The following is a 53,691-nucleotide window of genomic DNA, read 5'->3' as shown; positions in this document are numbered from 1 at the left end:
GTGAAAGAAGCGCCGCTGCGAAAAGGATGGGTGTCCTGATTTTCATAGCTACCTCCGAATGGCGTTACAGGTAGCTTCGTCCCCGAGAGGGATAATACACGCACGGATAGAAATATCAACATATGCAGCCAAATTCCGGCATGCGTTCTACCGCACGCCGAAGGCCGGCTTGAACCAGGCGGGCCTCAGGCTCTCCTGGATTTGCTAAACTTGGCCGGCGCGAGGAACCGGACAGGCACTGCCCGGTTCTTGGCCTCGTGCAACAGAAGTCCGGACATGCCCGAGGCCACGGGGCTCAGCCCAACGTGGCGCAGCTGAAGGAGGCGCTCGATCGCGGAGAGGGGGCCGACAAGGTGGCGTTCCCGGACCCGGCGGCTTCGCCCCTCGGCACCGATGCGGAGGCGGGCGGCGCCCCGCCTTCGCCGCAGGAGGTGCGGCAGGCAATCGCCGCCGAAACCTCGCGCGGCGGCAGCGCACCGCACTCGCCCAAGGGCGGGGCGATGCCGCTGGTGCTCGGCTTTCTCGCCCTCATCGCCGTATCCGGCCTCGTCACCGCGCTGATCATGGCCTCGCTCTGACAGAACGCAGGCGTCCAATGCGTGCGCAAGCCTTGCGGGCGGTGCTCCCGAGACGGTAAGTCTTCTGCCGTGGCCCGCATCGCGCAGGCCCGCAGCTGGAGAGTGCAGGAACCGCATGGACGAGACGTGGAAGCGCTTCCGCCGCGACAAGCTGGCGGTGGCGGGGCTCCTGATCATCATCGTGTTCGTGGCGGCGGCCGTGGCGGCTCCCGTGCTGGCGCCCTACAATCCCTCGGAGCAGTTCTTCGACGGGCTGACGCTCGAAGGCTCGCCGCTGCCGCCCAACGAACGCTTCTGGTTCGGCACCGACACCAACGGCCGCGACCAGTTCTCGCGCCTGCTCTATGGCGCGCAGACTTCGCTCCTCATCGGCATCGTGGCGAACGGCATCGCCGTCACCGTGGGCACGGCGCTGGGGCTCGTCGCCGGTTACGTGCGGGGCCTGCCCGGCTCCGCCATCATGCGCTTCACCGACCTGATGATGGCCTTTCCGCCGCTTCTTCTCGCCATCGCGCTGGCCGCCATCCTGAAACCCGGGCTGAACATCGTCATCCTGGTCATCGCACTCGTCAACTGGGTGCAGATCGCGCGCGTGATCTACACCGAGACGGTTTCCCTCTCGGAGCGCGAATACATCGAGGCGGCGCGAGCGCTCGGCGCGGGAACGGGCCGCATCCTCGTGCGCCACATCTTGCCGCACCTCGTTCCCACGGTGATCGTCTATGCGACGCTCGGCATCGCGACGACCGTGCTGCTCGAGGCCATGCTCTCCTTCCTGGGCCGCGGCGTGCAGCCGCCCACCCCTGCCTGGGGCATGATGATCTTCGAAAGCCAGTCCTATTTCCTCAACGCACCGTGGCTCGTGTTCATCCCGGGCGCCGCAATCCTGATCCTGGCGCTCGCCTTCAACCTGGTGGGCGACGGGTTGCGCGACGCGCTCGACCCCACGCAGCGGGGGAGAGGCTGATGCTCGGCTATCTTGCGAAACGGCTTGCCGCCTCGCTGCTGATCCTGCTCGGCGTCAGCGTCGTCACCTTCGGCCTCACCTTCATGATCCCGGCGGACCCGGTTGCGATGATCGCCGGGCGCAACTCGACGCCGCAGGTGCGCGAGCAGATCCGCCACCAGCTCGGCCTCGACCGGCCCATCCCTGAACAATATGCGCGCTATCTCGGCCGCCTGGTGCAGGGCGACCTCGGCACCTCCTATGCGCGGAAGTCCGACGTGGGCGAGCTCATCGCCTCGCGCCTGCCGCCCACGCTGCTCCTCATGCTGGGCGCCATCATCGCCGAGCTGATGATCGGAATCCCCGCAGGCATATATGCCGCCACGCGGCGCGGGCGGATCGGCGACAAGGCGGCGATGACGCTCTCCTTCCTCAGCGTCTCGACGCCGCAATTCGTGCTCGGCCTCACGCTGCTCTACCTCTTCGCCTACCTGTGGAGCTGGTTCCCCCTCGGCGGCTACGGCACGCTCTCGCACCTGATCCTTCCGGCGCTGACGCTGGGGCTCGCCGGCGGCGGCTGGTATTCGCGCATGATGCGCTCGTCCATGGTCGAGGTGCTGAGGAACGACTACATCCGCACGGCGCGCGCCAAGGGCATGAGCGAGTGGCGGGTGACGATGAAGCATGGCTTCCGCAACGCCATCCTGCCGATCGTCGCCATGATCGGACTCGACATCGGCATCTTCATGTCGGGGGTCGTCGTGGTGGAGAACGTCTTCGGCTGGCCCGGTGTCGGCCAGCTCATGTGGCAGGCGATCCAGTCGCTCGACATCCCCATCATCATGGGCGTGACGATCGTCGCGGCCTGCTTCATCGTGCTCGGGAACCTGATCGCCGACCTCGTCTCGCCGCTGATTGACCCGCGCATTCGCTTGCGCTGATATGACCCGCTCAAAAGACTGCCACGACCAACCCAGGGAGAGTGACATGAAGAAACTGCTGATAACCGCCGTGGCCGCCGTGGCCTTGCTGGCCGCCGCCCCCATGGCGCTGGCGCAAGCCCCGAAGCAGGGCGGAGCCGCCACCATCACCTTCAACAACGACCTGACCACCCTCGACCCACACGTGGGCTACGACTGGCAGAACTGGTCCGTCATCAAGTCGATCTTCGACGGGCTGATGGACTACAAGCCGGGCACGACCGAGCTCGAGCCCGATCTCGCCGAAAGCTACACCGTTTCGGACGACGGCCTCACCTACACCTTCACGCTGCGCGACGGCGTGAAATTCCACAACGGCCGCGCCATGACCTCGGCCGACGTCAAGTACTCCTTCGAACGCGCCGTGAACCCGGCGACGCAGAGCCCCGGCGGCGGCTATTTCGGCATGATCGCCGGCTATGACGACGTGGCGGGCGGCAAGGCCACGACGCTCTCCGGCATCGAGACGCCGGACGACAGGACCGTGGTGTTCAAGCTGACGCGGCCCGACGCCACCTTCCTTCACCTGATGGCGATCAACTTCGGCTATGTGGTGCCGAAGGAGGAAGTGGAGAAGGCGGGCGCGGACTGGGGCAAGAAGCCGGTGGGCACGGGCGCCTTCAAGTTCGTGGAATGGGTGCCGGGCCAGAACATCAAGCTCGAGCGCAACAAGGATTACTTCCGCGCCGGCGTGCCCTATCTCGACAACGTCACCTTCGAGTTCGGCCAGGACCCGACGGTGGCCGTGCTGCGGCTGAAGCGCGGCGAGGTGGACATCGTGGGCGACGGCATTCCCCCGGCGCAGTTCGCCGAACTGATGGCGGATGCCGCCAACAAGGAGCTGATCGCCGAGGGCGAACAGCTCCACACCGGCTACGTGACGATGAACGTGACACAGCCACCCTTCGACAACGTCAAGGTTCGTCAGGCGGTGAACATGGCGATCAACAAGGACCGCATCGTCAGGCTCATCAACAACCGCGCCGCACCGGCTTCCCAGGCGCTGCCGCCCGCCATGCCCGGCTACAATCCGGACAACAAGGGCTACGCCTACGACCCCGAGGGAGCCAAGAAGCTCCTCGCCGAGGCGGGCGCGGGCGAGATCACGACCGAGCTCTACGTTATGAACGTCGATCCCAACCCGAGGATCGCGCAGGCGATCCAGCAGGACCTCGCGGCAGTGGGCATCAAGGCGGAGATCCGCTCGCTCGCCCAGGCCGAGGTGATCGCCGCGGGCGGATCCGGCAAGGCGCCGATGATCTGGTCCGGCGGCATGGCCTGGATCGCGGACTTCCCCGATCCTGCCAACTTCTACTACGGCATCCTCGGTTGCGCGGGTGCCGTGGAGGGCGGCTGGAACTGGTCGAAATACTGCAACAAGGCGCTGGACGAGCGGGCAACCAAGGCCGACGCCATGGTGAAGGACGACCAGAAGGATGCGCGCATCGCGGAATGGAGGGCGATCTTCGACGACGTGCTGAAGGACGCGCCGTGGGCGCCGATCTTCAATGAGAAGCGCTTCACCTACCACTCGGAGCGGCTCGGCGGGGATCCATCGCTGTTCACCGACCCGATCCACATCCCGGTCAACTACGACTACATCTTCGCCAAGGACGCTCAGTAGGCTGAATACATTCGCGCGTGCTCCCCTCCCTCGGGCGGAGGGGAGCATTCTTCTTGAGGGCACCATGCACAAGCACGTCTGCAACCACACCATCCACGATCATCAGTGCCATTTCGGCTGGAACAAGGACAATCCGCCAGTGGTGCGGATCGCGCCGGGCGAAACCGTCGCGTTTCACCCGGTCGATTCCTCCGGCGCGCAGCTCAACGCCCAGTCGACGCTCGCCGACCTGGTGAAGCTCGACTTCGCCAGGGTGAACCCGGTGGCGGGGCCCGTCTTCGTCGAGGGCGCGGAACCTGGAGACGCCATCAAGGTGACGCTTCTCGAGTTCGCACCCTCGGGCTGGGGCTGGACCGCCAACATCCCCGGCTTCGGGCTGCTCGCCGACCAGTTCAAGGAGCCCGCACTCCACATCTGGAAATACGACGCGCAGACGCTGGCGCCCGCCATGTACGGACCGGGGGGCCGCGTGCCGCTGAAGCCGTTCTGCGGAACGATCGGGCTGGCTCCGGCCGAGAGCGGCACGCACTCGATCGTTCCGCCGCGCCGCATGGGCGGCAACATGGACATCCGCGACATGAGCGCCGGCACCGAGCTCTACCTCCCCGTCGAGGTGGCGGGCGGGCTGTTCAGCGTGGGCGACACGCACGCCTGCCAGGGAGACGGCGAAGTGTGCGGCACGGCGATCGAGAGTCCGTGCTCGCTCGCGGCGAAGTTCGAGCTGGTGAAGGGGGCCAACATGGCCTTTCCGCGCTTCACCACGCCGGGCCCGGTTTCGCGCCATCTCGACGCCAAGGGCTATGAGGTGACGACAGGCATCGGTCCCGATCTCATGGAGGGCGCGAAGGCCGCCGTTTCCGGCATGATCGACCTTCTCTCCAGCCGCTACAACATGAACCCGGTCGACGCCTACATGCTGTGCAGCGTGTGCGGGGATCTGCGCATCAGCGAGATCGTCGACATGCCGAACTGGGTGGTGTCCTTCTACTTCCCGCGCGTCGTCTTCGAATGAGCGATGCGCCTCTGCTCCGCGTCGAAGGCCTGACGGTCGGCTTCAACACGGAGCAGGGACCCGTCCGGGTCGTCGAGGACGTGAGCTTCGCGCTCGGAGCAGGCAGCACGCTGGGCCTCGTCGGCGAATCGGGCTGCGGCAAGAGCGTCACCGCGCAGACCATCATGCGGCTGCTGCCGAGCCCGCCCTCGCGGATCGAGGGAGGCAGCATCCTGTTCGACGGGCGCGACCTCGCGCAGCTTTCGCCCAGGGAGATGCAGAAGATCAGGGGCGACCGCATCGGCATGGTGTTCCAGGAGCCGATGACGAGCCTCAACCCCACGCTCAGGGTCGGCGAGCAGATCGCCGAGCCGCTGATGCTTCACCGCGGCATGTCGCAGGCGCAGGCGCGGCAGAGCGTCATCCGCGTGCTGGGGCAGGTGGGGATCGGCAATGCCGAGCGGCGGCTTCAGCAATATCCCCATGAGCTTTCGGGCGGCCTGCGCCAGCGCGTGATGATCGCCATGGCGATCGTGTGCAATCCGAAGCTGCTGATCGCCGACGAGCCGACGACGGCGCTCGATGTCACGATCCAGGCGCAGATCATGGAGCTCCTCAAGGCGCTGCAGAGGGAGCTGGGCCTCGCCATCCTCCTCATCACGCACGATCTCGGCATGGTGGCCGAGATGTGCGAGACGCTCGCCGTGATGTATGCCGGGCGCATCGTCGAGACGGGGCCCAAGGCGGAGGTCTTCGCCAGGCCGCGCCACCCCTATACCTTCGGACTCCTGAATTCCTCGCCGCGGCGCGCGAGGAAGGGCGAGCGCCTTCCCTCGATTCCCGGCCTCGTTCCGCCGCCCGGGCGAAGGGGGGCCGGCTGCAGCTTCGCCGACCGCTGCCCGCGCGTGCTCGACCGCTGCCGGGCGGAATTCCCGCCGCTGATGGCGATGGGGCCGCAGTCGGCCGCCTGCTGGAACCCCGTGCCATGACGGCTGCCTCCCCGCTTCTCGAGGCCCGGGGCCTCTCCAAGTTCTTTCCCGCGCGCGACGGGAAGGGCGTCGTGAAGGCGGTGAACGGCGTCAGCCTCACGCTGGCGCCGGGCGAGACGCTGGGCATCGTGGGGGAATCGGGCTGCGGGAAATCGACGCTCGCCCGCATGCTGATGCGCCTCATCGAGCCCACGGAAGGGAAGGTGCTGTTCCGCGGCGAAGACCTGCTGGCACTGGACCACCGGCAGATGCGGGCGAAGCGGCGCGAGATCCAGATCGTCTTCCAGGATCCCTATGCCTCCCTCGACCCGCGCATGAGCATCGCGCAGATCATCTCGGAGCCGCTGGAGATACACGGCATAGAAAACCGGTCCGGGCGCGCCGCACGGGTGAAGGAACTGCTCTCGCTGGTGGGCCTCGATCCTTCCGCCGCGGACCGTTATCCGCACGAGTTTTCCGGCGGGCAGCGCCAGCGCATCGGCATCGCGCGCGCCATCGCGCTCGAGCCGAAGCTCGTGGTGCTGGACGAACCGGTCTCGGCACTCGACGTCTCGATCCAGTCGCAGATCCTGAACCTGCTGGACGACCTCAAGGAGCGGCTCAGGCTCTCCTACATCTTCATCTCGCACGATCTCTCGGTGGTGGAGCATGTGAGCGACAGAGTGGCGGTGATGTATCTCGGCCGCGTCGTGGAGGAAGGCCGCGCCGAAGCGGTGCTCGGCGCCCCGAAGCACCCCTATACCCAGGCGCTGATTTCCGCCGTGCCGGAGATCGATGCCGCGCGGCGGCGCAACCGCATCCTGCTCTCGGGCGATCCGCCAAACCCGGAAAGCATTCCGCCGGGCTGCCCCTTTCACCCGCGCTGCCCCTTCGCGATAGAGATATGCAAGAGTCAGTATCCATCCTGGCGCGGTGATGCGGCCTCGGGCGCCGCTTGCCATCTCGTCGAGGACAGCGGCGGGACGGGGACGGCCTAGACCGGAATGACCTTTGACGGAACCGCGCCGGTTCCCGCCAACTCTCCAAGGCGACCTTCCGGCGAAGGCCGGAAACCAGCTTATGTGTCAAGCAGCCTTGGCCCAGAGCCGGACCCCGGCCTGAGCCGGGGTGACGGGAAGAAGTGAAGCAAGAGTGAGTTCGCCAGATGTCAGTCCGCTCTAGCGGCGGATCTCGCAGGTGCCGAAATCGACGGCGGCGACGCCGCCGGCCGTCAGCACCGATGTGGTGAAGGCCCCCGTCACGCGGTTGACGAACATCGAGCGCGCCGAGATTTCCTGGCTCTGGAGCGTGGTCCCGATGATGACGTTGTCACGGATGTCGAACTGCATCGGTGCCTCCGTGCAGCCGGAGTCGTTGAAGCGGTTGGGGCAGAGCCGGTAGCTGCCCATGGCGAAATCGAAGGAGATGCGCTGCGATTTCCCGGCGTTGTTGCAGCCGGTGTGGAAACAGAGATTGCCGCGGCTGACGAGGCAGGCCAGCGACTCGGCGCGGGCGTGCCCGGGAAAGGCAAATGTGATGGAAGCCAGTGCGCAGGCAAAGGCGATCGTCCGCAGCGTAAGGAAGCGCATGGCGCAAGTCATAACCGGCGTGGGCGCCATTGTCGACCCGGCTCAGGCGCAGGCGCGCCGTGTCTGCGGCAATGTGGCGGAGCAGAAGACTTGCCAGGGAGGGGAGAACAGGATATCCGAGTAGAGGACTCGGATATGTACAGTGGTGAACGCTGGACGCTGAGGGAGTGAGCCGTGATCGTCTGCCACTGCAACGTAATCGCCTGTTCGGAGATCAGGAAGGCCGTCCGGGAGCTGGGCGGGGAAGCCGGGGGCCTCGTCACACCCGGGCAGATCTTCAAGTGCTGCGGCCGGCGCCCCCAGTGCGGAGGCTGCATGAGCCATGTGAGCTCTCTCATCGTTTCCGAGCTGGACCGGATGAAGCCCTGAACGTTCCGCCTCTTCGCGCGTTGTGCTGGCGCTAAACCAGAGGAGCATGCGGCATGAAGGGAGATCCGAGGGTCATCGAATACCTGAACAGGGCGCTCCGCGACGAGCTGACGGCGGTGAGCCAGTACTGGCTCCATTACCGGCTGCTCGAGGATTGGGGCTTCACCAGCCTCGCCAAGCACGAGCGGCAGGAGTCGATCGAGGAGATGCACCATGCCGACCGTCTGACTGCCCGCATCATCCTTCTCGAAGGCCATCCCAATCTCCAGACGCTCAACCCGCTGATGATCGGCCAGAACATCCGCGAGGTGCTGGAATGCGATCTCAAGGCCGAATACGGCGCGCGCGACCTCTACATGGAGGCCCGGCGGGTGAGCCATGAGGCCGGCGACTACGTGACGATGAAGCTGTTCGAGGATCTCCTCAAGGACGAGGAAGGCCACATCGACCATCTCGAGACCGAGCTTTCGCTGCTCGAGAGCATCGGCATCGAGAATTACGGCCAGCTGCAGGCAGGTGGGGGCGGCAAGGACGACTGACCACGACGTCAGAGGCCGGACGGAGCCTCGAGCGCCTTCTTCACCGCCGCGATGAAGGAGGCGGCGACGAACCCATCGACGATGCGGTGGTCGAAGGAGGAGGAGAGGTTCATCACCCTCCGCGTCCGGACCTCGCCGTTGCGGAGCGCGAGTCGTTCCGTCATGCGGTTGACGCCGATGATCGCCACCTCGGGCGGGTTGATGATGGGTGTCGCCATCACGCCGCCGAGCGCGCCGAGGCTGGTGACCGTCATGGTCGAGCCCGTCAGTTCCTCGCGGCGCGATTTCCCAGCGCGCGCCTCGCTGCTGAGGCGCTGGATCTCCGCCGCGATCTCGGCAAGCCCGAGCCGTTCCGCATGGCGGATCACCGGAACGAGAAGCCCGCGCTCGGTCTGGGTAGCGATGCCCACATGGAGCGGCCTGAAGCGGCGGACGACGCCCGCCTCGTCGTCGAAATGGGCGTTGACCTCGGGATGCTCCGCAATGGCGGCGGCGAGGGCGCGGATCAGGAAGGGTAGAAGTGTCACGTGCGGGCCGGCTCCCGTCTCGTTGAGCCTCGCCCTTTCACGCTCGAGATCCTCCACGTCGACCTCCTCGACATAGGTGAAGTGCGGGATGCGGCGCTTCGACTCCTGCATGCGCTCCGCGATGCGGCGCCTCAGCCCGAAGATTCGCACCTCCTCGACCTCGGGTTCGGTGGGCGGGGGCCGCTCTGACCGCGCTTGCCGCTCAAGCAGCAGCCGGTCGAGGTCGCCATGCACGATCCGGCCGTCGGGACCGCTGCCGCGGATGATTCCGAGATCGAGCTTCAGCGCCGCGGCGCGCGCCCTGACGGCGGGGGATGCGCGGCATTTTCCGGATGGTCGCACCGGGGGCCCGTCGTCTGGAATCGGAGGAGCGCTGGAGGTCTCCCTGGCGCTGCGCCGCTCTTCGCCAGTCCCGGTCTCGAACAGGGCAAGGGCGGCGCCGACGGCCAGCTTCTCGCCCTCTGCGCCATGGCGCTGCCGCAGCAGGCCGGAGACGGGCGAGGTGATCTCGACAGTGGCCTTGTCGGTCATCACGTCGACCAGCGCCTGGTCCTGCTCGACCTCGGTGCCGGGCTCCACGTGCCATTTCACGATTTCCGCCTCGGCGATCCCTTCGCCGATGTCGGGAAGCCTGTAGACATACTGTCCCATGACGGGGCCTCGCTCACGCCGCCATGAGGCGGCGCATGGCATCGCCGACCCGAAGCGGCCCTGGAAAATAGTCCCACTCGAATTCGCAGGGATAGGGCGTGTCCCAGCCGGCCACCCGCTCCACCGGCGCTTCGAGGTGGTAGAAGCAGTGCTCCTGGACGATGGCCGAGAGCTCCGCACCATAGCCGCCGGTGCGGGTCGCCTCGTGCACGATGAGGCAGCGCCCGGTGTTCTTCACCGACGCGATGATGGGCGCAACGTCGAGCGGCCACAGCGTGCGGATGTCGATCACCTCGGCGTCGATGCCGGTCTCTTCTGCCGCGGCGAGTGCGACATGCACCATGGTGCCATAGGCGAGCACGGTCAGGTCCTGGCCGTCGCGGACGGTGGCCGCCTGGCCGAGCGGCACCTTGTAGTAGCCGAGCGGCACCTCGCCGCCCTTGTGCTTCGCCCAGGTCTGGAGAGGCCGGTCGTGATGTCCGTCGAACGGCCCCGAATAGAGGCGCTTCGGCTCGAAGAACAGGACGGGGTCGTTGTCCTCGATGGCGCTGATGAGCAGACCCTTGGCATCGTAGGGATTGGATGGGATGACCGTCTTCAGCCCGCAGACATGGGTAAACAGGCCTTCCGGGCTCTGGCTGTGAGTCTGCCCGCCGAAAATGCCGCCGCCATAGGGCGAGCGCACCGTGATGGGCGCGTTGAACTCGCCCGCCGAGCGGTGGCGAAGCCGTGCCGCGGCGGAAACGAGCTGGTCGAAGGCGGGGTAGATGTAGTCCGCGAACTGGCATTCGACGACGGGTCTCAGGCCGTAGGCGCCCATGCCGATGGCGACACCCACCTGTCCGCCCTCGGCGATCGGCGCATCGAAGACGCGGCGGCTGCCGTGGCGCTGCTGCAGCCCGTCCGTCACCCGGAACACGCCACCGAAGAAGCCGACGTCCTCGCCGAAGACGAGCACGCTCTCGTCCTTCTCCAGCATCACGTCGAGGGCGGAGTTGAGCGCCTGCACCATGTTCATCGCCGTCACGGCGCACTCCTCCCCGCGAGCTCCCGCAGCCGGCGCATCTCCTCCACCTGTTCACGCAGGTGGCGCGGCATCTCCTCGTAGACGTCCTCGAACATGGTCGCGGCGTCATGATGCGGGCCCTCGCTGTGAACGCCGATGCGCTGGGCCTCGCGGTTGGCCGCATCGATCTCGGCCTCGACCTCCTTGACCAGCTCGGCATGGCGCTCTTCGTCCCACTCCCCGATGCGGACCAGATGCGCCTTCAGGCGCTCGACGGGGTCGCCCAGCGGCCAGTGCCGGTATTCGTCGCCCGGGCGGTAGCGCCCGGGATCGTCGCTCGTCGAATGCGCGCCGGCGCGGTAAGTGAAAAGCTCGATCAGGGTTGGGCCGAGATTGGCGCGCGCGCGGTCCGCCGCCCAGCGGGTGACGGCGTGAACCGCGAGGAAGTCATTCCCGTCGACGCGAATTCCGGGGAAACCGAAGCCGATGGCGCGCGAGGCGAAGCTCGCCTCCTCGCCGCCCGCCACGCATTGCGCCGAGGAGATGGCCCACTGGTTGTTCACGAGGTTCAGCACCACGGGCGCGTGGTAGACGGCGGCGAAGACCATGGCGTGGTGGAAGTCGCCCTCGGCAGAGGCGCCTTCGCCGATCCAGGCGGCGGCGATGCGGCTGTCGCCCTTGTAGGCGGAGGCCATGGCCCAGCCCACCGCCTGCGGATACTGGTTGCCGAGATTGCCGGCCAGAGAAAAGAAGGCGGCCTCGCGCACCGAGTGCAGGATCGGGAGCTGGCGTCCCTTCAACCGGTCCTTCCGGTTGAGATAGATCTGGCACATCAGGTCCAGCACCGGCCAGCCGCGGGCGATCAGCAGGCCCTGCTGGCGGTAGGTGGCAAAGCACATGTCCTCTCTTTCGAGGGCCATGGCCTGGGCGGCGCCGATCGCTTCCTCGCCGGTGCATTTGAGGTAAAAGGGTGTCTTGCCCTGGCGCTGGGCCTTGAACATGCGGTCGTCGAAGCTGCGCATGGTCAGCATGTGGCGAAGCCCCTGGAGCAGGGCTTCGGGAGCAAGGCGCGGATTCCAATCGCCGATGGCGTTCGCCTCTCCGTCGAGCACGCGCACGAGGCCGAAGGCGAGCTCGCGGGTTGCGGAGGCCGGCGCATCGACGTCCGGCCGTGGTGCGGACCCCGCCGGGGGCAGGTCGAGATAGCTGAAATCTGCAACGTCTCCGGGACGGAAGCGGGCTTCCGGTATCTGAAGCTGCAGCCTGACCCCGTTCCTCGCCATTCTCTCCTCCAGAATCACAATTATTTTCGCGGCGAAATGATCCCGGGGCCCATCGAAAGCATTGTGAACGGAATCGGCATGCGGGAGTGGCATGGACATGTATGGGGGCGGCCTGAACTTCGCCCTGGGGCCCGAGGTCGACGCGCTGCGCGACAGCGTCCGGCGTTTCGCCGCGGAGAAGGTGGCGCCGCTCGCCGCGGAGGCCGACCGCCGCAATGAATTCCCTCAGCAGCTCTGGGCCGAATTCGGCGCCCTGGGACTTCTCGGCCTCACCGTGCCGGAAGGGGATGGCGGGGCGGGCATGGGCTATCTCGCCCATTGCGTGGCGATGGAGGAACTGAGCCGGGCATCGGCGGCGATCGCGCTGTCTTACGGGGCGCATTCGAACCTCTGCGTCAACCAGATCGCGCGCAATGCGAGCGCAGAACAGAAGCGCCGCTTCCTGCCGAAGCTCATCTCCGGCGGGCATGTGGGAGCACTCGCCATGTCCGAACCCGAGGCCGGCTCCGACGTGGTCTCGATGAAGCTCAGGGCGGAGCGGCGGGGCGATGCCTACGTGCTCAACGGGCGCAAGATGTGGATCACCAACGGCCCCGACGCCGACATCCTCTTCGTCTATGCGAAGACCGATCCGCAAGCGGGTGCCCATGGCATCAGCGCCTTCATCGTGGAGCGCGGCATGAAGGGTTTCTCCACGGGTCCGAAGCTCGACAAGCTCGGCATGCGCGGCTCGAACACCTCGGAACTCGTGTTCGCCGATTGCGAGGTGCCGGCGGAAAACCGCATCGGCGCAGAGGGCGAAGGTGTTCGCATTCTCATGTCCGGACTCGACTATGAAAGGGCAGTGCTGGCGGCGGGTCCGCTCGGCATCATGGCCGCCTGCCTCGACGCGGTGCTGCCCTATGTGACGGCGCGGCGGCAGTTTGGCAAGGTGATCGGCGAATTCCAGCTGATCCAGGCGAAGCTCGCGGACATGTACACGGCGCTTAGCGCCTGCCGGGCGCATGTCTATGCGGTCGCCGCCGCCTGCGACCGCGGCGATCCGGCGCGCAAGGATGCGGCCGCGGCGATCCTCCATGCGGCGGAGAGTGCCACGCGGATGGCGCTCGACGCCATCCAGTGCCTGGGCGGAAACGGCTATACCTCCGACTATCCGGTGGGCCGCCTGCTGCGCGAAGCCAAGCTCTACGAGATCGGTGCGGGAACCTCCGAGATCCGGCGCATGCTGATCGGCCGGGAGCTCTTCCGCGAGGTGGCGCGATGAGCGTTCTCGCCACGAAGCTCCGTACCGCCTCCGAGGAGTACCTGGCCAACGAGGCCCACATGAAGAGCCTGTGCGCGGACCTCACGCGGACGGCGCAGAAGATCCAGCTGGGCGGCGGGGAGGAGGCGCGCCAGCGCCACCTCGCGCGGGGCAAGCTTCTGCCGCGGGAGCGCGTGACGCAGCTCCTCGATCCCGGATCGCCATTCCTCGAGATCGGCCTCTTCGCGGCGCAGGACGTCTACGCCGAACCCGTGCCGGCGGCGGCACTCATCGCCGGCATCGGGCTGGTCGAGGGGCGGCTCTGCATGATCGTCTGCAACGATGCCACGGTGAAGGGCGGCACCTATTTCCCGCTCACCGTCAAGAAGCACCTCCGCGCCCAGGATATCGCGGCGGAGAACCGGCTGCCCTGCATCTATCTCGTCGATTCGGGCGGCGCCAACCTGCCGAACCAGCACGAGGTTTTCCCGGACCGCGACCACTTCGGCCGCATCTTCTTCAACCAGGCGCGCATGTCGGCCGCGGGCATCGCCCAGGTGGCGGTGGTGATGGGTTCCTGCACGGCGGGGGGCGCCTATGTGCCCGCCATGTCGGAGGAGGCGATCATCGTTCGCCAGCAGGGCACGATCTTTCTCGCCGGGCCGCCCCTGGTGAAGGCGGCGACGGGCGAGGCCGTGAGTGCCGAGGAACTGGGCGGCGCTGAGGTGCATGCGCGAAAATCGGGGGTTGCCGACCACTATGCGCAGGACGACCGGCACGCGCTGGCGCTGGCGCGCGCCGCAGTCGCCAATCTAGGAGCCTGCGAGGCATCCAGCGCGCCGCCGGCGGATCCTCCGCTGTACGAGGCAGCCGAACTCCGCGGCATCGTCTCTCCCGATCTCCGCCGCAGCTTCGACATGCGCGAGGTGATCGCGCGGATCGTGGACGGCTCGCGCTTTTCCGAGTTCAAGGCCCTTTACGGCACATCGCTCGTGACCGGCTTCGCGGCGATCCACGGCTTGGGCTGCGGCATCATCGCCAACCAGGGCGTGCTGTTCTCGGAGGCCGCACTCAAGGCCACGCATTTCATCGAGCTGTGCTGCAGCCGCGGAATTCCGCTGGTGTTCCTGCACAACATCACGGGCTTCATGGTGGGCCGCGCCTATGAGGCGGGCGGCATCGCCAAGGACGGCGCCAAGATGGTGAATGCTGTGGCCAATGCGGCGGTGCCGAAGATCACCATGATCATCGGCGCCTCCTATGGCGCAGGAAATTACGGCATGTGCGGCCGTGCCTATGGGCCGCGCTTCCTTTGGGCCTGGCCTTCGGCGCGGATCGGCGTGATGGGTGCGGAACAGGCGGCCAATGTGCTCGCCACGGTGCGGCGCGAGGCGATGGAGCGGCGCGGCGAGGCTTTCACGGAGGAAGAGGAGCGTCAATACAAGGCGCCGATCCTCACCCGTTTCGAGGCGGAGAGCACGCCGCTTTTCGCCTCGGCCCGGCTGTGGGACGACGGCATCATCGATCCGGCGCGAAGCCGCGACGTGCTGGGGCTGAGCCTCGCCGTCGCCGCCAATGCCGAGCCGAAGCAGACCGCCTACGGCGTGTTCCGGATGTAGCGATGTTCTCGCGGCTCCTCATCGCCAATCGCGGAGAGATCGCGCTCCGCATCATGCGCACCGCGAGGGCGATGGGGATCCGCTCGATCGCCGTCCATTCCGATGCCGATGCCGGGGCAGCGCACGTCGCCCTTGCAGACGAGGCATTCCGCATCGGCCCCGCACCGGCGAGCGAGAGCTATCTCGACCAGCAGGCGATCCTGGCGGCGGCGCGCGCAAGCGGGGCGGAGGCCGTTCACCCGGGATACGGCTTTCTTTCGGAGAATCCCGACTTCGCGCAGGCCGTGATCGACCAGGGCCTCGCCTTCGTCGGGCCGTCGCCCGAGGCGATGCGCCTCATGGGCCTCAAGGGCGAGGCGAAGCGGCTGATGCGCGAGGCGGGCCTTCCGGTGGTGCCGGGCTACGAGGGCGAGGACCAGTCGCCCGCCAGGCTCGCCGACGAGGCCCGGCGGGTGGGCTATCCGGTTCTCCTCAAGGCGGTGGCGGGGGGCGGCGGCCGGGGCATGAGGCGGGTGGAGGGCCCCTCGGACTTCGTCGGCCTCCTTTCAGCGGCGCGGCGCGAGGCGCAGTCCGCCTTCGGGGATTCCCGCCTCCTTGTCGAGAAACATCTTCCCGCCGTGCGACACGTCGAGGTGCAGGTCATGGGCGACCGTCACGGCAGCGTGATCCACCTCTGGGAGCGCGACTGCTCGGCCCAGCGGCGTCACCAGAAGGTGATCGAGGAAGCGCCCGCACCCGGACTTCCCGAAGCGCTGCGGCGCAAGATGTGCGAGGCGGCGGTGGCAGCCGCGCGGCGCGTCGGCTACGCCGGCGCGGGCACGGTGGAGTTCCTGCTGCCGCTCGAGAGAGGCGATCTCACCGGCGCGTTCTTCTTCATCGAGATGAACACCAGGCTACAGGTCGAGCACCCGGTGACGGAGATGATCACCGGGCTCGACCTCGTCGAACTGCAGCTGAGGGTCGCGGCGGGCGAGCCTCTGGGGCTGCGCCAGGAGGATGTTCCTTGCCACGGCCATGCCGTCGAGGCGCGGCTCTATGCCGAAGATCCGGCACAGGGCTTCAAGCCGCAGACGGGAAGGATCACGGCGCTGGAGGTGCCGGAGGAGCCGCAGCTGCGTTTCGACGGCGGGGTTCGGCGAGGCGATCACGTCTCCGCCTTCTATGACGCGATGATCGGCAAGCTCATCGCCCATGGCCCGACGCGGGCGGCGGCACTGGCGCGAGTCCGGTCCGGCCTGGCGCGAACCCATGTGGCGGGGCTGGTCACCAACGTCGGCTTCCTGTCGCGGCTCCTGCGCGCGCCTGAGGTTCTGGCGGCCGCACTCGACACCGGGCTCATCGACCGCAACATGGACAGCCTGGCGCTGCCAGCCACGCCGCATCCCGCTGCCGTGGCGGCCGCCGCCCTCGCCTTCGACGGGCGGTTCGATCCCCCGCAGCGCACTTCGCCGTTCCACAGCCTTCGCGGCTTCTCCTTGTGGGGCGGGAGAGAGCGCCGCCTGTGGCTGGTGCACGAGGGCGAGGCCTTCACCGCGGACCTCGCGGAGGAGGAAGGCCTCTTCCGCATCTCGAGCGGGGGTGAAACTCATACGTGGTCGCTGGTCGGTGCCGAGCTGCCGGTCGTCCGGCTGGCGCAGGAGGGCCGCACGATCTCTCTCCTGTGCCACCGCGAGGAGGAGGCCGTGACGGTCGTCCTGGCGGAAGAGCGCTATCGCTTAACGCGGCAAGAGGCTTCCGGGGGCGAAGGCGCGGGGGAGGGCGGCAGGACGGTCATGGCGCCGGTGCCGGGCGTTCTCGCGAAGCTCATGGTGGCGCAGGGCCAGGCGGTGAGCGCCGGCGATCTCGTCGGCATCGTCGAGGCAATGAAGACGGAGTTCACATTGCTGGCGGGGGCCAGCGGTGCCGTTACTCTCTTCGCGGCAGAGGGGGCTCAGGTCAAGGAGGGCGACGTCATCGCCGAGATCGGAGAGGCGAATGGCTGAACGCGTGACGATCTGCGAGGTCTCGCCGCGCGACGGGCTGCAGAACGAGAAGGTGCGGGTGAGCACGGCAGACAAGATCAGGCTGATCGGCATGCTGACGGACTGCGGCCTCACCTACATCGAAGCGGCGAGCTTCGTTTCACCCAGCGCCGTTCCCGCCATGGCAGATGGGGCAGAGGTGATGGCGGGTATCCGGCGCATGGCGGGCGTCACCTATGCAGCGCTCACGCCCAACATGCGGGGCTACGCGGCCGCGCGCGACGCGAAGGCGGACGAGGTCGCCGTCTTCGCCGCGGCATCGGAGACCTTCAGCTGCCACAACGTCAACGCATCCATTGCCGAGAGCCTGGCGCGCTACCGCGAGATCTGCCGGGCGGCGAAAGCGGACGGGCTGCCGGTCCGCGGTTATGTCTCCTGCATCGCCATCTGCCCCTATGAGGGGGAGATCGCAGCCGAGCGGGTGGAGGAGGTCAGCCTCGCCCTGCTGGAGATGGGCTGCCGCGAGGTCTCCCTCGGCGATACGGTGGGCAGGGCCACGCCGGAGCAGATCGAAAGGCTGCTGGACCGGCTCGGGCGGTGCATTCCGCCCTCGCTGCTGGCCGGACACTTCCACGATACGGCCGGACGGGCGCTGGCCTGTGTCGAGGTGGCGCTCGCCCATGGTCTGCGCGTGTTCGACGCCTCCGCCGGAGGCACGGGGGGGTGCCCATTCGCTCCGGGTGCAAAGGGCAATATCGCTACCGAGGCGCTCGCGGCGATGCTCGCGGCGGAGGGCTTTGAGACCGGTCTCGACATGGCGGCTCTCGAGAAGGCTTGCGATTTTCTCCGCCGCGTCCTGGGGAGGAATGCATGAAAAGCTTCGAGACGATCCGCTGCGAGGCAACGGAGGGCGTGGCGCGGCTCACGCTGGCGCGGCCTCACAAGAACAACGCCCTCAATGCGCAGATGATCCGTGAGCTGACGGAGGCGGCGCTCCTTCTGGCGGAGGACCGCGGCTGCCGGGCGGTGGTGCTCGAAGGCGAGGGAAGGAGCTTCTGCGCCGGGGGCGATCTTGCCTGGATGAAGGAGCAGTTCGACGCCAGCGCGGAGCACCGGCGGGGAGAGGCGGAGGCGCTCGCCCGCATGCTGAGATCGCTCGACGAACTGCCGCAGCTGGTGATCGCGGTCGTCGGGGGAGCGGCGCTGGGCGGCGGTGTCGGCCTTGCCGCCGTCTGCGACGTGGTGATCGCGGCGCCCCTTGCGCGCTTCGCGCTCACCGAGACGCGGCTCGGCCTCGTTCCGGCCACGATAGCGCCCTTCTTGCTGCGGCGGATGGGCGCTGCGGCGCTGCGGCAGGCCGGGCTCCACGGCGAAATGCTCGGCCCCGTGGAAGCAAAGGCGATCGGCCTCGTCACCGAGGTCGTGGAGGAGGGCGGTGCCGATGAGGCGGTGCGGCGGCATGTGCGGCAGGTGATGGCTTCTGCGCCGGGCGCGGTGGCGGAGGCCAAGGCGCTGTTCCGCGCGCTGGCGCAGGGGAAGGCGGGCGAGGAGCAGGCGATCGCGGCACTGGTGCGGCGCTGGCAGTCGGAGGAGGCGCGCGCCGGCATCGCGGCGTTCTTCGCGAAGGAGGTTCCGCCATGGCAGAGGTGAAGCACGAGCACGATCCGGTGGTGGTTGCGGCGGCGCGGCGAACGCCGATCGGCGCATTCCAGGGCGCGCTCTCGTCCCTCCGGGCGCCCCAGCTCGGCGCCATGGCGATCGGCGGCCTCGTCAAGGGCAGCATCGCGGCCGATGAAGTGCTGATGGGCAATGTGCTGGGCGCGGGAATCGGGCAGAACCCCTCGCGCCAGGCGGCACTCGGTGCGGGTCTCGGCGAAGCCGTGCCCTGCACGACGATCTCGAAAGTGTGCGGATCGGGCATGAAGGCGGTGATCCAGGGCCATGACAGCATTCTCGCCGGCTCGAACCGGGTGGTGATCGCCGGCGGCATGGAGTCGATGAGCAACGCGCCCTATCTCCTCCCCAAGGCGCGGGGCGGCCTGCGCCTCGGCCACGCCGAGCTGAAGGACCACATGTTCACCGACGGTCTCGAGGATGCCTATGAAGGCCGCCTCATGGGTTATTATGCCGATGAACTCGCAGAGGCAGGCCAGTTCTCGCGCGCCGTGCAGGACGATTATGCGCTTCTTTCGCTCTCGCGGGCGCAGGAGGCGATCCGCGCCGGCGCCTTCGCTGACGAGCTCGTGGCGACTGGGAATCTCGCGCAGGACGAGATGCCTGCGCGCGCGAGGCCCGAGAAGATCCCGCAGCTGCGGCCCGCCTTCCGGCCGGACGGTACCGTCACGGCGGCCAATGCCTCCTCGATCTCCGACGGTGCGGCGGCGCTCCTGCTGATGCGTCTCTCCGAGGCGGAACGGCGGGGCATCGAACCCATCGCGATGATCGCCGGCCATGCCGGCGCCGCCAGGCCGCCGCGCGAGTTCACGACGGCACCGGTCGACGCCATGCGGCTGCTTCTCCAGAAGACGGGGTGGGAGGCGGGAGACGTCGATCTCTACGAGATCAACGAGGCCTTCGCGGTCGTGGCGCTCCATGCCTTGCGCGAGTTGCGGCTGCCGCCGGAGAAGGTGAATGTGCATGGCGGAGCCTGCGCGCTCGGACACCCCATCGGCGCGAGCGGGGCGCGCATCATCGTGACGCTCGCCCATGCCATGCGGCGGCATGGCGCGAGGCGTGGCATCGCATCACTCTGCATCGGCGGCGGCGAGGCGACGGCGATCGCGCTCGCGGCGCCCTGATCGTTCATCCACAGAAATTTTCGAGGCTTGATGCCCGCCGCCCCGCTCGGCACAAGGAGCACCGTGCGGCGAATCGCGCAGCCACCCGACGAGAGGCGATGTTGGACAGTTCGGCACGGATATTCGAGATCATCGCGGAAGAAATCGGCGCGGCGGCAAAGCAGGTGGCCGCCGCCGTGGTGCTTCTCGACGAGGGCGCCACCGTGCCCTTCGTGGCGCGCTACCGCAAGGAGGCGACGGGCGGCCTCGACGATACGCAGCTCCGCAAGCTCGCCGAGCGGCTGGTCTATCTGCGCGAGCTCGAGGACCGGCGCAAGGCCATCCTCGAGTCGGTCCGTTCACAGGGCAAGCTCACCGAGGAGCTGGCGCATGCCATTGCCACCGTGAAGACCAAGTCGGAGCTCGAAGACATCTACCTGCCCTACAAGCCCAAGCGCCGCACCAAGGCGATGGTGGCGCGCGAGAACGGGCTCGAGCCGCTGATCGACGCCATCATGGCAGATCGCGGGGCCGAGCCGGAAAGCCTGGCCGCGGGATTCCTCACGGACAACGTCAAGAGCGTCAAGGATGCGCTCGACGGTGCGCGCGACATCCTGATGGAACGGCTGGCGGAGAATGCAGCGCTCCTCGGCGACCTGCGCGCCTTCATGAAGGCGGAGGCCTTCCTGTCCTCGAAGGTGGTTGCCGGGCAGGAGGAGAAGGGTGCGAAGTTCTCCGACTATTTCGATCACCGCGAACGCTGGGCGGACGTGCCATCGCACCGCGCGCTCGCCATGCTGCGCGCCGCGAAGGAAGAGGTGGTGACGCTCGACATCGCGCCCGACACTGAAACGGGCAGCGCACGCGCCGCCGGAATCATCGCCGGCGCCATCCCCGTCTCCGGCAACGCGCCGGGAGACAGGTGGCTGCGCGCGGTCGCGGACTGGACGTGGCGGGTGAAGCTCTCGATCACCATGATGATCGACCTGATGGGCGAGCTCAGGGCGCGTGCGCAGGAGGAGGCGATCGCCGTCTTCGCGCGCAACCTGAGGAACCTCCTGCTGGCGGCGCCGGCCGGCGCACGCCCGACGCTCGGCCTCGACCCCGGCATCCGCACCGGCGTGAAGGCCGCGGCGGTCGATGCCACTGGCAAGCTCCTGGCCACCGAGACGCTGTATCCCTTCCAGCCGAGGAACGATCTCCGCGGCGCCCAGGCCACGCTCCTGCGGCTCGTCATGCAGCACGGGGTGGAGCTCATCGCCATCGGCAACGGCACGGCGAGCCGCGAGACCGAGCGCTTCGTCGCCGACGCGCTCGGGCTTCTTCCGAGGGAGGCGAAGGCGCCGGTGAAGGTCGTCGTCTCGGAGGCGGGCGCATCCGTCTATTCGGCCTCCGAACTGGCGGCGCGGGAATTCCCCGATCTCGACGTGTCGCTGCGGGGCGCGGTGTCGATCGCGCGGCGGCTGCAAGACCCGCTCGCCGAACTTGTGAAGATCGAGCCCAGGTCGATCGGCGTCGGCCAGTACCAGCACGACGTCGACCAGTATCAGCTCGGACGCTCGCTCGAAGCCGTGGTCGAGGATGCCGTGAATGCCGTGGGCGTCGATCTCAACACCGCCTCCGCACCCCTTCTTGCCCATGTCTCGGGGCTGGGACCGGGCCTTGCCGAGGCGATCGTCGAGCATCGCCATGCCAACGGCGCCTTCCGCTCGCGCCAGGAGCTGCTCAAGGTGCCGCGGCTCGGCCCCAAGGCCTTCCAGCAATCGGCGGGCTTCCTCAGGATCCGCGACGGCGAGGAGCCGCTCGATGCCTCCGCCGTCCACCCCGAGGCCTACGGCGTGGCGCGGCGCATCGTCGAGTCATGCGGGCGGGACATCAGGAGCCTGATGGGTGACACCAGGGCGCTGCGGGGCCTGAAACCCCAGGACTTCGTGAGCGAGAGTTTCGGTCTTCCGACGGTGAAGGACATCCTCGCCGAGCTCGAGAAGCCCGGCCGCGACCCGCGCCCCAGCTTCAGGACGGCCTCCTTTGCGGAAGGCGTCGAGACGATCAAGGACCTGAAGCCCGGCATGTCGCTCGAGGGAACGGTCACCAATGTCGCGGCCTTCGGCGCCTTCGTCGACATCGGCGTGCACCAGGACGGCCTCGTTCACGTGAGCCAGATGGCGGACCGCTTCGTGAAGGACCCGCACGAAGTGGTGAAGGCGGGCGACATCGTTCGCGTGCGGGTCGTCGAGGTGGACGTGGCGCGAAACCGCATCGGTCTCACCATGCGCAAGGACGGCGGAGAGCAGGCGCGCACGGCGCGGGAGGACTCGGGGGCTTCGCGCGCTGCCAGGAAGACGGCGGCACCCGGAGGCTCGCAGGCGCAGGGCGGAAGCCTCGGCGCTGCGCTGCTGGAGGCCATGCAGCGGAAAGGCCGGCCGCGCTGATCTTCAGGCGAAGGTGAAGAGCGGAACGTCTGGCCTCGCGATCATCAGCCAGAGAATGCCGAGCACCGCCGCGAAGGCGGGAAAGCCGAAGGCGAACCACAGCCAGAACAGGCGGTGATAGCGCGGCGGCAGTTCCGTTTCCGCAGCGAGCGCAGCATTCGCAAGGTTGCGGAGTTCCATCTGCATCCACACGACCGGAAGCCAGAACAGGCCCGTGACGATGTAGAGGATGATTGACAGCACGATCCAACCATCGGCGAGGGAGTAGCCCACGGCATAGACGAGGGCGAGGCCGGTGACGGGCTGGGCCACCACGGCGGTGGCGGTGAACACGAAATCGGCGATGACGACGATCCGCGCCACGCCGGCGATGACGGCGGTGTTGCCGGTGAGATGCGCCACCAGCATGAAGAAGGCGATGCCCGCCCCCGTTCCCAGCAGCACCGAGGCGCCGATGACATGCAGGAACTTGAGCGCCAGATAGAGCGTCACCTTTCCTCCAGCACGGCGAGCGCCACGAGATGGAGGACGACGATGGGGAATATCTTGAGGAACGGGCCCAGGGGCTCGGCCCAGAGATCCGGGCGGAGGATCGAGCCCGCGACGATATAGAAGCCCGACAGCGCGAGTGCCCCCCAGAGGCCAAGGCGCGTGGTGCGGCGCCAGGCGATGAGCAGGCCGATGACGAGATCGGCAAGCGCGCCGGCGATCACCGCGGGGCCCGCGAGTGCGCCAGCCCCCGCCACCACCATGAGTTCCACGCCGAGCTCGTAACCGATGGTGACGGAGATGATGGCGGTTGCGAGCCAGAAGGCCGCGAGCACCACGAAGATCACGGGCTTCAGGACATAGAGCCCGGCGAACCACTTCTCCTGGACGCCGGCGGGCTCGGCCGCAAGTGCCGCGGCGAGGGGCCTCGGCGTGATGCCTGTGATCTCCGACCACGGTGCCGGATCGCCCATGGCACCGCGCGTCATCTCGCGCGCGGCGTTTGTCCGCACCGGGGGGCGCCAGCCGAGTGCCGCCGCGATGTCGCCGGCCTTGTAGAGGAGGCGCGCAAGCCATGGTGGAAGCTGGTACCGCCGAGCCGGCTTCCAGCCGAGCCATCTGCGGTACTGGCCGACGATCTCGTCCATCCCGAGCGCCTGCGGACCCGCGAGTTCGAGCGAGAGGCGGGAAGGCGCTCGTGGATCGAGGAAGAACAGCACCGTCTCGACCACGTCCTCGAGGCGCACCACCTGGAGCTTTTCGGTTTCGGGCATCGAGGGGAGGACCGGCAGTGCGGCCAACCCGCGCATGAGGGCGCTCGCGCCGAAGACGGAACGACCCAGCACCACCGAGGGCCTGAGGATCACCCAGTCGAGATCGCGCGCCATCAGGGCTTCGTCGCCGGCGAGCTTGCTGGCCGAGAAGGCGGAGGGCTGGGCGCGGTCGACGCCGATCGCGGAAAAATGGATGACGCGCCGCACACCGGCCCGCTCGCATGCCTCGAACAGGGCGGCAGCACCCGCGGCGTGCACCGCGCGGGTGTTCTCCCGGGGGCCGTCCTGCAGCACGCCGGCACAGTTGACCACGGCGTCGATGCCGCGCAGATGCGGCAGCCAGACTTCGGGGGCCGTGGCCCTTGCCATGTCGAGGATGATGGCGCCCGGTCGATCCATCGGCCGCCGGGACACGGGCACAACCTCATGGCCCTCGCCGGGAAGACGAGCCGCGACGGCCGATCCGATGAGGCCCGTCGCTCCGATCAGGAGAACTCTCATTCTTCGGATTTCTGGGCGGCGATGCCGCCGAGTCCGAGCCCCAGCGCCGTCGCTGCCATGCCGAGCGCCGCGCCGCCGTTGCCGAGGGCAAGCTCCCAGCCCGGTGTCAGCCGCCTGGGGAGGATGCCATAGTCGAGGGTCGAGGCAATGAGGCCCATCACGGCAGCATCCCGCAGGGTTTCCGCTTCGTTCCGTGATTGCCGCCGGGCCAGGTAGAGGCCGAAGAGCGTGCCCCAGAACAGCGCCGCCGCCTGGTTGGTCGCCAGGCCAACGCCAGTGTGGGCGAGGTCGGCGCCACGCTCCTGCCCGGCGCGCTCGCCCCAAACCCAATGGCTGGTGGCATTGATCGGACGCCAGACGCTCTGTCCCGTCGCGCGGGCGGCAAACGCGAGGAAGACCTGCGAAGCGATCCCGGCGCCAGCGCCGCAGAAGACCGCGTAGCGGGCCGCCCGGGCGAGCGAGAACGGCTTTTCGCGCCGGCCTGTTCTTGGCTCTGCCCAGGCTCTCCGGGGGGTGCTGTTCGCGCTGGTACTCATGCGGGTTAGAACAGTGTCAACTCTCCCGGGTTCCGCCGGATGCAATCTTTGCGGCATCTGCTAGCCTCAAAAGCGGGAGCCCGGTCTGGCGGGCGGCGTGGGGAGATGCAGATGGGCAGGTTCCTGGTGACCGGCGGGGCGGGCTATATCGGCAGCCACACCGCCAAGATGCTCGCCCGGGAGGGCCATGAGGTTGCGGTCTGCGACAATCTCTCGCGCGGCCATCGGGACCTGGTGAAATGGGGGCCGCTGATCGAGGCCGACATCCGCGACACGCGCCTGCTGCGCGAGGCGATGCGCTGGTTCCGTCCGGACGCGGTCATCCATTTTGCCGCCTTCGCCTATGTTGGCGAGTCCGTGGCCAATCCGCACATGTATTATGAGAACAACGTGGGCGGCACCCTCTCGATCCTGAAGGCGATGACGGAGGCGGGCGTCGGGAACATCGTCGTCTCCTCGACCTGCGCCACCTATGGCGAGCCCCGCAGCGTGCCGATCCCGGAGGAGACGCCGCAAAACCCCATCAACCCATACGGCCAGTCGAAGCTGATGATGGAGCGGATTTGCCAGGACTTCGACCGCGCGCATGGCTTGCGCCACGTGGCGCTGCGCTATTTCAACGCCTGCGGAGCGGACCCCGAGGGCGAGACGGGGGAACGCCACGACCCCGAGCCGCACCTCATCCCGCGTGCGCTGATGGCGGCTTCCGGCGAGATCGAGGCGCTGGACGTCTTCGGCGACGACTATCCGACACCCGACGGCACCTGCATCCGCGACTACATCCACGTGAACGACCTGGCCCGGGCCCACCTCGCCGGTGCGCTTCATCTCCTGGACGGCGGCGCCTCCGAGGCGGTCAATCTCGGCACCGGCCGTGGCGCCAGCGTGAGGGACATCATCGTGGCGGCGGAGCGCGTCACCGGGCGCAGCGTTCCCTGCCGGGTCTCGCCCCGCCGCCTGGGCGATCCGGCTGAACTCGTCGCCGCGGCGGGCAAGGCGCGGCGTCTGCTCAACTGGCAGGCGGGCAACAGCGACCTCGAGCAGATCATCTCCTCCGCCTGGAAGTGGCATCAGCAGGAGCGCGGGCGGCAGGCTCTCAGCGGGTCTGCGTGACCTTGCGCAGGAGGCGCGGCCTGTCGGGATCGCGGCCGAGCTTCACTGCCGTCTTCTCGACGGCGAGATAGGCGGTGGCCATCATCGAGACCGGGTCGAGCAGGGGATGGCCGCTCGGCACATAGGGGATGTCGCGCCCGTCCACCACGTGAGGCTCGGCGCCCGCCTCGCGCAGGGTGTCGACCGCCTGGCGCGTCATGGCCTGCGCGGCGTCGGCGGGCGCGAAGACGATCACCGGGAAGCCGGGCTCCAAGAGTTCCAGGGGGCCGTGCATCACCTCCGCGGCGGAATGCGCCTCGGCGTGGAGCGAGCAGGTCTCCTTGAGTTTGAGCGCGGTTTCCTGCGCGATGGGAAGGCCGGGGCCGCGGCCGAGAACGTAGATCGAGGTGGCGCGCTCGGCCAGGCTGGGCAAGAACGGCCAGTCGAGCCGTAAGGCCGCGGCGAGCGTTTCGGGCAAGCGCGCGACGGCCGCCAGCAAGGCCTGGTCGCCGGTCCAGTGCGCGATGACGGCCGCGCCGGCGAGACAGGACACGAGAAAGGATTTCGTGGCGGCAACGCTTCGTTCCTCACCCGCGCAGAGGTCGAGGCAGATCTCCGCCCCGCGGCCGACGGGTGAATCCGGCGCATTGACCAGGGCGACGGCGGTCGCCCCGCCCTCCCTTGCCGCCCTCTGCAGCGCCGTGACATCGGGGCTCTGGCCCGACTGGGAGATGGTGAGCGAGAGCGCGCGCGGCGCCGTGAGCCTCGCGCCATAGACCGAGACCACCGAGGCGCCGATCGAGGCGCACGGCACCCCCGTGAGAATCTCGCAGAGATACTTGAAATAGCCTGCCGCGTGGTCCGAACTGCCGCGGGCCGAGGTGATGACAAGGGAGGGCGGGTCGCGCCGCAGCCGTGCGCCAAGCGCTGCCAGCGCTTCACCATTGCATTGCAGGAAGCGGGCGGCCGCCTGCGGCGCTTGCGCCGCCTCCTTCGCCATGAGGCTCATGCCCTCGCTCCGGTGGCTTCCATCGCCAAGGCATAGCAGAACTGGAGTGTCTCGTAATCACGCTGGAACGCGGCCCTCGCAGCCGGAACCTTCATGATGGCGTGACGTTCTTTCGGGACGAACGAGGGTTCGGCTCCGGACGGCTCACAACGCTCAGAGGTGCATCGATGTGCGACTACAGCCTGGAAAATCAGATCAGCCGCGCCGCCGCAATCGGCGACAAGCTGGTGACGAGCAGCTTCCCCATGACCCCGACCCGCGGCTTCTGCGCCGAGCACGAGCCGGGGGTGGCGGTGTGCCTGCTGCCCGGCACCGAACTCGCCTTCGAGGAGCCGGTCCGCTACAACGGCCTGTGGGGCTATGTCGTGAACTTCATGAAGAAGCGCCTGGGCTATGACATGGCCGACGCCCGCCTGGCGCGCTTCCGCCAGGTGGACATCGACAATCCCCATACCCATCACGACGCTCTCGAGCTTGCCGATGGCCGCATCATCAAGCTGACCCTTCTGCATGAAGGCCAGCGGGCCCGCGTGCTGCAGCTGCCCGCCCATGGCGAGCACGTCAATCATCACGAGCATGCTCATGGTGCCGCCGCCAGGCGGACGGGCGAACTGACCTCGGCCCGCTGATGCGGATCAGGCCGGGCCCGGACGAGGAGAACAAGGAGATCGAACTCGGCAAGACCGAGGCGCGACAGGCCAGGCCCGGCTACAACATCTACGTGCTGGCGTTCGGGCTTCTGGGCGTCGTGGCTGCCTTCATCGTCGTCTACCTCGTCTTCGCGCAATGATTGTGCCGCCGGGGCTTCGTCACGCACGGGAACAAAACCCGTGCGTGACGCGTTGTGGCTGAACGGCATGGGGACCGCGGGGAGGAAAACGATTGAGCCCAGGGGCTTGCGTTCATCATCCATCGCGACCGCGGGAAGGGACCGAGTGAGAAGACGGCGCGGCGCAAAGTCCTGTCCGAAGACAGGTCCTGCCCTTGTGGCGGGGCGGAAGTTCTGGACGGCTCTGAAGGGTTGCCGGAGGTCGAGAAGCCGGCGCCCGCAAACGGGAGGCCGCCTGTCGGCGGCCTTCACGGACAGTGCGTATGCGTGTGTTGCGTTGGCCATTGGCGTTGAACATGTTTGATCAGCAGAACAGCCGGATGCATGATCCGGACAGGAAATTGTCGGCGCAGGGTGGGCCCGCATGGGCGCTGCAGGCGCTCAGCGTCGCGCGGATCGTTTTCTATTCGATCGACTGCGCCTCCGGCTTCATGGTCCGTTCCGACAACAGCATGGACATACTGGGTGTTCCGCCGGCGGCTCCGGCAGCCACCTGGGCGGCCGCGATCTTCCCGGAGGACCGCAGCCAGTATGAGGATGCGCGGGCGCGGCTCACGCCGGAGTCGCCGGGCTTCGAGATCGAGTACCGGATCGCGCACGCCGGGTCGGGCAAGCAGTTCTGGGTGCTGGACCGCGGCGAGGGCGAATTCAGCCCCGAGGGGCGCCTCACCGGCATCCGCGGCGCGATCATCGACGTTTCGGCGCGCGTCAGCGTCGAGCGTGAACTGCGCAAGGCCGCGCGGCTGCGCTCGGTGGTGTTCGAGGCTGCCCGCATGGCTGCCTGGCATTTCGACATCGTCTCCGACCGCTTCACCTGCACCGACGAACTTCTGGCCCTGCTGGAAATCGAGCGCCACGAGTTCGACGGCACGCCACGCGCGCTCGAAAGCGCCATTCACCCGGAGGACCGGGAAGCCTGGCGCAGGGCGCATGAAACGGCGCGCACGCCCGGCAACCGCATGGAAATCGAATTCCGCCTGAAGCTGCCGGACTCGAAGCTGCGCTGGCTGCTGTCGCGCGGCGAGGTCGTCCGCCGCCAGGATGGCGTGCCGCTCGAGTCCTATGGCGTCATGATCGACATCACCGAGCGCAAGGCAGCGGAGGAGGCGGCAGCGCGGCTGGCCGCGATCGTCGAATCCTCGGAAGAGGCGATCATCGCCAAGTCGCTGCGCGGCGTCATCACCAGCTGGAACAAGGGTGCGGAGCGGCTGTTCGGCTACAGCGCCGAGGAAATGATCGGCGAGTCGATCTGGAAGCTCATCCCGGAAGACGGCGAGCACGAGGAAATCCATATCCTCAACACGATCCGCACGGGCCAGCCGGTCCGATCGCACGAAACCGTGAGGCTTCACCGCACGGGGCGCAAGATCCACGTCGCGGTGTCGGTGTCGCCCATCCTCAACCCGCAGGGCATGGTCGTCGGGGCTTCGACGATCGCCCGCGACGTCACCGAGCGGCGGCGCCAGAACGAGATGCTGCGCGAGAACGAGGCCCGCCTCAGGCTGGCCCTCAGGAGTGCCCGCGCGGGTGCGTGGAACTTCGACCTCCGCCGCCGCGAGTTGCACTGGTCGCCCGAGATGTTCGCGCTCTACGGGCTCGATCCCGCCAAGGGCCAGCCCTCGCGCGAGTCGCTCGCCCAGCGCATCTCGCCCGCCCATCGCAAGAGGGCGCGGCGCGAGTTCGCCCGCGCCATGCTGCAGGGCGGCTCCTTCACGCTGGAATTCCCGATCGTCCGTCCCGACGGCACGGAGATCTGGACGGCACTCGCCGGCGACGTGATCAAGGACGAGCACGGGCGGCCCGTCAGCACGCGCGGCATCGACCAGGACATCACCGAACGCAAGAACTGGGAGAAGCGCCAGGCCATGCTGCTGCGCGAGCTCTCCCACCGGGTGAAGAACACGCTCGCCGTGGTGCAGTCGGTGGCGCGGCAGACGCTGCGCTCGAGCCCGAGCCCGCGCAGCTTCGTCGATGCCTTCGAAGGGCGCATCCGCAGTCTCGCGGCCTCGCACAGCCTGCTCACCGAGGCCGACTGGGGCGGCGCCCGGCTGGACACCATCATCCACCACCAGGTGGCGGCCATGGTGCACGACTATGAGGGCCGCTTCCGGCTGAGGGGCCCCGCGGTGGTGCTGAGCGCGGAGGTGGCGACGCAGCTCGGCCTCGTACTGCATGAGCTCGCCACCAATGCCGCCAAGTACGGCTCGCTCTCCGTGCCGGAGGGCCAGGTGGACATCATCTGGACGGCGACGAAGACGCGGCTGCGCCTCGTCTGGCGCGAACATGGCGGGCCGAAGATCGAGAAGAAGCCGGAGTTCTCCGGCTTCGGCTCGCTCCTCATCAACTCGAGCGCGCTCAAGGTGTCACAGCGCTTCACGCAGGACGGGCTCATCTGCAGGCTCGAATTCGCGCGCTGAGCCGCCGGTTCAGCGGGTGCTTTCCGGGCCGTTGGGAGGGGCGATCTCTTCCACGGCTTCTTCTCCGTTCCGCCGCTTCTGGGACAGGAACTCGCCAAAGGGCGCCAGCGCCTCGACGTGGCTGCACAGCACGCGGAATGTGACGAGGATGGGCACGGCGACGACGATGCCGGCGATGCCCCAGAGCCAGGCAAAGAAGGCGAGCGCCAGCAGGATCATCACCGCATTGATGCTCATGCGCCGGCTGAGAAGCGCAGGCGTCACGATCTGGGTTTCGAGCCCGATCAGCACGCCATATGCGGCGGGCGCCAGCAGCGCCTGGCCGATGCTGTCGAACACGATGATGCCAATGATGGCGGAGAACGCGAGGCCGGTAATGGGCCCAAGATAGGGGATATAGTTGAGGATCAGGGCGAAGAGCGCCCAGAGATGGGGCGTCGGAAGTCCGATGAACCAGAAGGCCACTCCCACGGCCGTGGCGAGAGCGGCATTTATCAGGGTGATGGTCAGCAGATAGGCGGAGACCTCGCGCTCGACGTCGAGCACGATGCGGAGTGCCGCCTTCTTGTCCGAGAGGCTGGGCAGGATCCTGATCATTTTCTCGTAGAACAGATCGCCCGATGCCATGAGGAACACCGCAATGACAATGGCGCCGCTCGCGACGAAGATGACATTGACGGGATAGCCGGCCAGAAAGGTGAGCGCCGTGGGCAGGAGCGATTCCCTCACCACCACCTCCTGCGCCCCGCCGTTGGCGGCATCGGGGCTTGCCGCTTCCTGGAGCGTCTCGCCGAGCGAGATCAGGCTGGAGAAGGAGGCCCGGAGGCTCGATATCTTGCTCAGAAACTCGCGTTGCAGGCGCGGCGCATCCTCGATCCACTGCATGATGGCGCCGGCAAAGGCATAGACCGCCAGCCCGAGGAGCACCGCCCCGATGAGGACGATCGCCGCCGTGGTGGCCCAGTCGGGCACACCCTTGCGCGACAGGGCGCGGATCAGCGGTCTCAGGGTGACGGCGATGAAGAGCGCAAAGACGGCGGGCAGAAGGAAATCGCGGGCGAAATAAGCCCCGCCTACCGCGACAATGACGAGAAGGCCGGCTGCCACTCTCCGGATGTGGAGAAGGAGCCGGGCTTCTTCGGAGAGCAGGGGTTCGGCTGGTGTCAAATCCTGCCCATCAGCATCAGGATGATGACGACGATTAGGATCAGGCCGAGGATGCCCGAGGGGCCATAACCCCAGCTGCGGCTGTAGCCCCAGCTCGGAAGGGCGCCGATCAGGATCAGGATGAGGATGATGAGGAGGATGGTGCCGAGCGTCATGGACGAGCTCCTTTATGGTTATGAAGGCAGCTCAGAACGCTCGAAAGTCTACTTGTGTTCCGATGGGTCATCGGGCTCCCCGGCCTGGCGTGCGACGGCCTTGTCCGCGGCGGCTCCCGCGGCGTCGTTGCCCAAGAGGATCGCAAGCTTGTTGCGGGCCCGGTTCACGCGGCTTTTCACCGTGCCGACCGGGACGCGGCAGATCTCCGCCACCTCCTGGTAGGAGAAGCCCGAGGCGCCCACGAGCACCACGGCCTCGCGCTGGTCGTCCGGCAATTGCTGGAGCGCGATGCGGAGGTCGGCCATGTCGAGCTGGCTTTCCTGGCCGCCCGGGGTCATCACGCTGCTGGCGTAATCGCCGTCTGCGTCCTCCACTTCGCGACGACGCTTGCGGAGCTGGCTGAAATATTCATTGCGCAGGATGGTGAACAGCCAGGCCTTGATGTTGGTCCCTTCCTGGAAGCTGTTCTGGTGGTTCCACGCCTTCATCAGGGTTTCCTGCACGAGGTCGTCGGCGTAGTCGGCGTGGGAGGCGAGCGACAGGGCGAAGGCGCGCAGCTTGGGGATCGCCGCCAGCAGGTGCTGGCGGAACTGCTCACGGCCCTCTTCGGAAGCCTCCCGGCGTTCCCCCCCGGGGATCCGGGGGGTCGCAGTCACCGACCGCATATCGCCCATGTCAGTTACGCCGCTTGCGGGTCGGCTCGTCCGGCCGGTCCAGTTCCTCGAGGAGCGCCGAAAGGCGCTCCGGCAAAGGCTGCTGCTGCAACTCCTCGTAATGGAGCCTGAGCCTGCGCCCGATCATGTCATGTACGGCAGGGCGCAGCTTGGGGAGCGGCTGCTTCTGGAATCCCTGCCCCTCCCGCCGGAAAGGGGCCATCTTCAAATCTCCGGAACTGTCCATTCTTCTACCTAGCCGCCCCGTTTTCCACGTGCGGCGGCACGCCTCACCATGTGTTCGTCATGTAAGGCGAGGCCGGAGATATGGTTCCCGCAGCGGCCATTTTTTCGAATGCGGAAGAAAATGAGCGCCGCCTCGTGAACGCTTCTCGCGCCCTCAGGTGGAAGGCCGTTTACGGGCACGAAAGGGTGAGCGGAGAGCGCTATTCCAAGTTGTCGTGGAACAGTTTATGCACAGGCCGCATTTTGGACCGAATCTGACCTCACGCAGGGCAAGGGCAACAAATGAAGATCACCGTCATCGGCGCGGGCTATGTGGGGTTGGTTTCGGCGGCCTGTTTCTCGGATTTCGGATACGAGGTGACCTGCGTCGACCGGGATGCACGCCGGGTGGCGATGCTCGAGAACGGCAAGACGCCGATCTATGAGCAGGGGCTCGAGCCGATCCTCAACAGCAACCGCCAGGCGGGGCGCCTCAGCTTCACCGAGGACCTCAAGAGCGCCGTCGCCGCGGCGGACATCGTGCTGATCGCAGTCGGAACGCCGACGCGCGAGGGCGAGGACGCAGCCGACCTCTCCTATGTCTTTGCCGCGGGCGAGGAGATCGCGCGGGCCATGCAGGGCTTCACGGTCATCGTCACCAAGTCCACGGTGCCGGTGGGCACCGCGGCCAGGCTCAGGGAAATCATCTCGAAGGCGAGGCCCGACGGTGATTTCGAGGTGGCGTCCAATCCCGAATTCATGCGCGAGGGTTCGGCGGTGGAGGATTTCCTGCGGCCCGACCGGGTAGTGATCGGCGTCGGCTCGGAGCGGGCGGAAGCCGCCCTGCGCCAGCTCTACCGGCCGCTCGCCGCCAAGAACGTGCCAATCGTCGCCACGTCCTGCGAGGCGGCGGAGATCATCAAATATGCAGCAAACACCTTCCTCGCCACGCGCATCGCCTTCGTCAACCAGCTCGCCGACCTGTGCGAGAAGGTCGGCGCGGACATCCAGGACGTGGTGCGCGGCATGGGCCTCGACAAGCGCATCGGGCTGCAGTTCCTGAACCCCGGACCGGGCTTCGGCGGCTCCTGCTTTCCGAAGGACACCCGGGCGCTTGCCCATACCGCCCGGCAGCATGGCCGGCCCATCACCATCGTGGAGACCGTCATCGCTGCCAACGAGGGGCGAAAGCGGGCCCTCGCCGACCGCATCCAGGAGGCGGTGGGCGGCACGCTGGCGGGCAAGAAGGTCGCGCTTCTCGGCATCGCCTTCAAGGCCGAGACCGACGACATCCGCGATGCCGCGGCCCTCAGCCTGGTGCCGGAGCTGCAAAGGCGCGGCGCGGCGCTGGCGGCCTTCGATCCGGTTGCGATGGACAATGGGCGGCAGAGCTTCGAATCGGTGCAGTGGTGCGCGGATGCCTATTCTGCCGCCATCGGCGCCGATGCGGTGGTGGTGCTCACCGAATGGAACGTGTTCCGCGGCCTCGACCTGAGGCGCCTCGCCAAGGACATGCGCCAGCCGGTGATGGTCGATTTCCGCAACCTCTTCGCCTTTGCCGACGTGCAGGGCTCCGGCATCACCTACCATTCGATCGGCAGAGCCAGCATCGTGCCGCCGGACACCCGAAGGGCCGACATTCTTCCCTTCAAGTCAGGAGCGGTCTGAGAGACATGGCGCGACTTTACGAGAGCCGCAAGCGCATCCTGGTGACCGGCGGCGCGGGCTTCCTCGGTTCGCACCTGATCGACAAGCTGATGGGGCAGGGGCACGAGGTGATCTGCGCCGACAACCTGTTCACCGGGTCGAAGCGCAACATCGAGCATCTTCACGGCAACCCGCGCTTCGAGTTCCTGCGCCACGACGTGTGCAATCCGCTGAAGGTGGAGGTGGACGAGATCTACAACCTCGCCTGCCCGGCCTCACCCGTTCACTACCAGTACAACCCGGTGCTCACCACCAAGACCTCGGTGATGGGCGCGCTCAACATGCTGGGCCTGGCCAAGCGCCTGCGCTGCCGCATCTTCCAGGCCTCGACCAGCGAGGTCTATGGCGACCCGGAAGTGCATCCGCAGCGCGAGGACTATTGGGGGCACGTGAACCCGATCGGCACCAGGGCCTGCTACGACGAGGGCAAGCGCTGTGCGGAGACGCTGTTCTTCGACTATCACCGCCAGCATGGCGTCGATATCAAGGTGGCGCGGATCTTCAACACCTACGGCCCGCGCATGCACCCGCGCGACGGGCGGGTGGTCTCGAACTTCATCACCCAGGCGCTCGCCGGTGAGGATCTCACCATCTATGGCGACGGCTCGCAGACGCGCTCCTTCTGCTACTGCGACGATCTCGTGGACGGCTTCCTCAAGCTGATGGACTCGCCGCCCGAGCTGACGGGCCCGGTCAATCTCGGCAATCCCGGCGAGTTCACCATGATCGAGCTCGCCGGCGAGGTGCTGCGGCTCACGGGTTCGCGCTCGAAGGTCAAGCACCTGCCGCTTCCCGCCGATGACCCGAAGCAGCGCCAGCCGGACATCACCCTGGCCCGCAAGGCGCTCGGCTGGGAGCCGAAGGTGCCGCTCGCCGATGGTCTGGCGCGGACGATCGACCATTTCCGCAGCTTCGATGATTGAACTCTCGGTTCTCGATCTCGTGCCGGTGCGCGAGGGCCACACGCCCGCCGACGCGCTCCGCGAGGCGGCGGTGCTCGCCCGCCACGCCGAGGCGCTCGGCTACCGCCGTTACTGGGTGGCGGAGCACCACAACATGGAAGGGATCGCCAGTGCGGCGACGGCGGTGGTGATCGGTCACGTTGCCAGCCACACCTCGACCATCCGCGTGGGTGCGGGCGGCATCATGCTGCCGAACCACGCGCCGCTCGTCATCGCCGAGCAGTTCGGCACGCTGGCATCGATCTTCCCGGACCGCATCGACCTTGGGCTCGGACGGGCGCCCGGCACCGACCGCGCCACGCTGCGGGCACTACGGCGCGATCCCACGGCGGCGGAGTCCTTTCCCGACGACGTGCTGGAGCTCCAGGCGCTGCTGGCGCCGCCGCAGCCCGGCCAGACGATCCGCGCCGTGCCGGGCGCGGGCACCGAGGTGCCGCTGTGGATCCTGGGCTCCAGCCTCTTCGGCGCGCAGCTCGCCGCCCTGCTCGGGCTTCCCTATGCCTTCGCCTCGCATTTCGCTCCCGAAGCGCTGGACCAGGCGATCGCCCTCTACCGGGAACGCTTCCAGCCATCGCACCAGCTTCAGGCCCCCCACGCCATGGCGGGGGTGAACGTCATCGTGGCCGAGAGCGATGCTGAGGCGAAACGCCTGTTCACCTCGCTGCAGATGCGCTTCGTCGGCATGGTGCGGGGCGACCGCGGCCTGCTGCAGCCCCCGATCGACGACATCGACGCCTATTGGAATGCAATGGAGAGGATGCAGGCAATGCGCATGCTGGCCTGCTCCTTCGTGGGCGCGCCGGGCACGGTCGCGAAGGGTCTCCGCGACTTCCTGGCGCGCACGGAGGTGGACGAGCTCATCGTCGCCACCGCCGTCTATGATCCCGCCGCCCGTCTCCGCTCCTACGATCTGCTGAAGAGCCTCGATCTCTAGGACGAGGCGAAGAAGTCCCGGGCGAAAATGAAGGGCACGCGGGCCCGCCGCGCCGCCTCCGCATCGATCGGGAGATCGCCCACGTACAGGGCCTCGTCCGGCCTGACGCCGAAACGGTCGAGAAGGCCCAGCAGCATGCCGGGTGCGGGCTTTCGGCAGGCGCAGTCGAGCCGCTCGTCGCAGGTGCACATGGCGATCTCGGTTTCCGGCGGGACCGCTCCGAGCGCCGCAGCCAGCATGTCCTCGATCAGGCCGCGGGCCATCTCCGCGGCGAGTTCTCCCGCGGCGACCCCGTTCTGGTTCGAGGCAACGGCAAGCCATGGCCCCCCGGGCGCCCAGGGGATCGCCCGGAGCCTTTCCGCGACACCGGGCATGAGCTGCCATTCGCTGCGTCCAAGCGGGTATTTCTGCTCGGGGATGGTGGTCCAGCGGAGCGTGCCGTCGGCATCGAAGATGAAAAGCCGGACGCTGGCGAAGTCATCCCTCATGCGGTCTGCCTCAGCATGTCGAGGGCAAGGCCCATCCGGCGCCCGCAAGCGGCGGCGCGCGCCGCATCCCCGGAATGCAGCGCCTTCGCGAGCTCGAGCGCGCAGTAGCCCGCCTGGTGGAAGAAGAGCGCAAGAGGCTCGGCAGCGATGCCGTGGCGCGTGGCGAGCGTTTCGAGCAGCAGGGCCAGGTGCTGCCGGTCCATCTCCCATTCGGCGGCGGCACCGGCGACGTCCCAGAGGACAGGCTGCCGCCCGGCCCAGCCGTGGTCACAGTCGGCTCCGGTGGCGTCGCGTTTCAGCACCCGGCCATCGGCAAGCCGTGACCAGTCTTCCGGCGCCATGCGGCCGGCACCGGCGCAGGGCCCCGCGCGGGTGCGGCGGGCGATCCTCTGCGCAAGTGCCGCGATGCCGCCGCCGTCCAATCCACGGCGGAGCGGCTGCGGAAGGCCCGCCAGCGCTACGGCAGTCCGGCGAAGAGATGCGATGGACTCTTCCTCGCCTTCTGACGGCAGGGCGGCGCGCGCGATGGTGGCTGCAAGTCTGTCCTCGGTCAGGACAGCGCCGAGATCATCCTGCGACAGGGGGGTACCCTGGTCTTCGATCATGATCCAGCCATGGGCCGTTGCGGTGCAGGGCAGGGCAAGGCCCTCCGCCGCGAGCCGCGATTGCCGCGCCGCCTTGCGTGCGGCCAGGGTCTCGAGCCCGGCGCTCACCGCGGCGAAGCCGCCGAAGCGCCAGCCCGGCGAAGTGGCGCGATCAGGCGCGGCAAGCCTCAGCTCCTCCGCGAGCGTCTGGGCGCCGATCCGCATCTCGTCTTGCGGCGTCCACCAGCTCGGCACCCGCCGCCACCAGCCGATCGTCTCGTCGTCTCCCATCTCGCCCGGGCCGTTGCCGTGGCCTGGGAAGAAATGAAGTCCCGCCGCAGGAAAGCCCCGCGCGTGCAGCGCCCCCGCGACGCCGGCCATGGAGGAGCCGGAGAGGCCGGGGCCTTCGTCCACGACGATCGCTGCGGCGGCGGCAGGCAGCTCCGACGGCAGATCGGCGGCCCGGTGGAAGGGATGGCCCGAAGGACGCAGCGTGACGCGGCGCAGCACCGGAACCCCCGACCGGCGCAAGGCCTCGGCCACCACGGCGCTGAGGCTCGTGCCGATGCTCCTGAGGCCGATCACCAGCACGGTGCCCGGGGCATGGCTTGCCGCCCAGCGCTCCGCCGTCTGGGCATAGGCGTCCGGGTAGACGGCATACCAGGCGAATCCTTCGGGGATGCGTATCTCGAGCGAGCGGTCGGGCAGGGCCTCGGCCAGGGCGAGGCTGGCGAGGAGAGACTCACGCGCAGCACCGGCGGGCTTGCTGCCGCGGATGTCGAGGAAGAGTGCCGCCGCCGCGTCGGTGATGCCGGCCACGTCGGGCAGCCCGCCGTCGTCCAGCACCGCCTGCTCGAGCTGGCCTGCGAAGACCAGCCACTCGCGCGCCTGAGCAAGACCGGGGGTTTCGATCTCGGCTACCTGCCGGGTCATTGCCCGGGCGAAGCGGCCCGGCGCGGCGGCGAAGCACTTCTTGGCGAAGAGCAGCAAGGCGCCGGCTACTGCGGCTGTGCCATGGCCGGGCCTTCATGCATGATGGCGTCGTTCTCCGGCCCCTCGACGATGAGAAATCCGAGGAGCCCGCGCTCGGCGCGCGACAGCGCGTGATCGACGAGCACGTATCGTCCGGCCCGGTCGATCTTGAAGTCGACCACCACCGCGCCCCCGGGCGGCACGGAGACCGTCTGCACGCCCGTGAGGGGCACCGAACCGAGGCTCGCCCCCTGATAGACGGCATCGAAGATCTCGCCGATGACGTGGAAGGAGGAGGTGAAGTTGGGGCCGCCCACGCCGAAGTAGATCCGCACCGTCTCGCCGACGCGGGCGCGTAGCGGGTGGCGCTTGGCCAGCGCCTCCACGGCGCCGTTGAACACGAAGTACTCGGGCTCTTCGGCCAGCATCTTCTCGTAGTCGAACTCCTGCGGACCCACGGCGCCATAGGGCTCCACCGTGTAGAGTTCGCCCTGCATCACGTAGAACTCGCGGTCGACGCGCGGCAGGCCGGCCTCGGGTTCGACCAGCAGCAGCCCGTACATGCCGTTGGTGATGTGGTTGGCGACGCTCGGCGTGGCGCAGTGATAGACGTAGAGGCCGGGAACCAGCGCCTTGAAGGTGACGATCTTTTCCTGCCCCGGATCGGCCTGGGTGAATTCGGCGCCGCCGCCCGGGCCCGTCGCGCCGTGGAAGTCGACGGAGTGGATCATCACGCTGTCTTCGGGATTGGCGAGGTGCACCTCCACCGTGTCGCCCACGCGCACCCGCACGAAGGGGCCCGGCACCTTGCGATCGAAGGTCCAGTACTGGTAGCTGGTCTTCGTATCGAGCGCTCCCATCAGCTCGGGCGTCGAAAGGTCGACGCGCACCACGCGCGGCGGGCCGGGTTCGAGCGGCGGGGGCAAGTCCGTCGGATCGCGGATGATCTCGGGGCTCGAGCTCTGCATCTCCTCGCGCGTGCCGGGCATCACCTGGATGCGGCCTTCCATGCCGGCCGCGCGGTGGCCGGCGACCGAGCAGTAATAGATGAACTCGCCCACCTTGTCGGCGCGGAAGGCAAGCGTGCTGCTCGCCCCCCGGGCGACGACGCGGTTGTTGCACGCCGCGAAATCGTCGATCACGACGCCTTTCTCGGCACCCTCGCCGTTGATCAGGGTGATCTGAACGGTCTCGCCCTCATGCACCATCAGGGTAGGGTTGACCTGTCCTTCGATGTCGCCGCCGGAGCCGATGAACACCATCCGGCCTTCGGAAATGCCGGTGCGCAACGTGAAGGAGGCGGCCCGCGCCGCCGTGCTGTGGGCAACACCCGGGGAGGGCTGGGGCTGTTCCTGGGCCCCGGCAGGGTGAACGGAGGTGGCGAGGATCATCGCCAGGGACAGGAAAACGGAGAGGAATTTCGGCATGGCACACCCCTTTCGAGGGCATCAACACGGGCGGGATTGCCTGGTTCCGCCGCCTTCGTTCCGACGAAATTAACCAAGAGGCTCGAAACTCGTTCGAGAACGTGCGAGAAGCGAGGTGATGCAACCCAGTGTGCCGATAGCTATTGCCCTCCTGGGCCTGGTCCTTTCAGGCTGTGCCGATATCGACCCGGAACCGCTCTCTGCCGCGCCGCCGGCGCCCCAAGCGGGGGCGGGGGATGAGCCCTTCCCGGCTAAGGGCGTCCTCGTGCGGAACGACAGGGGCGGGAAGATCATCGAATATGCCCTCACCCGTGCGAAGTGGAAGGCTGCCGGCACGCCGGTTCGCTTCTCTGGCGACTGTGCCTCCGCTTGCACGCTTTATCTGGCCTTGCCGCCGGAACAGGTCTGCCTCGAGCCTTCCGCCCGGTTCAAGTTCCATGCTCCCCGCGCCGCCAGCGCCGAAGCCAAGGTGGACGCCGCAGCCTATCTGTTCGAGAACTATCCGCCCTGGGTGCAGGACTGGATCACCGCCCGCGGCGGGCTCAGGCGCAATTTCCTCACCATGGACTACGATTACGCGAGCCGCTTCCTGCCCAGCTGCGGCGCAACGCGCGCGGCTGACCGCGAGGCGCTGGAAATTCCCGCCGGCTGAGAAGGCCGGTGCCGGTTGCTCCGCAACGTCATCTGCAAATTCAGGCAGACCGGTGAGCCTCGGCGTGCCTTCAGTTCTCCCGCGGCCCGACCTCCTGATGAGTGAAGCTCCTTGCCAGCAAGGCAAGACCAGCAAGGCCGGCCAGAACCAGAGCATAATCCTGGGGGACGTTCAGGAGCACCGCTGCCGATCCCCCGATGACCGACCAGATGACCGGCACGATCAAGAGCCAGCGCACTGCTCTCTGCTCGCCCGTGAGCAGAATGCCGATCGTGAAGATCGCCGTCGGGCAGGGCGCCACGCCGAAGACCGGTACGGCGGGATAGCTGTGCCCGGCCATCAGTCCCACGAGCGGGTATCCGGCTAGCGCGAAGAGGGCGAGCGCGAGCCCCACCGCAGCCATCGCGCCGCGCCGCGCAGGCGTGACGATGCCGCGCCAAATGAAGGGTGCCGCGAAAAGCAGGGCGGCCTGAGCGATGAATAGCATGGCAAAGAGCCGCGCTGCCGGATTGATGGCCGAGAAATGCATCAGGTGGTAGGCAATCCCGTTCAGCGCCCACATCGCGGAAAGGAACAGCATGATCGCCATGTCGCTCCCGCGAGAGGGAAAACGCTGCAATGCCAGGATGGCCAGCCCTATCACATGGGCAACCACCTGGAGCGGCCAGATGGCGGCATTGTAGTCCGCAAAGACCCTGAAGAATTCCTCAACGCTGAAAGGCATCCCAGCCCCCGTAATCAGAGCCGCGCCGCTCGCTTCCGGCCGATGATGTATCGGCTGGCGAATCCGCCAGACCTCCGTTCCGGCCGGCAATGCGCTTCGTTATGTGCTCCACCAGCGTTGCGCGATCCTCGTGCAAGACATCCCAGCCGGTGAGTCAACCGGGCGAGTATTCGCGGGTCGCCTCTGGGTCGTCCCTTGAAGCGGGCAGCGCGAGCAGCTCCTCCCACGCCTCTTGGCTGATTGGCCAGTCGGCCCATTGGAGTGTTTCGGCAACGCGCTCAGGGCGGCTGACGCCGCAGATGGTGGAGGCGATGCGTCGGTCGCGCAGCGAAAACTGGAGGGCGGCGGCACCCAGCGGAATGCCATGGCGGGCGCAGATCTCCTCGACCCGGCGGATGGGCCGCAGCACCTCCTCCGTGGCGAGCTGGTAGACGTAGCGCTGCTGGCTGGCGGCGCCCTTGGCAAGGGCACCGCTTGCGTAGGGAGCAGCATTGAAGACGGCAATGCCGCGCGACGCAGCGAGATCCAGCATCGGCTCGGCGTTCCGGTTGACCAGGGTGAAGCGGTTGTGTGTGATCAGCGCATCGAAATCCCAGTCACGGAGGATCGGCATCATGATATCGATGCGACCCGCGGCCAGCCCAACCGCACGGGCCAGCCCCTCCTCCTTCATGCGCATCAGCGCGTCCAGAGCGCCGCCGCGACCCGTGACATCGGACAAGTCCGAGGCATATTCGGGATCATGGAGATGCAGCACGTCGACGCTGTCGACCCCGAGTGCGGAGAGGCTGGCCTCGATCGAGCGACGGGCCTGCGCTCCGTCGAAGCGCAGCGTATTCATGTCCCGATCGAGCTTGGTCGAGAGGATGCGGCCCGCCGGCCAGCCGCCGCGTTCACGCACGACCCTGCCGATCAAGTCCTCGCTTCGCCCAAGCCCATAGTTCCGGGATGTATCGATGAAGCCGTTGGGCTGATCCAGAATGGCCCTGATCGTCGCCAGGGCACGGTCCTCGCCCACGCTGTAGCCATAGGTGTCCGGCATGTCCGCGAGCGCCGTCGCACCGAAGCCGATGCGGGGAACGCCGACTCCTGACTTTCCGACCTGAACGAGAGTGTTCATTTTCATCACAAGCTCCTGACCCGAGGCAAGACAAAAGCACACCTCGCGCTTCACCGGAAGCCCGGGGGGTTTCGAGGCTTGCTTCGGCAGGGCTCGCGTTCGCAAGCTGCCGGATCGGTTCTGCTTATGACGCCCACCTCCGAACTAATTCAGCCCCGGCTGAAACAGGAGCTTGATGTAGGACCGCAATGCCATCACCTGTTGGCCCATGATGGCGGGATCCCTCAGCATCTTGCGCATCACGAAGCCACCTTGCAGGGCGGAGGTGCACATGTCGGCCACCACGTCGAGATCAATCGTGTCCCGCGGCGGATAGACCGCCGCAATCTCGTCCAGCAAGAGCCGGAACTGCTTTCGCCATGCGAGCGCAGCGACGCGCATCCGTTCGATCACCCGCCGGTCGACCTGGTTTTCCTGATAGGCAAGGGACGCCGCGACACATCCAGCCTGCGTGTTTGCGCGGCCTTCCATCAGTTCAGCCATCAGCTTCATGGCAATCAGGAAGCGCTGCAGCGGATCATCGCTGAGCTCCGCCGCACGCGAAAAAAGTGCGTCGACCTGCTCCTGGTCCATGGCGATGTAGCGCTCCAGCATGGCGAGGGCGAGCTCCTGCTTGTCCCGGAAATTGTAGAAGAAGCCGGATTTGGTGATGCCCACCTCAGCAATCAGTTCCTCGATCGATGTCGCGGTGAAACCCTTGTCCAGAACCGCGCGCTCGGCCGTCGCCAACAGCCTTTCGCGGGTCGCTTCGCCCTTTCGCATTGGGATTCCATCTGTTTTGTGTACCAACGGTACAGTTTCCCGGTCGTGTACAGCTTGGATTACGGCTGATCGAAGATGCAAGACATTGAAATATCTTGCTGTGACTCCACGCGACAGGGCCGCACCACGTGCCTTCTAGCATGAATGGCCGTCCAGTTACATAACGCGCCTGCCGATGGAACGCGAATGCACCCCCTCCTGCGCTCACCGGAGGCGCGGGAGGAGGAAGTTCCGCCGACACGGAGGCGCCCTGCGCTTCGTGTCGTTCGTTCTCAACCTATCCCCAGCAGTGCGGCAGCCCTGGTCCGCCGGCTGGCACGCAAACACATGGAGTGACAAATGAGTCTTCGAAACCGCCGGGTCAACGTCACGCCCGAAATTGAACTCGATCTCGCGGAGTCGGGTCCTGTGAACGGCCGTCCGGTGATCCTGATCCCTGGCTTGTCCGACAGCTGGCCCTCCTATTTGCCGCTGATGCGCGAGATGCCTGGCGACCTGCGGCTGATTTCCTTTTCGTTGCGCGGGCACGGCGACAGCGGCAAGACGCCTCCGGGATACGGCCTCAGCGACATGGCAGGGGATGTGCTTGCAGCAATGGATCTGCTGGGGATCAGCCGTGCAGATGTCGTGGGTCACAGCCTCGGTTCAATGGTGGCTCAGAAGCTCGTACAGCTGGCGCCATCCCGTTGCACGAGCCTGACGCTGATCGGCGCCTTCGTGAGGATGCAGAGCAATCCCGCCGTCGTGAGCCTGCATGAGGAAGTGATCTTGCCGCTCGCCGATCCTGTTGATCCTGCCTTCGTGCGCGGCTTCCAGGAAAGTGCGGTGGGTCCAGCGACGTCTTGCCACCTCATCGAGGACGTGGTGGCCGAAAGCCTGAAGCTGAGGGCCGATGACTGGAAGGCGGCGCTCGGCGCCGCAATGGCGGCGGATCTGACCACCGCGCTCAGCGATTTCGCGGGACCCGTTCTCGTGCTTCACGGTCAGCTCGATGACTTCTGCCTGCCGGAGGAACAGATCGAGCTCACGCGGGGCATGAGGCGCCAGTTGATCAGCCGCCCCGACTGGGGTCACTCGCCGCATTGGGAAATGCCGGCCGATACTGCAGCCAACATCGCTCAGTTCCTCGGTTCCGTGGCCGCGTGGCCGACAACAGCTAAATTGAGCATGTGACGAGTTGAAGGAGAGGCCGTTCGATCAGGCAGCAGGCTCGTTAGCGGGGTTCGTTCTCACAACCGCCCTCGTTAGCAGGCCCTTTCCGGGCGCGAACAGCAGCGCCAGCACGAAGAGCGCCGTTTGAGCAAGAACAATGCAGGCGCCCGTCGCGGCATCGACGTGAAAACTCGCAAGCGTGCCGACAACAGAGGCGATGACGGCGGATAAGGTGGCAACTCCCAGCATGCGGTCGAACTGGCGGGTGAGCAGGAAGCCTGTTGCGCCTGGTGCGATAAGCATCGCCACGACCAGGATCACCCCGACCGCCTTCAGGGCCACCACGATGGTAAGCGACAGAACGATCAGAAATCCGAGATGCAAGGAGCGAACGGGCAGGCCGATGGCGGTGGCGTGGCCGGGGTCGAAGGCGGCGAGGAGCAGGTCGCGCCGCTTTACGATCACGAATGCGAGACAGGGAATGCCCACCACGAGAGTCTCGACAATGTCCGATACGGAGACGCCCAGCACGTTGCCGAAGAGGATGTGGTTCAGGTGCTGGCCCGTATCGATCTTGACGAACAGCACAAGTCCGAGCGCAAACATGCCCGAGAACACGATGCCCAGAACCGTATCGCTCTTGACCCGACTGTTGGCCTTCAGCCACCCGGTTGCGAGGGCACATCCGAGGCCTGCCCCGAACGCTCCAAGGATCAGCGGAATGCCCGCCACCTCCGCCAGGACCAGTCCGGGGAGCACGGCGTGGGATACCGCATCTCCCATCAGCGACCAGCCGCGCAGAACCAGGTAGCAGGAGAGTATCGCCGACATGACGCCTACCACAACTGCAACCAGCAGTGCCCGCTGCATGAAGGGAAAGGACAGGGGATCGGTAAGCAAGCCCAGAAGACTGCTCACGAGCTTGCCTCCGCAGCCCCGGGCCTGCGCCAGCGGGCGGCAAGATAGCCGTGCTTCGGCGCGAACATGAAAACCAGGAGAAAGATCAGCGTCTGCAGCACGACGATGACGCCGCCAGTCGCCCCATCAAGGAAATAGCTGATGTAGGCCCCGACCACGCCCGTGAGACCGCCGATGGCGATGGCGATCAGGATCAGCCGGCCGAAGCGGTCCGTCAGCAGATATGCCGTTGCGCCGGGCGTCACCACCATCGCGATGACCAGGCTGGCGCCCACCGTCTGCAACGCGGCGACCGTGGCCGCCGACAGAAGCATGAAGAATACGATCTTGAGGCGCATGGGCTGGAGACCGACGGCGCGGGCCTGCACTTCATCGAAGAACACCAGCGACAGATCCCGCCAGCGAAACCCCAGCACCGCAAGGGTGATTCCGCCGATGATCGCGACTTGCATCGCATCTTCGTCGCTGATGCCGAGGACATTGCCAAGGACGATGGTTTGGATGTTGACAGAGATCGGGTTCACCGAGGCGACCACCAGCCCCGCAGCGAAGAAGGCGCTGAACACGATGCCGATTACGGCATCTTCCCGCAGCGCAGTGGCATGTCGAACGAAAGCCATTCCAGCGGCCGCCAGCAGGCCGGAGAGGAACGCGCCGAGAGCGAAGGGGAGTTGCAAGAGATAGGCAGCGGCGACCCCGGGAACCACGGCATGGGCCAGTGCGTCCCCCATCAGCGACCAGCCCTTGAGCATCAGAAACGCCGAAAGGAAGGCGCAGACAGCCCCCACGAGCCCCGACACCCACATCGCCTTGATCATGTAGCCGTATTCGAATGGCGCCAGCAGTTCGTTCATGTGCTGCCTTCTCCGTCGCCGGTCTTGGCATCCTTTCGCGACTCGCCATAGAACACCACCGGGCGCTCGTCGTCGGTCAGGACGGTAACCCGCCGCGGGTCCGCGTCGTCATGCAGCCGCGGTCCTGCAAGCGTGTAATGGCGGAGCACGCCGCCGAATGCGCGCTCGAGATTGTCCTGCGTGAAGACACTCTGCGTGGATCCGGCTGCGAGCAGGGTGCGGTTGATGAGCAACACCTGGTCGCAGAACTCCGGCACGCTGCCAAGATTGTGCGTCGACACCAACATGAGATGACCCGCCTCTCGCAGTGCCAGCAGCAGTTCCATGATGGCCGTCTCGGTCTTGACATCGACCCCCGTGAAGGGCTCGTCGAGCAGGATGATGACGCTCTCCTGCGCCAGGGCCCGTGCCAGGAACACGCGCTTCCTCTGACCGCCTGACAGTTCGCCGATCTGCCGATGCCGCAAGTCCGCCATGCCGACGCGCTCCAGCGCATCGTCGGTCCGGTCGCGGTCCAGGCGCGAGGCCATGCGCATCATTCCCATGTGGCCATAGCGCCCCATCATCACCACGTCCTCGACGAGAACCGGGTAGTTCCAGTCGACATCCTCCGACTGCGGCACATAGGCGACGGCCTGCCGCTTGAGGGCCGCGCCGACCGCCAGGCCACATAGGCTGATGCTGCCCTCAGTCGGCCGGATGAGGCCCATGATCGTCTTGAACAGCGTGGACTTGCCGGAGCCGTTGATGCCAACCAGACCGCACACGGTTCCCGAGCCGAGCGTGAAGCTGACATTCCGCAAGGCCTGATGGCCGTTCGGATAGACCACGGAAACCCGGTCGGCCTCGATCGAGGGACGCAAATGCGTGGCTGTTCCGGGCTGACCCGCCGACTTGCCTGTCAGCATCTGGCGGATGTTCTCCTGGTCAAGGCTGGAACCCCTTCACAATCGTGGAAACGGTTACTTCGAGCAGCTTCAGGTAAGTGGGCACCGGTCCATCGGCTTCTGAAAGCGAGTCGACGTAGAGCACGCCGCCGTATCGGGCGCCGGTCTCCTCCGCGACCTGTCGGGCGGGTTTGTCCGAGACCGTGCTTTCTGAGAATACCACGGGAATGCGATTGGCCTTCACGAGGTCGATCACCGCGCGCACCTGCTGCGGCGTTCCCTGCTGGTCAGCATTGATGGGCCAGAGGAAAGCTTCCTTCATGCCATAGTCGCGCGCCAGATAGCTGAACGCGCCCTCCGAGGTCACCAACCAGCGAATGTCTTCCGGGATCTGAGCAAGGGATTTGCGCAGCGGTTCGTCCAGTGCCCTGATCTGGTCCGAGTAGGCCGCGGCATTGCGGTCGTAAACGGCGGCATTGCCGGGATCGTTGGCCCCCAAGGCCTTGCGGATGTTCTCGACATAGATCAGCCCGTTGCTGGGCGACATCCATGCATGCGGATTGGGCTTGCCTTCATATTGCCCTCCGTTGATCGGGATGGGCACAACGCCCTCGCTCACCACGACGCTCGGCGCATCCCGCACATTGTCGAGGAATTTCTCGAACCAGAGTTCCAGGTTCATGCCGTTCCACAGAACGAGATCGGCGTCCTGCGCCCGCACGACGTCCTGGGGTGTAGGCTGGTAATCATGGATCTCGGCGCCCGGTTTGGTCACCGAGACGACTTCGGCCGCCTCGCCGGCCACGTTCTGTGCGATATCCTTGATGACCGTGAACGTCGTCAGGGCGCGGAACGGGCCGGAAGCCGCGAAAGACCGGGTGGACCGCAGTGGCAAAGCCGCCGCTGCCAGAAGTCCGAGAGTAGCTTTCCGTCGATCGATCTGCAGCATCCCAGGCATGAAGACCTCTTCTTGCTCGCGGCCAAACTTTAGCATTGGCTAAACCTGTGGCAATAGGGTAATTTCGCAAGTGCAAGAGGAGGCTGGACTTGACGCAACGTGCGAAGAAGCCAGGGACCGCGAAAATCCGCTCGGCCGCCTTCCGCCGCATCAGGGCCGACCACAGTTCGGAACTCGCCGAGGATTACGTGGAACTTATCGCCGACCTGATCGACGAGAAGGGTGAGGCGCGGGGCTCGGAAGTGGCGATACGGCTGGGTGTCGCCAATGCGACCGTGGTGAAGACCATGAAGCGGCTGCAGGACCTGGGTCTTGTCACGCAGGAGCCCTACCGCTCAATCTTCCTGACAGAGGAAGGTTGGAGGATGGCCGAGGACGGTCGCCGCAAGCACAAGATCGTCGAGGCCTTTCTGTTGGCGCTCGGCGTCTCCGAGGACACGGCGCGACTGGACTCGGAAGGAATCGAGCATCACGTGAGCGAGGAGACACTCCGCGCCATGGCCAGGTTCCTCGCGCAAAACGCCCGCTAGCAAAGCGCCTCCTTTTGGCGTATTCTCACGACATGGGGCGATGAAGACCATACTGCTGGTACCCTGCGCCGCAGGCCTGCTGCACCACTCGGCGATGGCCCACGATTGCGCCTGCCGCGGAATTGGCCAGTCTTACCAGCAAGGTGAGCTTGCATGCATTCGGGGCAAGTTGGCCCGGTGTGAAATGAACCTCAACGTTCCGACATGGATCGTGACGCCGGCCACGTGTTCGGACGAGTTATCGATAAGTCATGGTGATGTGAAGCCTCAGCGATCGCTGGCATCACTTCTTGAAATGAGGGGCACTCGCCATAGCCTGAATCAGTAAGGTTGGGGAAAATGTACTCAACTATGCTTCGGCCCTTGGAGCTTTGTCTTGGCGCTGTCATCGCAGCGCTGCTCTCGATCACACCTGCAACGGCCCTCGACGCCAGCAAGCTTCCGGCTGGCACATTCATATGCAAGGGCATTGCCCGGACGTGTGGAGCCTGGGGGCCGAGCGGGGACAATACCTGTCGGGTCTGCAAGCAGCCGATCTGCAAAACCGAAAACGGCAGCGAAGTGCTGGCTGGGAATGCCAGCGAGACAGAATGCTATGAAGGGCATGGCCCTGCGCCTACCCGGGCGAGGCCGCAGCGGCTCAACAATTCTCCACGACTGAAGGAAGGTGCAAAGCAATGAACACGCTCATGAACCGCCTGTACGTTGGAATCACACTCCCTCATTCGCTGATCGTCGCGTTGGGAGCACTGCTTCTGGTTGCTTCCAGCGCGACGACCGGCGCCGCGAAGGAGATTTCGCACGACGTTGCAAAGCGCATCTGCAAGGGCCATGCCCCGGCTGGAACGGGATGCGCTTACTGCAAAGGGCTGTACTGCACATACGTCGCGTGCGATGACAAGGCCTGCGACATCGTGGTTGTGAACGCACCCTCGAAGAAGGATGCCGCGCCGGCCAACAGCTCAAAAGTACCGTCTGTTGAATCGACGACCGTGGCACCTGCTCAGTAGGCCAAGGCTCTGGGGACCGCTGTTTTCGCCAGGAGGCGTCACAGACGTGCACGAGGTCATGAACCAATCAATACCACCGTTGCAAGAAGACAGGTAAGACATGATCAGCGGGAGACCGCGATGACAAGCCTTTCCGGCATCAGCACCGCAGGACTTCTCGGGGCGCTATTGCTGTCGTCTTTGCAAGTGCCTTCGTGGGCTGCAGCGAAATGCGAAATGCACACGAAGACGTGCGTCGATGGCCGCACAGGCCAGGCCCGGGTCTGCATTACCACGATCTGCCGTAAAGATGGAGAAATCGTCTCCATCGATACAATTGTGCTGCTGGAGGGTGAAAGCAGCCCGCCGCCGAAGCTGAAGACTCCCGGAATATCCGGGTTACCGAAAGCTCCTGTGCGCTGAACCAGAAACGCGCTGGCACCCCAGGAAAACGGCAGCGGGCCCAGGATCGCGAGCCCTGACCATGCCATGCATGCGCCCGGTCGCATGGGTGGCGAGCAGGGCCTCCGAAGGTCGGGATGCCGATCGGGGCGCAGAGCATGACGGCGCCGAAGACCGTCACGGCTTCACCTTGCTGGTGGGCCAGTTGTGCGTTTCCGCTGTCGCGTCGCGGCACCAGCGGTAGAATGCGTCGTAGAGCAGGATTCCGGCCTCCAGCTGCGGCAGGTCCTCGCTGTGCATGCGCGACAGACCCAGCGAGGCGGCGAGAAGGCCGGGTGCCTCGGGCGAGAGATCGAAGCGTGCCGTGTCCGCCGCCCTCACGATCGTCGCCAGTCGCAGCAGGGGCTCGGTCTTGAGTCCGAACTCCTCGACCATGGTGTCGAAGGTGCATCGGTCACCACGATGGCTCCAGAACGTGTTCTCGATGTCGAAAGGGGTCGCATCGAAGCGGCTTGCCACCCCTTCGACCTCGGAGGCGAGCACGAAGAGAAACACGGCCGAAGGGTCGACAAAGCGCCGGATGAGCCAGGGGCAGGCGATCCTGTCGATCTTGGGCCGTGCCCGCGTGACCCACACGGTTCGCCCGCGCCTGTCTCGGGGAGGAATCCGTGACTCGGGAACAAGAGGCAGACCAGCTGCCTTCCAGCCTTCGAAACCATCTTCCAGCGCCAGGGCATCGGATCCGAGATGGCGCAACCACGCGGCAACGCCGTGCCCGAGCTTGGCGCCATGATGGCAGATCACCACCACGTCCCTTCCGGCGAGTTCCGGCCCCCAGGCATCGACGATGGTGTAGCTCCGCCGCGCGGAGGAAGGGACGAGGCGGGGGTCCTCGCCGAAATCCTCATCGTTGCGCACGTCGATCAGGATCGGAGACCCCGGGGTTCCAATCAGGCGAATGAGCTTGTCGGGTGAAATCGTGCCTGGCGCTGGCATGAGCGTCCTCCTTAATGTTTTGGGATGACGCGATACTTCAGCACGAAGCCTTGAGGGGAGATCGCTTCCCCTATCACCAGATTAGATGCGAGGGAGGCGCTGTCAAGATCGGGAGGGCCGGATCAGCCAAACGGAGTCCTCGACGAGCGCCGCGATGACTTACGAGGGGACCAACCCAATTCACCATTGCTCTCGGCAGAATTGGCCATACAAGCGCCCCGCATCGGCCGCCCGGGAAATCCGCAGAACCGAGGGGCGCAGGAATTCACAAATTTTCCTGAAGCTTTCACAAGCGTGACTGCTGTCACAGTCTTCTTTGTCAGCCACCACTATTCCACGCCCATCGTTCAAATGAACGCAAAACTTCAACTGAATTCATGACAAAGGAAAAGCAAATGTTCAGGAAGTCCGTTCTCGCAGCTTCGATGGTCGCACTCGCGGCGATGGCAACCACGGCAACTGCCGCAGTCGGCAAACCGCCCCATGACGAAAGCTGCAAGCGCTGGGAGCTGCGTGGAATTGTCAACGGCAACTGGCTCAACGCCCCCAGAACCGAAATGTGGGTCTGCATGAGTGGGGAGAGCAAGGGCCGCACCTCTTCTGCGAACAAGTCGTCCGGCGGCTCGACGAACGGCGGCAGCGCCCCCGACGCTTCCTCTTCCGACACCGCCTCGTCGTCCGGCAATCCCGGAAAGGGCAACAACGGCAAGGGCACGCCGAACGGCGGCAAGACCGATGGCGGCGATCCGCCCGGCGGCGGCAACACCGGCAACGACGGCCAGGGCTGAGTTCCCTCAGCCACGCATCATGGCCGGCCCTGCAGCGGAAACGCGCTGCAGGGCTTTTCACTGCGGGCTGGCCTCGGCGGAGACGTCAAGGCCACTCAAGTCTCGCCTGCATGACCACGTTCCCCTGGTGCTCAAAACGCTGCCGAGAGCTGCGGCCCTTACTCGACGATCTTCCAATACGAATCCTTGCGGATCACCTGGCGGTTCCGGAAGGTGTAGAAGTCACAGCCTCGGACCCGGATCCTCTCGCCGTCCGACTTCGTGCCGGTCAGGAGCCACTTGGATATTCCGCAGCTCCCTGAAACGAAGTGCTCCACGCCGGCGTAATGGACATCGGGTGTGGACTCGAATCGTCCCATCAATCCTTTCCTGACCTGATCAAGGCCTTCGAACCTCGTTCCATGGGGCTCGCGGCCGCGCGGCATGTCGAGGCTGCAGTCCGCCGCGAAATAGCTCATGACCTTCTCGATATCGTGGGCATTGAAGGCGTCCGCCAGTCCTTGCAGCGAAGCGAGGATATGTGCATCGGTGTCCATCGGCGCGCTCCCTTGCTGGGCGGATCTCACCATAGCACGATCAGATGTGCCGCACCCGGGCCATGATCGGGCTCCGGGCGGCCACCTTCCGCACGGATGGCGAAAAGGCGGCGATCGCCATGCTGCCGGAAGCCTCTCGCAGATCACACCTCATGCCGTGAGAACGCGGAGGCTCACGACCGGGACTTGGCCTCAACGCTAGACCGACGGGCTTCTGCACGCCGGGGTGACCCGGCGTCGTAGCAGATATCGACGTGGAGCTAACGCCGCGGGGGGCACCAACATGGAACTTCATTTCCGTGGCCGGCACAGGGCCTTCTCGCGCCCCGATGCTGCGGTGCGCGGAATGAAACCTCAAATGCCGGAATGGAAGGCTGGTGCCGCTTGCGTGACTCGAACACGCGACCCCATCATTACGAATGATGTGCTCTACCAACTGAGCTAAAGCGGCTGGCCGTGACGGCGCGGGGTATAGGGTATTTCCCCGCGTGCCGCAACCGTTGGCGGGAGAAATTTCGCGGGGAGCCGTGCCTTCTATCCTTCCGCCGGGAGGGCCTTGCGGCCGCTGGCGGGTGAGTCGAAATCCTCGGGCAGCCCCGGATCGTCCGGCGGGCGCTGCGGCACGACCATCCTCGGCGGCTCGAGCGTCTTCGGCGGAGCGGCGGGCTGGGCCGGCGCCGGGGCAGGGGGCGGGGGCTCGATGCCGGTGTGGCGGTCGGCCTCAGCCTGTTCAGGCACGTCGTAGGGCGTCTTCCACTCGCAGGGAACGATCTCGCCCGAGACCGGTGAAACGGGAGTCCAGCGCGGGCTCGCCACGCCGTCCGATACCCAGACGGGATCGAGCGGCGCATGAAGTGCGCGGTTCAGCCATTCCCGGGCGCGGCCCTTGTCGCCATCGGCCTCTTCGATGGTGGCCATCAGGGCGCAGACGCGGGCCTGCGGGCGCCCGTCGAGCCATGGCTTCAGCGCCTCGCGCGCCTCCGCCCAGCGCTGCGACTTGATGGCGGCGCGGGCGAGCGCCACGGCGCCTTCGAGCCCGCCCTTGTCCTCCTTCAGGAGATCGCGCAGGCGGTCGTAGCGGGCCTCCGGCCCATCGCCGGGTATCAGATGAGCCTGCAATTCGGCGATGTCCGGGTGGGGCGAGAGCAGCCAGGTCTCCTTCAGGATCTTCGAGGCCTTGCGGGTGGAGGCCTGGGTGATGAGAACGCGCGCGGCGACCATCGCGGCGGGCACCAGGGCAGGGTCGAGCTTGTGGGCCTTGAGGGCGAGTTCAAGCGCCTGCGTCCTGTTGGTGTCCTCGAGGGCCAGCGCCTGGGCCGCCAGCATGGCAGCCTGCTTGCGGTTGCCTTCCGGCGCGGGAACCAGGCCGGACTTGATCTGCTGGGCGAGCGTTGCGGCTGCGGCGTTCCAGTCCCTGGCGGCGGATTGGAGCTGCAGCACGGCGCCGGACGCCCAGGAGAGCCGCGGGTTGAGCGCCAGGGCGCGCTCGGCGTGGCGCCTTGCCGCCGCCATGTCGCCGGACTGGCGGGCCTCTGAGAACAGGCCGCGCAGACCCAGCGCCTCGGTATCGGGTGACTTGGTCATCGCCTCGAAGATGCGCTTCACCGCGGCGCGGTCGCCCTTGAGCTGGGCGGCCTGGGCGGCCAGCACGTTGACGAGCGGCTCGTCGGAAAGCGCGTTGCCGGCGATTGCCGCGTGCTTCGCGGCCGCCGCCGCATCGCCCGCACCCGCCGCGATGATGCCGCGCGAAAGCGAGTCGTATCCCTTGCGGTTCTTGCGGAAGGCCCAGTAGCGGCCCACCGCTTGCGGGCTGTGCCACAGGCGCCGGAACAGGCTCCACAGGAACCATATCGCCACCACGGCGAGCACCGCCAGTACGACCCCGGCGATGAAGGTCATCTCGATCTCGCGGCCGAGCCAGCGGATGGTCAGCGTGCCGGGCCGGTCGGCAATCCAGGCGAAGCCCGCCGCCAGCAGCACGAGAAGGAAGAAGCGCCACAGCAGCTTGATCATCGGGCGCCTCCCATCGCGGCGATCTGGCGGAGCACGGCTTCGGAGACCTGCGCCATGGCGGCCTCGAGCTCAAGCCTTGCCGCCGCCCGGTCCCGCCACTGGCCGAGCGCCATGGGCTTTTCGCCCTCCGCGCCGTCGATCGTCGAGATGGCCTGGGCGAGATCGCCCGCCTCGGCGAAGGCGGCGGCCCGCTCCGCCACCATGGGCCAGTCGGTCTCGCCGATCGGGCGGATCGTGACGATGCCGGAGAGCGACTTCATGAGGGACCCGAGATAGCTGTCGTCCTCCGGAGGAGGCGCAGCGGGCTGCGGCAGGGCCGGAATGGCGGCGCGGAGCTCGGCGGCCAGTCCCGCGGCGTCGGGAAGGCCCTCGGCGGCATGGGCGGCCAGCGTGTCGAGCCCCGCCG

The 53,691-nt window shown here is 66.8% G+C and carries 57 protein-coding genes and 1 tRNA gene (2 of these 58 only partly in view); 30 read left to right on the top strand and 28 right to left on the bottom strand.

The window, feature by feature from the left end; translation table 11 throughout:
- Positions 1-46, bottom strand: the start of a protein-coding gene (locus ACK4HL_RS00905) for a c-type cytochrome (RefSeq protein WP_409755692.1). It extends 395 nt beyond the left edge of the window; 46 of the gene's 441 nt are visible here — the first part of the coding sequence; it begins with the start codon at positions 44-46; its stop codon lies off the left edge, out of view.
- Between the two features lie 211 nt (positions 47-257).
- On the opposite strand from ACK4HL_RS00905, the gene ACK4HL_RS00900 reads away from it, so the two are divergent.
- The 7 genes from ACK4HL_RS00900 (at position 258) to ACK4HL_RS00870 (ending at position 7,085) form a co-directional block, all read left to right on the top strand.
- Positions 258-578, top strand: coding sequence for a hypothetical protein (locus ACK4HL_RS00900; RefSeq protein WP_409755689.1), 321 nt, complete (start codon positions 258-260; stop codon positions 576-578).
- Positions 579-693: 115 nt separating this feature from the next.
- Positions 694-1,545 carry an ABC transporter permease gene (locus ACK4HL_RS00895; RefSeq protein ID WP_409755686.1) on the top strand — a complete coding sequence of 284 codons (852 nt, stop codon included), beginning with the start codon at positions 694-696 and terminating at the stop codon, positions 1,543-1,545.
- Positions 1,545-2,465, top strand: coding sequence for an ABC transporter permease (locus ACK4HL_RS00890; RefSeq protein ID WP_409755683.1), 921 nt, complete (start codon positions 1,545-1,547; stop codon positions 2,463-2,465). Before ACK4HL_RS00895 ends, ACK4HL_RS00890 begins: the two co-directional genes overlap by 1 nt.
- Positions 2,466-2,511: 46 nt before the next feature.
- On the top strand, positions 2,512-4,128 hold the full coding sequence (locus ACK4HL_RS00885) for an ABC transporter substrate-binding protein (protein WP_409755680.1): 1,617 nt from the start codon (positions 2,512-2,514) through the stop codon (positions 4,126-4,128).
- A gap of 64 nt (positions 4,129-4,192) precedes the next feature.
- Complete coding sequence (locus tag ACK4HL_RS00880) at positions 4,193-5,140, top strand: acetamidase/formamidase family protein (RefSeq protein WP_409755677.1); 948 nt, start codon at positions 4,193-4,195, stop codon at positions 5,138-5,140.
- Entirely contained in the window at positions 5,137-6,108 is a 972-nt protein-coding gene (locus tag ACK4HL_RS00875; protein ID WP_409755673.1) for an ABC transporter ATP-binding protein, read from the top strand. Before ACK4HL_RS00880 ends, ACK4HL_RS00875 begins: the two co-directional genes overlap by 4 nt.
- Entirely contained in the window at positions 6,105-7,085 is a 981-nt protein-coding gene (locus tag ACK4HL_RS00870; protein ID WP_409755670.1) for an ABC transporter ATP-binding protein, read from the top strand. Before ACK4HL_RS00875 ends, ACK4HL_RS00870 begins: the two co-directional genes overlap by 4 nt.
- A 180-nt stretch (positions 7,086-7,265) precedes the next feature.
- Here ACK4HL_RS00870 and ACK4HL_RS00865 read toward each other — a convergent pair whose 3' ends face one another.
- Complete coding sequence (locus ACK4HL_RS00865) at positions 7,266-7,676, bottom strand: hypothetical protein (protein WP_409755667.1); 411 nt, start codon at positions 7,674-7,676, stop codon at positions 7,266-7,268.
- Between ACK4HL_RS00865 and ACK4HL_RS00860 the strand changes: the two genes are divergently transcribed.
- Genes ACK4HL_RS00860 through bfr form a run of 3 tightly spaced genes read left to right on the top strand, consistent with a single transcriptional unit; the run spans position 7,675 to position 8,584 of the window.
- Positions 7,675-7,800: a hypothetical protein gene (locus ACK4HL_RS00860; protein WP_409755664.1), complete on the top strand. Its 126-nt coding sequence runs from the start codon at positions 7,675-7,677 to the stop codon at positions 7,798-7,800. The genes ACK4HL_RS00865 and ACK4HL_RS00860 overlap by 2 nt on opposite strands.
- Positions 7,801-7,850: 50 nt before the next feature.
- A complete protein-coding gene (locus ACK4HL_RS00855; protein ID WP_409755662.1) occupies positions 7,851-8,045 on the top strand; it encodes a bacterioferritin-associated ferredoxin in 195 nt (64 codons plus the stop codon).
- Positions 8,046-8,098: 53 nt separating this feature from the next.
- Positions 8,099-8,584: a bacterioferritin gene (gene bfr / locus ACK4HL_RS00850; protein ID WP_409755659.1), complete on the top strand. Its 486-nt coding sequence runs from the start codon at positions 8,099-8,101 to the stop codon at positions 8,582-8,584.
- Positions 8,585-8,592: 8 nt separating this feature from the next.
- Here the strand turns inward: bfr and ACK4HL_RS00845 are convergent, their stop codons facing one another.
- The 3 genes from ACK4HL_RS00845 to ACK4HL_RS00835 are packed head-to-tail and all read right to left on the bottom strand — an operon-like array spanning position 8,593 to position 12,051.
- Positions 8,593-9,762: a dihydrolipoamide acetyltransferase family protein gene (locus tag ACK4HL_RS00845; protein ID WP_409755656.1), complete on the bottom strand. Its 1,170-nt coding sequence runs from the start codon at positions 9,760-9,762 to the stop codon at positions 8,593-8,595.
- A gap of 13 nt (positions 9,763-9,775) precedes the next feature.
- Positions 9,776-10,789, bottom strand: a complete 1,014-nt coding sequence (locus tag ACK4HL_RS00840; protein WP_409755653.1) for an alpha-ketoacid dehydrogenase subunit beta — start codon at positions 10,787-10,789, stop codon at positions 9,776-9,778.
- Positions 10,786-12,051, bottom strand: a complete 1,266-nt coding sequence (locus tag ACK4HL_RS00835; RefSeq protein WP_409755650.1) for a thiamine pyrophosphate-dependent enzyme — start codon at positions 12,049-12,051, stop codon at positions 10,786-10,788. The genes ACK4HL_RS00840 and ACK4HL_RS00835 overlap by 4 nt, the downstream gene beginning before the upstream one ends.
- Before the next feature lie 97 nt (positions 12,052-12,148).
- Between ACK4HL_RS00835 and ACK4HL_RS00830 the strand changes: the two genes are divergently transcribed.
- From ACK4HL_RS00830 to ACK4HL_RS00800, 7 genes are all read left to right on the top strand, one after another.
- On the top strand, positions 12,149-13,315 hold the full coding sequence (locus tag ACK4HL_RS00830) for an isovaleryl-CoA dehydrogenase (protein ID WP_409756116.1): 1,167 nt from the start codon (positions 12,149-12,151) through the stop codon (positions 13,313-13,315).
- Positions 13,312-14,913 carry a carboxyl transferase domain-containing protein gene (locus ACK4HL_RS00825; RefSeq protein ID WP_409755647.1) on the top strand — a complete coding sequence of 534 codons (1,602 nt, stop codon included), beginning with the start codon at positions 13,312-13,314 and terminating at the stop codon, positions 14,911-14,913. The genes ACK4HL_RS00830 and ACK4HL_RS00825 overlap by 4 nt, the downstream gene beginning before the upstream one ends.
- A 2-nt stretch (positions 14,914-14,915) precedes the next feature.
- The gene (locus tag ACK4HL_RS00820; protein ID WP_409755644.1) at positions 14,916-16,895 is read left to right on the top strand and encodes an acetyl/propionyl/methylcrotonyl-CoA carboxylase subunit alpha; all 1,980 of its coding nucleotides are present in this window, start codon (positions 14,916-14,918) and stop codon (positions 16,893-16,895) included.
- Positions 16,888-17,748: a hydroxymethylglutaryl-CoA lyase gene (locus tag ACK4HL_RS00815; protein WP_409755642.1), complete on the top strand. Its 861-nt coding sequence runs from the start codon at positions 16,888-16,890 to the stop codon at positions 17,746-17,748. The genes ACK4HL_RS00820 and ACK4HL_RS00815 overlap by 8 nt, the downstream gene beginning before the upstream one ends.
- The gene (locus tag ACK4HL_RS00810) at positions 17,745-18,524 is read left to right on the top strand and encodes an enoyl-CoA hydratase-related protein (RefSeq protein ID WP_409755639.1); all 780 of its coding nucleotides are present in this window, start codon (positions 17,745-17,747) and stop codon (positions 18,522-18,524) included. The genes ACK4HL_RS00815 and ACK4HL_RS00810 overlap by 4 nt, the downstream gene beginning before the upstream one ends.
- A complete protein-coding gene (locus ACK4HL_RS00805; protein ID WP_409755636.1) occupies positions 18,512-19,672 on the top strand; it encodes a thiolase family protein in 1,161 nt (386 codons plus the stop codon). Before ACK4HL_RS00810 ends, ACK4HL_RS00805 begins: the two co-directional genes overlap by 13 nt.
- A 98-nt stretch (positions 19,673-19,770) precedes the next feature.
- Complete coding sequence (locus tag ACK4HL_RS00800; RefSeq protein ID WP_409755633.1) at positions 19,771-22,083, top strand: Tex family protein; 2,313 nt, start codon at positions 19,771-19,773, stop codon at positions 22,081-22,083.
- A 3-nt stretch (positions 22,084-22,086) separates the two neighbouring features.
- Here the strand turns inward: ACK4HL_RS00800 and ACK4HL_RS00795 are convergent, their stop codons facing one another.
- Genes ACK4HL_RS00795 through ACK4HL_RS00785 form a run of 3 tightly spaced genes read right to left on the bottom strand, consistent with a single transcriptional unit; the run spans position 22,087 to position 24,382 of the window.
- Entirely contained in the window at positions 22,087-22,575 is a 489-nt protein-coding gene (locus ACK4HL_RS00795) for a DUF2269 family protein (RefSeq protein ID WP_409755630.1), read from the bottom strand.
- Positions 22,572-23,846: an SDR family oxidoreductase gene (locus ACK4HL_RS00790; protein ID WP_409755627.1), complete on the bottom strand. Its 1,275-nt coding sequence runs from the start codon at positions 23,844-23,846 to the stop codon at positions 22,572-22,574. The genes ACK4HL_RS00795 and ACK4HL_RS00790 overlap by 4 nt, the downstream gene beginning before the upstream one ends.
- A complete protein-coding gene (locus ACK4HL_RS00785) occupies positions 23,843-24,382 on the bottom strand; it encodes a hypothetical protein (protein ID WP_409755624.1) in 540 nt (179 codons plus the stop codon). Before ACK4HL_RS00785 ends, ACK4HL_RS00790 begins: the two co-directional genes overlap by 4 nt.
- A 105-nt stretch (positions 24,383-24,487) precedes the next feature.
- Between ACK4HL_RS00785 and galE the strand changes: the two genes are divergently transcribed.
- On the top strand, positions 24,488-25,495 hold the full coding sequence (gene galE, locus ACK4HL_RS00780; RefSeq protein WP_409755621.1) for a UDP-glucose 4-epimerase GalE: 1,008 nt from the start codon (positions 24,488-24,490) through the stop codon (positions 25,493-25,495).
- On the opposite strand, the gene ACK4HL_RS00775 is transcribed toward galE, so the two are convergent.
- Positions 25,479-26,483, bottom strand: coding sequence for an SIS domain-containing protein (locus tag ACK4HL_RS00775; RefSeq protein ID WP_409755618.1), 1,005 nt, complete (start codon positions 26,481-26,483; stop codon positions 25,479-25,481). The two genes, galE and ACK4HL_RS00775, sit on opposite strands and share 17 nt — an antisense overlap.
- Positions 26,484-26,650: 167 nt before the next feature.
- On the opposite strand from ACK4HL_RS00775, the gene ACK4HL_RS00770 reads away from it, so the two are divergent.
- The 3 genes from ACK4HL_RS00770 (at position 26,651) to ACK4HL_RS00760 (ending at position 29,729) form a co-directional block, all read left to right on the top strand.
- A complete protein-coding gene (locus tag ACK4HL_RS00770) occupies positions 26,651-27,112 on the top strand; it encodes a hypothetical protein (protein ID WP_409755615.1) in 462 nt (153 codons plus the stop codon).
- A complete protein-coding gene (locus ACK4HL_RS00765; RefSeq protein ID WP_409755612.1) occupies positions 27,112-27,273 on the top strand; it encodes a hypothetical protein in 162 nt (53 codons plus the stop codon). Before ACK4HL_RS00770 ends, ACK4HL_RS00765 begins: the two co-directional genes overlap by 1 nt.
- A 335-nt stretch (positions 27,274-27,608) precedes the next feature.
- Positions 27,609-29,729 (top strand): PAS domain S-box protein, encoded by a 2,121-nt coding sequence (locus tag ACK4HL_RS00760; protein WP_409755609.1) that lies wholly within the window; start codon positions 27,609-27,611, stop codon positions 29,727-29,729.
- A gap of 9 nt (positions 29,730-29,738) precedes the next feature.
- Here ACK4HL_RS00760 and ACK4HL_RS00755 read toward each other — a convergent pair whose 3' ends face one another.
- Genes ACK4HL_RS00755 through ACK4HL_RS00740 form a run of 4 tightly spaced genes read right to left on the bottom strand, consistent with a single transcriptional unit; the run spans position 29,739 to position 31,928 of the window.
- Positions 29,739-30,836: an AI-2E family transporter gene (locus ACK4HL_RS00755; RefSeq protein WP_409755605.1), complete on the bottom strand. Its 1,098-nt coding sequence runs from the start codon at positions 30,834-30,836 to the stop codon at positions 29,739-29,741.
- Positions 30,837-30,892: 56 nt separating this feature from the next.
- On the bottom strand, positions 30,893-31,051 hold the full coding sequence (locus ACK4HL_RS00750) for a DUF3309 domain-containing protein (RefSeq protein WP_409755602.1): 159 nt from the start codon (positions 31,049-31,051) through the stop codon (positions 30,893-30,895).
- A 48-nt stretch (positions 31,052-31,099) separates the two neighbouring features.
- Positions 31,100-31,690 (bottom strand): sigma-70 family RNA polymerase sigma factor, encoded by a 591-nt coding sequence (locus tag ACK4HL_RS00745; protein WP_409756114.1) that lies wholly within the window; start codon positions 31,688-31,690, stop codon positions 31,100-31,102.
- Between the two features lie 37 nt (positions 31,691-31,727).
- Entirely contained in the window at positions 31,728-31,928 is a 201-nt protein-coding gene (locus tag ACK4HL_RS00740; protein WP_409755599.1) for a NepR family anti-sigma factor, read from the bottom strand.
- A gap of 305 nt (positions 31,929-32,233) precedes the next feature.
- Between ACK4HL_RS00740 and ACK4HL_RS00735 the strand changes: the two genes are divergently transcribed.
- The 3 genes from ACK4HL_RS00735 to ACK4HL_RS00725 are packed head-to-tail and all read left to right on the top strand — an operon-like array spanning position 32,234 to position 35,533.
- Positions 32,234-33,598, top strand: a complete 1,365-nt coding sequence (locus ACK4HL_RS00735; RefSeq protein WP_409755596.1) for a UDP-glucose dehydrogenase family protein — start codon at positions 32,234-32,236, stop codon at positions 33,596-33,598.
- Between the two features lie 5 nt (positions 33,599-33,603).
- Entirely contained in the window at positions 33,604-34,560 is a 957-nt protein-coding gene (locus ACK4HL_RS00730) for a UDP-glucuronic acid decarboxylase family protein (RefSeq protein ID WP_409755593.1), read from the top strand.
- Entirely contained in the window at positions 34,553-35,533 is a 981-nt protein-coding gene (locus tag ACK4HL_RS00725) for an LLM class flavin-dependent oxidoreductase (RefSeq protein ID WP_409755590.1), read from the top strand. Before ACK4HL_RS00730 ends, ACK4HL_RS00725 begins: the two co-directional genes overlap by 8 nt.
- Here ACK4HL_RS00725 and ACK4HL_RS00720 read toward each other — a convergent pair.
- The 3 genes from ACK4HL_RS00720 to nirK are packed head-to-tail and all read right to left on the bottom strand — an operon-like array spanning position 35,530 to position 39,004.
- Positions 35,530-36,021, bottom strand: coding sequence for an HAD-IIIA family hydrolase (locus ACK4HL_RS00720; RefSeq protein ID WP_409755587.1), 492 nt, complete (start codon positions 36,019-36,021; stop codon positions 35,530-35,532). The genes ACK4HL_RS00725 and ACK4HL_RS00720 overlap by 4 nt on opposite strands.
- The gene (locus tag ACK4HL_RS00715; RefSeq protein WP_409755584.1) at positions 36,018-37,595 is read right to left on the bottom strand and encodes a hypothetical protein; all 1,578 of its coding nucleotides are present in this window, start codon (positions 37,593-37,595) and stop codon (positions 36,018-36,020) included. Before ACK4HL_RS00715 ends, ACK4HL_RS00720 begins: the two co-directional genes overlap by 4 nt.
- An 8-nt stretch (positions 37,596-37,603) precedes the next feature.
- On the bottom strand, positions 37,604-39,004 hold the full coding sequence (gene nirK, locus ACK4HL_RS00710; RefSeq protein ID WP_409755581.1) for a copper-containing nitrite reductase: 1,401 nt from the start codon (positions 39,002-39,004) through the stop codon (positions 37,604-37,606).
- Positions 39,005-39,122: 118 nt separating this feature from the next.
- Between nirK and ACK4HL_RS00705 the strand changes: the two genes are divergently transcribed.
- Positions 39,123-39,656: a hypothetical protein gene (locus tag ACK4HL_RS00705; protein ID WP_409755578.1), complete on the top strand. Its 534-nt coding sequence runs from the start codon at positions 39,123-39,125 to the stop codon at positions 39,654-39,656.
- A gap of 70 nt (positions 39,657-39,726) precedes the next feature.
- On the opposite strand, the gene ACK4HL_RS00700 is transcribed toward ACK4HL_RS00705, so the two are convergent.
- From ACK4HL_RS00700 to ACK4HL_RS00690, 3 genes are all read right to left on the bottom strand, one after another.
- A complete protein-coding gene (locus ACK4HL_RS00700) occupies positions 39,727-40,380 on the bottom strand; it encodes a DUF6064 family protein (protein ID WP_409755575.1) in 654 nt (217 codons plus the stop codon).
- Between the two features lie 154 nt (positions 40,381-40,534).
- Positions 40,535-41,506 (bottom strand): aldo/keto reductase, encoded by a 972-nt coding sequence (locus ACK4HL_RS00695; protein WP_409755572.1) that lies wholly within the window; start codon positions 41,504-41,506, stop codon positions 40,535-40,537.
- A 138-nt stretch (positions 41,507-41,644) separates the two neighbouring features.
- Complete coding sequence (locus tag ACK4HL_RS00690; protein WP_409755569.1) at positions 41,645-42,262, bottom strand: TetR/AcrR family transcriptional regulator; 618 nt, start codon at positions 42,260-42,262, stop codon at positions 41,645-41,647.
- Positions 42,263-42,601: 339 nt separating this feature from the next.
- Here ACK4HL_RS00690 and ACK4HL_RS00685 point away from each other — a divergent pair, with 339 nt between their 5' ends.
- Complete coding sequence (locus ACK4HL_RS00685) at positions 42,602-43,435, top strand: alpha/beta fold hydrolase (protein ID WP_409755566.1); 834 nt, start codon at positions 42,602-42,604, stop codon at positions 43,433-43,435.
- A gap of 24 nt (positions 43,436-43,459) precedes the next feature.
- On the opposite strand, the gene ACK4HL_RS00680 is transcribed toward ACK4HL_RS00685, so the two are convergent.
- The 4 genes from ACK4HL_RS00680 to ACK4HL_RS00665 are packed head-to-tail and all read right to left on the bottom strand — an operon-like array spanning position 43,460 to position 47,022.
- Positions 43,460-44,332, bottom strand: a complete 873-nt coding sequence (locus ACK4HL_RS00680) for a metal ABC transporter permease (protein ID WP_409755563.1) — start codon at positions 44,330-44,332, stop codon at positions 43,460-43,462.
- Positions 44,329-45,186 carry a metal ABC transporter permease gene (locus tag ACK4HL_RS00675; RefSeq protein WP_409755560.1) on the bottom strand — a complete coding sequence of 286 codons (858 nt, stop codon included), beginning with the start codon at positions 45,184-45,186 and terminating at the stop codon, positions 44,329-44,331. Before ACK4HL_RS00675 ends, ACK4HL_RS00680 begins: the two co-directional genes overlap by 4 nt.
- Entirely contained in the window at positions 45,183-46,094 is a 912-nt protein-coding gene (locus tag ACK4HL_RS00670) for an ATP-binding cassette domain-containing protein (protein WP_409755557.1), read from the bottom strand. Before ACK4HL_RS00670 ends, ACK4HL_RS00675 begins: the two co-directional genes overlap by 4 nt.
- A 19-nt stretch (positions 46,095-46,113) precedes the next feature.
- Positions 46,114-47,022, bottom strand: a complete 909-nt coding sequence (locus ACK4HL_RS00665; protein ID WP_409756112.1) for a metal ABC transporter substrate-binding protein — start codon at positions 47,020-47,022, stop codon at positions 46,114-46,116.
- 98 nt (positions 47,023-47,120) lie between these two features.
- Between ACK4HL_RS00665 and mntR the strand changes: the two genes are divergently transcribed.
- From mntR to ACK4HL_RS00650, 3 genes are all read left to right on the top strand, one after another.
- Positions 47,121-47,561 (top strand): manganese-binding transcriptional regulator MntR, encoded by a 441-nt coding sequence (mntR, locus tag ACK4HL_RS00660; protein WP_409755554.1) that lies wholly within the window; start codon positions 47,121-47,123, stop codon positions 47,559-47,561.
- A 677-nt stretch (positions 47,562-48,238) separates the two neighbouring features.
- Positions 48,239-48,571: a hypothetical protein gene (locus ACK4HL_RS00655; RefSeq protein ID WP_409755551.1), complete on the top strand. Its 333-nt coding sequence runs from the start codon at positions 48,239-48,241 to the stop codon at positions 48,569-48,571.
- Between the two features lie 120 nt (positions 48,572-48,691).
- Complete coding sequence (locus ACK4HL_RS00650) at positions 48,692-48,973, top strand: hypothetical protein (RefSeq protein WP_409755548.1); 282 nt, start codon at positions 48,692-48,694, stop codon at positions 48,971-48,973.
- A gap of 156 nt (positions 48,974-49,129) precedes the next feature.
- Here the strand turns inward: ACK4HL_RS00650 and ACK4HL_RS00645 are convergent, their stop codons facing one another.
- On the bottom strand, positions 49,130-49,948 hold the full coding sequence (locus ACK4HL_RS00645) for a chromate resistance protein ChrB domain-containing protein (RefSeq protein ID WP_409755545.1): 819 nt from the start codon (positions 49,946-49,948) through the stop codon (positions 49,130-49,132).
- A 425-nt stretch (positions 49,949-50,373) separates the two neighbouring features.
- Between ACK4HL_RS00645 and ACK4HL_RS00640 the strand changes: the two genes are divergently transcribed.
- The gene (locus ACK4HL_RS00640) at positions 50,374-50,736 is read left to right on the top strand and encodes a hypothetical protein (protein ID WP_409755542.1); all 363 of its coding nucleotides are present in this window, start codon (positions 50,374-50,376) and stop codon (positions 50,734-50,736) included.
- A 158-nt stretch (positions 50,737-50,894) separates the two neighbouring features.
- On the opposite strand, the gene ACK4HL_RS00635 is transcribed toward ACK4HL_RS00640, so the two are convergent.
- The 4 genes from ACK4HL_RS00635 to ACK4HL_RS00620 all read right to left on the bottom strand — a co-directional run.
- On the bottom strand, positions 50,895-51,272 hold the full coding sequence (locus ACK4HL_RS00635) for a nuclear transport factor 2 family protein (protein ID WP_409755539.1): 378 nt from the start codon (positions 51,270-51,272) through the stop codon (positions 50,895-50,897).
- Between the two features lie 375 nt (positions 51,273-51,647).
- Positions 51,648-51,723 (bottom strand) — tRNA-Thr (locus ACK4HL_RS00630).
- 83 nt (positions 51,724-51,806) lie between these two features.
- The gene (locus ACK4HL_RS00625) at positions 51,807-53,285 is read right to left on the bottom strand and encodes a heme biosynthesis protein HemY (protein WP_409755536.1); all 1,479 of its coding nucleotides are present in this window, start codon (positions 53,283-53,285) and stop codon (positions 51,807-51,809) included.
- Positions 53,282-53,691 carry the end of a COG4223 family protein gene (locus ACK4HL_RS00620; protein ID WP_409755534.1) on the bottom strand. The gene runs 799 nt beyond the window's last position, so only the last 410 of its 1,209 coding nucleotides appear in the window; the start codon falls outside the window, past its right edge; the stop codon is at positions 53,282-53,284. Before ACK4HL_RS00620 ends, ACK4HL_RS00625 begins: the two co-directional genes overlap by 4 nt.

Origin of the sequence: Aestuariivirga sp. (genome assembly GCF_046294715.1) — a bacterium.
GTDB lineage: Bacteria > Pseudomonadota > Alphaproteobacteria > Rhizobiales > Aestuariivirgaceae > Aestuariivirga.
The sequence above is the reverse complement of the archived record's forward strand: the minus strand, read 5'-3'. Positions and strand labels throughout refer to the sequence as shown.

What these genes read in the sequence shown, in the direction of transcription:
- ACK4HL_RS00830 (WP_409756116.1), top strand. Translation starts at nt 12,149, where the DNA reads ATGTATGGGGGCGGCCTGAACTTCGCCCTGGGGCCCGAGGTCGACGCG.
- ACK4HL_RS00865 (WP_409755667.1), bottom strand. Translation starts at nt 7,676, where the DNA reads ATGCGCTTCCTTACGCTGCGGACGATCGCCTTTGCCTGCGCACTGGCT.
- ACK4HL_RS00820 (WP_409755644.1), top strand. Translation starts at nt 14,916, where the DNA reads ATGTTCTCGCGGCTCCTCATCGCCAATCGCGGAGAGATCGCGCTCCGC.
- ACK4HL_RS00705 (WP_409755578.1), top strand. Translation starts at nt 39,123, where the DNA reads ATGCAACCCAGTGTGCCGATAGCTATTGCCCTCCTGGGCCTGGTCCTT.
- ACK4HL_RS00665 (WP_409756112.1), bottom strand. Translation starts at nt 47,022, where the DNA reads ATGCTGCAGATCGATCGACGGAAAGCTACTCTCGGACTTCTGGCAGCG.
- ACK4HL_RS00880 (WP_409755677.1), top strand. Translation starts at nt 4,193, where the DNA reads ATGCACAAGCACGTCTGCAACCACACCATCCACGATCATCAGTGCCAT.
- ACK4HL_RS00760 (WP_409755609.1), top strand. Translation starts at nt 27,609, where the DNA reads ATGTTTGATCAGCAGAACAGCCGGATGCATGATCCGGACAGGAAATTG.
- ACK4HL_RS00825 (WP_409755647.1), top strand. Translation starts at nt 13,312, where the DNA reads ATGAGCGTTCTCGCCACGAAGCTCCGTACCGCCTCCGAGGAGTACCTG.
- ACK4HL_RS00625 (WP_409755536.1), bottom strand. Translation starts at nt 53,285, where the DNA reads ATGATCAAGCTGCTGTGGCGCTTCTTCCTTCTCGTGCTGCTGGCGGCG.
- ACK4HL_RS00785 (WP_409755624.1), bottom strand. Translation starts at nt 24,382, where the DNA reads ATGAGTACCAGCGCGAACAGCACCCCCCGGAGAGCCTGGGCAGAGCCA.
- ACK4HL_RS00765 (WP_409755612.1), top strand. Translation starts at nt 27,112, where the DNA reads ATGCGGATCAGGCCGGGCCCGGACGAGGAGAACAAGGAGATCGAACTC.
- ACK4HL_RS00685 (WP_409755566.1), top strand. Translation starts at nt 42,602, where the DNA reads ATGAGTCTTCGAAACCGCCGGGTCAACGTCACGCCCGAAATTGAACTC.
- ACK4HL_RS00845 (WP_409755656.1), bottom strand. Translation starts at nt 9,762, where the DNA reads ATGGGACAGTATGTCTACAGGCTTCCCGACATCGGCGAAGGGATCGCC.
- ACK4HL_RS00835 (WP_409755650.1), bottom strand. Translation starts at nt 12,051, where the DNA reads ATGGCGAGGAACGGGGTCAGGCTGCAGCTTCAGATACCGGAAGCCCGC.
- ACK4HL_RS00770 (WP_409755615.1), top strand. Translation starts at nt 26,651, where the DNA reads ATGTGCGACTACAGCCTGGAAAATCAGATCAGCCGCGCCGCCGCAATC.
- ACK4HL_RS00675 (WP_409755560.1), bottom strand. Translation starts at nt 45,186, where the DNA reads ATGAACGAACTGCTGGCGCCATTCGAATACGGCTACATGATCAAGGCG.
- nirK (WP_409755581.1), bottom strand. Translation starts at nt 39,004, where the DNA reads ATGCCGAAATTCCTCTCCGTTTTCCTGTCCCTGGCGATGATCCTCGCC.
- ACK4HL_RS00810 (WP_409755639.1), top strand. Translation starts at nt 17,745, where the DNA reads ATGAAAAGCTTCGAGACGATCCGCTGCGAGGCAACGGAGGGCGTGGCG.
- ACK4HL_RS00750 (WP_409755602.1), bottom strand. Translation starts at nt 31,051, where the DNA reads ATGACGCTCGGCACCATCCTCCTCATCATCCTCATCCTGATCCTGATC.
- ACK4HL_RS00635 (WP_409755539.1), bottom strand. Translation starts at nt 51,272, where the DNA reads ATGGACACCGATGCACATATCCTCGCTTCGCTGCAAGGACTGGCGGAC.
- ACK4HL_RS00890 (WP_409755683.1), top strand. Translation starts at nt 1,545, where the DNA reads ATGCTCGGCTATCTTGCGAAACGGCTTGCCGCCTCGCTGCTGATCCTG.
- ACK4HL_RS00650 (WP_409755548.1), top strand. Translation starts at nt 48,692, where the DNA reads ATGACAAGCCTTTCCGGCATCAGCACCGCAGGACTTCTCGGGGCGCTA.
- bfr (WP_409755659.1), top strand. Translation starts at nt 8,099, where the DNA reads ATGAAGGGAGATCCGAGGGTCATCGAATACCTGAACAGGGCGCTCCGC.
- ACK4HL_RS00720 (WP_409755587.1), bottom strand. Translation starts at nt 36,021, where the DNA reads ATGAGGGATGACTTCGCCAGCGTCCGGCTTTTCATCTTCGATGCCGAC.
- ACK4HL_RS00735 (WP_409755596.1), top strand. Translation starts at nt 32,234, where the DNA reads ATGAAGATCACCGTCATCGGCGCGGGCTATGTGGGGTTGGTTTCGGCG.
- ACK4HL_RS00805 (WP_409755636.1), top strand. Translation starts at nt 18,512, where the DNA reads ATGGCAGAGGTGAAGCACGAGCACGATCCGGTGGTGGTTGCGGCGGCG.
- ACK4HL_RS00775 (WP_409755618.1), bottom strand. Translation starts at nt 26,483, where the DNA reads ATGAGCCTCATGGCGAAGGAGGCGGCGCAAGCGCCGCAGGCGGCCGCC.
- ACK4HL_RS00875 (WP_409755673.1), top strand. Translation starts at nt 5,137, where the DNA reads ATGAGCGATGCGCCTCTGCTCCGCGTCGAAGGCCTGACGGTCGGCTTC.
- ACK4HL_RS00695 (WP_409755572.1), bottom strand. Translation starts at nt 41,506, where the DNA reads ATGAAAATGAACACTCTCGTTCAGGTCGGAAAGTCAGGAGTCGGCGTT.
- ACK4HL_RS00790 (WP_409755627.1), bottom strand. Translation starts at nt 23,846, where the DNA reads ATGAGAGTTCTCCTGATCGGAGCGACGGGCCTCATCGGATCGGCCGTC.
- ACK4HL_RS00870 (WP_409755670.1), top strand. Translation starts at nt 6,105, where the DNA reads ATGACGGCTGCCTCCCCGCTTCTCGAGGCCCGGGGCCTCTCCAAGTTC.
- ACK4HL_RS00640 (WP_409755542.1), top strand. Translation starts at nt 50,374, where the DNA reads ATGGTCGCACTCGCGGCGATGGCAACCACGGCAACTGCCGCAGTCGGC.
- ACK4HL_RS00655 (WP_409755551.1), top strand. Translation starts at nt 48,239, where the DNA reads ATGAACACGCTCATGAACCGCCTGTACGTTGGAATCACACTCCCTCAT.
- ACK4HL_RS00895 (WP_409755686.1), top strand. Translation starts at nt 694, where the DNA reads ATGGACGAGACGTGGAAGCGCTTCCGCCGCGACAAGCTGGCGGTGGCG.
- ACK4HL_RS00860 (WP_409755664.1), top strand. Translation starts at nt 7,675, where the DNA reads ATGGCGCAAGTCATAACCGGCGTGGGCGCCATTGTCGACCCGGCTCAG.
- ACK4HL_RS00885 (WP_409755680.1), top strand. Translation starts at nt 2,512, where the DNA reads ATGAAGAAACTGCTGATAACCGCCGTGGCCGCCGTGGCCTTGCTGGCC.
- ACK4HL_RS00740 (WP_409755599.1), bottom strand. Translation starts at nt 31,928, where the DNA reads ATGGCCCCTTTCCGGCGGGAGGGGCAGGGATTCCAGAAGCAGCCGCTC.
- ACK4HL_RS00690 (WP_409755569.1), bottom strand. Translation starts at nt 42,262, where the DNA reads ATGCGAAAGGGCGAAGCGACCCGCGAAAGGCTGTTGGCGACGGCCGAG.
- ACK4HL_RS00725 (WP_409755590.1), top strand. Translation starts at nt 34,553, where the DNA reads ATGATTGAACTCTCGGTTCTCGATCTCGTGCCGGTGCGCGAGGGCCAC.
- ACK4HL_RS00800 (WP_409755633.1), top strand. Translation starts at nt 19,771, where the DNA reads ATGTTGGACAGTTCGGCACGGATATTCGAGATCATCGCGGAAGAAATC.
- ACK4HL_RS00730 (WP_409755593.1), top strand. Translation starts at nt 33,604, where the DNA reads ATGGCGCGACTTTACGAGAGCCGCAAGCGCATCCTGGTGACCGGCGGC.
- ACK4HL_RS00815 (WP_409755642.1), top strand. Translation starts at nt 16,888, where the DNA reads ATGGCTGAACGCGTGACGATCTGCGAGGTCTCGCCGCGCGACGGGCTG.
- ACK4HL_RS00700 (WP_409755575.1), bottom strand. Translation starts at nt 40,380, where the DNA reads ATGCCTTTCAGCGTTGAGGAATTCTTCAGGGTCTTTGCGGACTACAAT.
- ACK4HL_RS00645 (WP_409755545.1), bottom strand. Translation starts at nt 49,948, where the DNA reads ATGCCAGCGCCAGGCACGATTTCACCCGACAAGCTCATTCGCCTGATT.
- ACK4HL_RS00670 (WP_409755557.1), bottom strand. Translation starts at nt 46,094, where the DNA reads ATGCTGACAGGCAAGTCGGCGGGTCAGCCCGGAACAGCCACGCATTTG.
- galE (WP_409755621.1), top strand. Translation starts at nt 24,488, where the DNA reads ATGCAGATGGGCAGGTTCCTGGTGACCGGCGGGGCGGGCTATATCGGC.